Here is a 57671-nt window from a genome sequence, read left to right as displayed (position 1 = left end):
GTGGCACCACTCCAAATGGCAGCGTCAAGGTTTGCTCCGGCGTTGATCAGGAGTTTTACGCAGTCGGTGTTGTTTTCTTGTGCAGCGAGTAACAGCGCAGTGGCACCATCTTCATGCCGAGCGGCGTTGACATCCGCCCCGGCATTGATCAGGCGTTCGATGACGTCAGTGTGCCCCACACCAGATGCCCACATCAAGGCAGTGAAGCCGTCAGTCATAACAGCATTGACATTGACCCCCTCTGCCAGAGACCTCTCCACCTGATTCCAATCCCCGTGAAGACAGGCATTATAAAAAATCTGATCGGGGAAAAAAGTATCCGGGTGAGATTCACTGGTGTTCTGATTCACCACAGGCATCGGGTTTTGCCGACACATCGCGCACTGGCGTGAGCCGATGGGCTGATCAAAAAAACACCTTGTTATACAGTCCAGATCGAAGAGGTGGCCGCAACATTGGGTTCTGACGACCACAGGCGCTTCACTGCGGCCATGGAAGGGAGCCAGACAAACAGGACAGTGATCGGCCTTCAGTGTCCATGGGCAGAGGCTAGCGAACAATGCCAGATATAAGTAGAACATTTACACTGGTCAAATAATTTGTGCGGGTTGGATATAAGAAAGGGAATGATAGTTCATTCGTATGGCTATCAAAGTTGGCTGTGGCCAAATAGTCTCCTGTTTCAAAAACTCAGAAGATGGGAACACCTGAGCCCCGTTTACTGGACGGTATGATGCTTTTCTTTTGTTTCCTTCACTGCCTCTGCTCCCATCTTTGCCTCAGCGTCGATGAGAAGTTTCACGCACTCGGTATTGCCCATCTTGATTGCTATGGACATTGGGGTGGCGCCGTCCGAAGTCCTGGCGGCATTGAGATCCGCCCCGGCGTTGATGAGAAGTTTCACGCAGTCGGTATTGCCCGTCTTGATTGCTATGAACAGAGGGGTGGCGCCATCCTTAATCTTGGCGGTGTTGAGATTCGCCCCGGCTTCGATCAGGAGTATCAGGCAGTCGGTATTGCCGTTCTGGGCTGCGATGAACGGTGGGCTGGCACCACTCTTAATCCGGATGTTGGGATCTGCCCCGGCTTCAATCAGAATTTTCAGGCTGTCGATGTTATTTTTTTGGGCAGCGATAAACAGCGGAGAAGCGCCATCCTCAGTCCGGGCGTTGAGATCTGCCCCGGCGTTGATCAGCATTTTCACGCAGTCGCTATTGCCCTCCTGTGATGCGATGAACAGCGCGGTGCCGCCTTTCGAAGTCCGGGCGTCGAGAAGCGCTCCCGCTTTGATCAGGAGTTCCACGCATTCGGTGCTGCCTTGTGCAGCAGCGACGAACAGCGGGGTGGTGCCAGTCTTGGTGTGGGCGTTGAGATCCGCTCCGGCGTTGATCAGGAGTTTCACGCATGCGGTGTTATTTTCTTGTGCAGCGACGTAAAGCGGGGTGGCGCTATATTCAGTCTGGGCATTGAGATCCGCCCCGGCTTCGATCAGGATTTTCAGGCAGTCGATGTTATTTTGTTGGGCAGCGATGAATAGCGGGGTGGTGCCATCCGAAGTGTGGGGGGCATTGAAATCCGCCCCGGCTTCGATCAGGAGTATCAGGCAGTCGGTATTACCGTTCTGGGCTGCGATAAACGTTGGGTTGGCACCACTCTTAGTCCGGATGTTGAGATCTGCCCCGCCACTGATAAGGATTTCCACGAGATCGCTATTGCCCTCCTGTGTTGCAAAGAGCAGCGGGTTGGCGCCATCCGACGAGGCGGCATTGATATCTGCCCCGCCACTGATAAGGATTTCCACGCAATCGGTATGGCCTTTCCAGACTGCGATGAGAAGCGGGGTTTCGCCACTCTTGGTTCTCGCGTTGAGATCCGCCCCGGCGTTGATCAGGAGTTGCACGCAGATGGTATTGCCTTTCACCGCAGCGGCAAACAGCGGGGTGGCGCCAGTCTCTGTGCAAGCGTTAAGAGCTGCCCCGGCGTTGATCAGGCGTTTCACGCAGCCGGTATTACCATACTCAGCAGCGATGAACAGTGCGGTGGCGCCATTCGAACGGGCAGCGTCAAGGTTCGCCCCAGCGTTGATCAGGCGTTCGACGACATCTGTGTGCCCGCTGATGGATGCCAACATCAAGGCATTGAGATCAGCAGTCATAACGGCATTGACATTGACCTCTTCTGCCAGAGACCTCTGCACCTGATCGAGATCCCCGTGAAGACAGGCATTATAAAAAGTCTGATCGGGGAAAAATGTATCCGGGTGAGATTCACTGGTGTTCTGATTCACCACAGGCATCGGGTTTTGCCGACACATCGCGCACCGGCGTGAGCCGATGGGCTGATCAACAAAGCACATCGAAAGACAGTCCAGATCGAAGCGGTGACCACAACATTGGGTTCTGACAACCACAGGCGCTTCACTTCGGCCATGGAAGGGAGCCAAACAAATAGGACAGTGATCGGCCTTCAGTGTCCATGGGCAGAGGCTAGCGAACAATGCCACACATAAGTAGAACATCTGTGTTGGTCAATAAGCCGTTTGGGTTAGATACAAAAAAGCATGTTAGTCCATTTATATGGCTATCAAAGTTTGCTGTGGCGAAATAATCACCTGCTTCAAAAACTCAGAAGGTGGGACCACCTGAGAGCCCTGCTTACTGGACAGCATGACGCTTTTCTTTTGTTACCTTCACTGCCTCTGCTCCCAACTCTGCCTTAGCGTTGATGAGAAGTTTCACGCAGTCGGTATTGCCCATCCCGGTTGCGATGGACAGCGCAGTGGCGCCATTGGGTAGGGCAGCGTTGAGATCCGCTCCGGCGTTGATCAGTATTTTTACACAGTCGCTATTGCCCTGCTGGGCTGCGATGAAAAGGGGAGTGGTGCCATGCTTAGTCTGGGCGTTGAGGTCCGCCTCGGCGTTGATAAGGAGTTTTACACAGTCGGAGTGATTTTCTTGTGCAGCGATGAACAGCGGGGTGGTGCCTTCCCTAGCCCGGGCGTTGAGGTCCGCTCCGGCTTCAATCAGGAGTTTCAAGCATTCAGTATTGCCTTGCGCAGCAGCGACGAACAGCGGGGTGGAGCCATACGAACTCCGGGCATTGAGATTCGCCCCGGCGTCGATCAGGCGTTTCACGCAGTCGGTATTACCCTTTTGGGCAGCGATATACAGCGGGGTGCCGCCATCCGTACTCCGTGCGTCGAGATCCGCCCCGGCGTTGATCAGGCGTTTTACGCATTCGGTATTGCCTCTCTCAGCAGCAACGAACAGCGGGGTTGCGCCATGCTCATGCCGAGGGGTATTGACGTCCGCCCCGGCATTGATCAGGCGTTCGACGACCTCCGTGTGCCCACAGCCGGATGCACATATCAAGGCAGTGAGACCATAGGTCATAACAGCATTGACATTGACCCCTTCTGCCAGAGATCTCTCCACCTGATCCAGATCCCCGTTTAAACAGGCATTATAAAATGTCCGATCGGGGAAAAATGTATCCGGGTGAGATTCGCTGGTGTTCTGATTCACCAAAGGCATAGGGTCTTGCCGACACATCACGCACCGGCGTGAGCCGATGGGCTGTTCAACAAAAGACTTTGAAATACAGTCCAGATCGAAACGGTAGCCACAACATTGGGCTTTGACGACCACAGGCGCTTCACTTCGGCCATGGAAGGGAGTCAGACAAATGGGACAGTGATTGGCCTTCACTGTCGATGTGGAGAGGGTAGCGAGCAATGCCACACATAAGTAGAACATCTGTGTTGGTCAATAAGCAGTGCGGGTTAGATAGAAAAAAGCATATTAGTTCATTTTTATGGTTATCAAAGTTGGCTGTGGCCAAATAATCACCTGTTTCAAAAACTCAGAAGACGGGAACACCTGAGAGCCCTGTTTACTGGACAGCATGACGCTTTTCTTTTGTTACCTTCACTGCCTCTGCTCCCATCTCTGCCTTAGCGTTGATGAGAAGTTCCACGCAGTCGGCATTGCCCATCTTGATTGCTATGGACATTGGGGTGGCGCCGTCCGAAGTCCTGGCAGCATTGAGATCTGCCCCGGCGTTGATAAGGAGTTGCACGCATTCGGTATTGCCTCGCGCAGCAGCGGCGAACAGAAGGGTGGCGCCATCCTCAGTCCGGGCGTTGAGATCTGCCTCGGCATTGATCAGGATTTTCAGGCATTCGGTATTGCCTCGGGCAGCAGCGGCGAACAGAGGGGTGCAACCTTGAAAACTCCGGGCGTTGAGATCTGCCTCGGCGTTGATCAGGAGTTTCAGGCATTCGGTATTGCCTCGGGCAGCAGCGGCGAACAGAGGGGTGGCGCCATAGGAACTCCGGGCGTTGAGAAGCGCTCCTGCTTTGATCAGCAGTTTCAAGCATTCGGTATGACCTCGCACAGTAGCAACGTACAGTGGGGTGGTGCCATCTGACAGGGCAGCGTGGAGATCCGCCCCGGCGCTGATCAGGCGTTTCACGCATTCAGTATTACCGTACTGAGCAGCGATGAACAGTGCGGTGGCACCATTCGAACGGGTAGCGTCAAGGTTCGCCCCAGCGTTGATCAGGCGTTCGACGACATCCGTGTGCCCCCGGCTGGATGCCAACATCAAGGCAGTGAAATCAGCAGTCATAACGGCATTGACATTGACTCCTTCTGCCAGAGACCTCTGCACCTGATCGAGATCCCCGTGAAGACAGGCATTATAAAAAGTCTGATCGGGGAAAAATGTATCCGGGTAAGCTTCACTGGTGTTCTGATTCACCACAGGCATCGGGTTTTGCCGACACATCGCGCACTGGCGTGAGCCGATGGGCTGATCAACAAAGCACACCGAAAGACAGTCCAGATCGAAGCGGTGACCACAACATTGGGTTCTGACAACCACAGGCGCTTCACTGCGGCTATGGGAGGGAGCCAAGCAAATAGGACAGTGATCGGCCTTCAGTGTCCATGGGGAGAGGGTAGCGAACAATGCCAAACATAAGTAGAACATCTGTGTTGGCCAACAAGCAGTGCGGGTTAGATACAAAAAAGCATATTAGTTCATTTTTATGGTTATCAATCTTCACCGCCTATGTTCCCTACCTTGCCCCGGCGGTGATAAGGAGCTTAACGCAGTCGGCATTGCCCATCTTGATTGCTATGGACATTGGGGTGGCGCCGTCCGAAGTCCTGGCAGCATTGAGATCCGCCCCAGCGTCGATCAGGAGTCTCAGGCAGTCGGAATTGCCTTTTGCAGCAGCGGCAAACACTGGGGTGGCGCCATCTTTAGTCCTGGCGGTGCTGAGATCCGCCCCGGCCTTGATCAGGATTATCAGACAGTCGCTATTGCCCTTCTCGGCTGCCATGAGCAGAGGGGTGGCACCATCCTTAATCCTGGCGGCGTTGAGATCCGCCCCGGCTTCGATCAGGAGTCTCAGGCAGTCGGTATTGCCGTTCTGGGCTGCGATGAACGGTGGGCTGGCACCACTCTTAATCCGGATGTTAAGATCTGCCTCGGCTTCAATCAGGATTTTCAGGCTGTTGATGTTATTTTTTTGGGCAGCGATAAACAGCGGAGTAGCTCCATCCTTAGTCCGGGCGTTGAAATCTGCCCCGGCGTTGATCAGCATTTTCACGCAGTCGTCATTGCCCTCCTGTGATGCGAAGAACAGCGGGGTGGCGCCATGCGAAGTCCGGGCGTCGAGAAACGCTCCCGCTTTGATCAGGAGTTCCGCGCATTCGGTGTTGCCTTTCGCAGCAGCAACTAACAGCGGGGTGGTGCCATCCGACAGGGTGGGGTTGAGATCAACCCCAGCGTTGATCAGGCGTTTCACGCAGTCGGTATTACCATACTCAGCAGCGATGAGCAGTGCGGTGGCACCAGTCGAACAGGTGGCGTCGAGATTCGCCCCAGCGCTGATCAGGCGTTCGACGATGTCCATGTACCCCCTGCCGGATGCCAACATCAAGGCAGTGAAGCCACCCATCATAACAGCATTGACATTGACCCCTTCTGCCAGAGATCTCTCCACCTGATCCAGATCCCCGTTTAAACAGGCATTATAAAAAGTCTGATCGGGGAAAAATGTATCCGGGTAAGATTCACTGGTGTTCTGATTTACCACAGGCATCGGGTTTTGCCGACACATTGCGCAACGGCGTGAGCCGATGGGCTGATCGACAAAACACCTCGTTATACAGCCCAGATCGAAGCGGTGGCCGCAACATTGGGTTTTGACGACCACAGGCGCCACATTTCGGCCATGGAAGGGAGCCAGACAAACAGGACAGTGATCGGTCGTCAGTGTCAAAGGGGAGAGGGTAGCGAACAATGCCACACATAAGTAGAACATCTGTGTTGGCCAACAATCAGTGCGGGTTAGATACAAAAAAGCATATTAGTTCATTTATACGGCTATCAAAGTTTGTTGTGGCCAAACAATCACCTGTTTCAAAAACTCAGAAGATGACAACACCTGAGAGCCACGTTCACTGGACAACATAAATCCCTGCTTTTGTTGCCTTCACGGCCTTTGTTCCCTACTTTGCTCCGGCCTTGATCAGGGCTTCCATGCAATCGGTATTGCCCATCGTGGTTGCAATGGAGAGAGGGGTGGTACCATCTGAAGTCCTGGCGGCGTTGAGAAGTGCTCCCGCTTTGATCAGGAGTTCCATGCATTCGGTGCTGCCTTTCCCAGCAGCAACGAACAGCGGGGTCTCGCCATTCGACATGGTGGCGTTGAGATCCGCCCCGGCGTTGATCAGGCGTTTCACGCAGTCGGTGTTATTTTCATGGGCAGCGATTAACAACGGGGTGGCGCCATCCTTAGCCCGGGCGTTGAGATTCGCCCCGGCTTCGATCAGGATTGTAAGGCATTCGGTATTGCCCTTCTGGGCTGCCATGGACAGAGGAGTGGCGCCATCCGACCTGGCGGCGTTGAGATCAACCCCGGCGTTGATCAGGTGCTTCACGCAGTCGGTATTACCATACTCAGCAGCGATGAACAGTGCGGTGGCACCAGTCGAACAGGCGGCGTCGAGATTCGCCCCAGCGCTGATCAGGCGTTCGACGATGTCCATATACCCCCTGCCGGATGCCAACATCAAGGCAGTGAAGCCACCCATCATAACAGCATTGACATTGACCCCTTCTGCCAGAGATCTCTCCACCTGATCCAGATCCCCGTTTAAACAGGCATTATAAAATGTCCGATCGGGGAAAAATGTATCCGGGTGAGATTCACTGGTGTTCTGATTCACCACAGGCATCGGGTCCTGCCGACACATCGCGCACCGGCGTGAGCCGATGGGCTGTTCAACAAAACACCTTGCTATACAGTCCAGATCGAAGCGGTGACCACAACATTGGGTTTTGACGACCACAGGCACTTCACTTCGGCCATGGAAGGGAGCCAAACAAATAGGACAGTGATCGGCCTTCAGTGTCCATGGGGAGAGGGTAACGAACAATGCCAGACTTAAGTAGAACATCTGTGTTGGTTTAATCACATGCTTCCTGACCGTCTTTGATTTGCGAACAATGCCAGACTTAAGTAGAACATCTGTGTTGGTCCACAAGCCGTGTGGGTTAGATACAGAAAAGCATATTAGTTCATTTATATGGCTATCAAAGTTCGCTGTGGCCAAACAATCACCTGTTTTAAAAACTCAGAAGATGGGAACACCTGAAAGCTTTGTTTACTGGATAGCACAGGGCCTTTCTTGTTTTCCCGTCCTTACCTTGCCCCGGCGTTGATCAGGAGTACCAGACATTCGATATTGCCTTTCGTTATAGCAGCGTGCAGCGGGGTGGTGCCACTCATAGTGCGGGCGTTGAGATCCGCCCCGGCGTTGATCAGGAGTTTCACGCAGTCGGTATTGCCTTTCAGGGCTGCAACGAACAGCGGGGTGGTGCCAGTATTAGTGCAGGCGTTGAGATCCACCCCGGCGTTGATCAGGCGTTTTACGCATTCGATGTTATTTTCTTGTGCAGCGATGAACAACGGGGTCACAGCGTCCTTAATCCTGCCGACATTGAGACCCGCCCCGGCTTCGATCAGGATTTTAAGGCAGTCAGCATTGCCCTTCTGGGCTGCCATGAGCAGAGGGGTGGCACCATCCTTAATCCTGGCGACGTTGAAATTCGCCCCGGCTTCGATCAGGATTATCAGGCAGTCGGTATTGCCGTTCTGGGCTGCGATGAACACTGGGCTGGCACCACTATTAATAACGGTGTTGAGACCTGCCTCGGCTTCAATCAGGATTTTCAGGCTGTCGATATTATTTTTTTGGGCAGCGATAAACAGCGGGGTAGCGCCATCCTCGGTCTGTAAGTTGAGATCTGCACCGGCGTTGATCAGCATTTTCACGCAGCCGGTATTGCCCTCCTGTGTTGCGATGAACAGCGAGGTGGCACCATAGGAGGTCTGGGCGTTGAGAAGCGCTCCCGCTTTGATCAGGAGTTCCACGCAGTCGGTGTTGCCTTTTGCAGCAGCAATGAACAGAGCGGTGGCGCCATCCGACAGGGTGGCGCTGAGATCCGCCCCGGCGTTGATCAGGCGTTTCACGCAGTCGGTATTACCGAACTCACAAGCGATGTACAGTGCAGTGGCACCATCCTTATTCCGGGTGTTGAGAGCCGCCCCGGCTTCAATCAGGATTTTCAGGCTGTCGATGTTATTTTTTTTGGCAGCGATAAACAACGGGCTAGCGCCATCCCGGGTCCGGACGTTGAGATCTGCCCCGGCGTTGATCAGCATTTTGACGCAGTCGGTATTGCCCTCCTGTGATGCCATGAACAGCGGGGTGGCGCCATTCGAAGTTCGGGCGTCGAGAAGCGCTCCTGCTTTGATCAGGATTTGCACGCATTCGGTGTTGCCTCTCGCAGCAGCAATTAATAGCGGGGTGGTGTCATCCGACAGTGTGGCCTTGGGATCAGCCCCGGCGTTGATCAGGCGTTTCAGGCAGTCGGCATTACCGTACTCAGTAGCGATGAACAGTGCGGTGGCGCCATTCGAACGGGCAGTGTCAGGGTTCGCCCCAGCGTTGACCAGGCGTTCGACGACATCCGTGTGCCCGCTGATGGATGCCAACATCAAGGCAGTGAGACCATCAGTCATAACGGCATTGACATTGACGCCTTCTGCCAGAGACCTCTCCACCTGATCCAGATCCCCGTCTAAACAGGCACGATAAAACGTCTCATCGGGGAAAAAATTATCCGGGTAAGATTCACTGGTGTTCTCATTCACCACAGGCATCGGGTTTTGCCGACACATTGCGCAGCGGCGTGAGCCGATGGGCTGATCAACAAAACACCTCGAAATACAGTCCAGATCGAAGCGGTGGCCGCAACATTGGGTTTTGACGACCACAGGCGCTTCACTTCGGCCATGGAAGTGAGTCCAACAAATAGGACAGTGATCGGCCCTCAGTGTCGATGGGGAGAGGATAGCGAGCAATGCCACATATAAGTAGAACATCTGTGTTGGTCAGTAGTATGGGTTGGATACAAAAAAAAGAAAGGTAGTTCATTTATATGGCTATCAAAGCTTGCTGTGGCCAAATAATCACCAGTTGTTAAAAACTCAGAAGACAGGAACAACTGAGAGCCCTTTTTACTGGACAGCATGAAGCTTTTCCTTTGTTTCCTTCACAGCCTCTGTTCCCACCTCTGCCTCAGCGTTGATGAGGAGTTTCATGCTGTCGGTATTGCCCATCTTGATTGCTATGGACAGCGGGGTGGCGCCATCCGAAGTCCTGGCAACGTTGAGATCTGCCCCGGCGTTGATCAGGAGTTCTACGCAGTCGGTATTGCCATTCAGGGCTGCGATGAACAGCGGGGTGGCACCATCTGTAGCCCTGGCAGCGTTGAGATCTGCCCCGACGCGGATCAGGATTTCCGCGCAATCGGTATGGCCATTCAGGGCTGCGATGAAAAGTGGGGTGACGCCATCCATAGACCAGACAGCATTGAGATCAGCCCCCCCAGCGATAAGAGTTTCCACGCAATCGGTATGGCCTTCCCAGACTGCGATGTGAAGCGGGGTGCCGTCATTGTTAGTTCTCACGTTGAGATCTGCGTTGGCTTCGGTCAGGGCTTTCACGCTGTTGGTATTGCCATTCAGGGCAGCGATGAATAGTGGGGTTGTACCCTTCTTAGTCCGGGCATTGATATTCGCCCCGGCCCTGACCAGGATTTTCACGCAGTCGGTGTTATTTTCCTGGGCAGCAAAGAACAGCGGGGTGGCACCATCCGATAAGGCAGCGTTGATATCCGCCCCGCCGTTGATCAGGAGTTTCACGCAGTCGGTTTTGCCCTGCCTTGCAGCGATCAACAGTACAGTGGCACCATCTGAAAAGTTGGCATTGAGATCCGCTCCGGCGTTGATCAGGAGCTTCACGCAATCAATGTTATTTTTCTGGACAGCAAAGAATATGGCAGTGGCACCCGTTGTTGAGGTGGCGTTGAGATTCGCCCCGGCGTTGATCAGGTGTTCGACGATTGCCTTGTGCCCCCCGTAAGATGCCATCATCAAGCCAGTGAAATCATCAAGCATAACGGCATTGACATTGACTCCTTCTGCCAGAGACCTCTCCACCTGATCCAAATCCCCTTCATAACAGGCATCATAAAACACCTGATCGGGAAAAAATGTATCCGGATGAGATTCACTGGTGTTTTGATTCACCATAGGCATCGGATCTTGCCGACACATCGCGCACTGGCGTGAGCCAATGGGCTGATCAGCAAAACATTTCGAAATACAGTCCAGATCGAAGAGGTGACCACAACATTGGGTTTTGACGACCACAGGCGCTTCAACTCGGCCATGGAAGGGAGCCAAACAAATAGGACAGTGATCGGCCTTCAGTGTCCATGGGGAGAGAGTGGCGAGCAATGCCACATATAGGTAGAACATTCTGTGCCAGTCGATAAGTCGTGCGGCTTGGGTACAGAAAAGGAATGATAGTTCATTTATGTGTCTCCCAAACTTTGCTGTGGTTAAACAATCACCTGTTTCAAAAACTCAGAAGATGGGAACACCTGAGAGCCATGTTCACTGGGCAACATAAATCCTTTCTTTTGTTGCCTTCACGGCCTTTGTTCCCTACTTTGCTCCGGCGTTGGTCAGGAGTTGCACGCAGTCGGTATTGCCTTTCGCAGCAGCAAGGTGCAGCGGTGTGATGCCATCTGAAGTCCGGCAGATGTTGAGATCTGCCCCGGCGTTGATCAGGAGTTTTACGCAGTCGGTATTGCCTTTCGCAGCAGCAATGAGCACCGGGGTGCTGCCATCCTTAATTTGCGCATTGATATCCGCCTTGGCTTCGATCAGGATTTTCAGGCAGTCGATTTTATTTTGCTGAGCAGCGATTAGCAGCGCAGTGGCGCCATCCTCAGTCCGGGCTGAGAGATGCACTCCAGCGTCGATCAGGAGTTTAACGCAGTCAGTATTGCCTTCCTGAGTTGCCATGAACAGTGGGGTAGTGCTATCCGACGCGGTGGCGTTGGGATCCGCCCCGGCGTTGATCAGGAGTTTCAAGCAGTCGGTGTTATTTTCTTGTGCAGCGATGAACAGAGCGGTGGCGCCATCCTTATTCCGGGTGTTGAGAGCCGCCCCGGCGTTGATCAGGAGTTCCACGCATTCGGTGTTGCCTCTTGCAGCAGCTTCGAACAGTGGGGTGGAGCCATCCGAAGTCCGGGAGTTGTCGAGATCCGCCCCGGCGTTGATCAGGAGTTTCAAGCATTCGGTTTTGCCTAGCGCAGCAGCGGCGCAAAGAGGGGTGGCGACATACGAAGTCCGGACGTTGAGATCTGCCCCGGCGTCGATCAGGATTTTCACGCAATCGGTATTGCCATTGGCAGCGGCGGCGAACAGCGGGGTGACGCCATCGGGACTATGAGGGGGGTTGAGATCTGCCCCGGCGTTGACCAGGAGTTTCATGCAGTCAACATTGCCTTTCGCAGCAGCGGCAAGCAGCGGCGTGGCGCCATCCGAAGCCCGGGCATTGATATTCGCCATGGCTTCGATCAGGATTCTCAGGCCCTCTGTATTGCCCTGTATAGCTGCGCTGAACAGCGGCGTGTCGCCATCCTTATTTCGGGCGTTGATATTCGCCTTGGCTTTGATCAGGACTTTCATGCAGTCGGTATTGCCTGTTGCAGCAGCGGCGAAAAGCGGAGTGGCGGCATCCGTGATCCTGGCGGCGTTGAGATCTGCCCCGGCGTTGATCAGGAGTTTCACACAGTCTATCTCATTCCTTTGTGCAGCGATGAACAGCGGGGTGGCGCCATCCGACAAGGCGGCGTTAAGATCTGCCCCGGCTTCGATCAGGGCTTTCACGCAGTCGATATTGCCTCTCGTAACAGCAGCGATCAGCGGGGTGTCGTCAGTCTTAGTCCGGGTGTTGACAACTGCCCCGGCGTTGATCAGTATTTTCACGCAGTCGGTGTTATTTTCTTGTGCAGCGATGAACAGCCCAGTGGCGCCATCCTCATGCGGGGCGGCGTTGACATCTGCCCCGGCATTGATCAGGCGTTTGACGACGTCAGTGTGCCCCCCACCGGATGCCAACATCAAGGCAGTAAAGCCATTATTCATAACAGCATTAACATTGACTCCTTCTGCCAGTGACCTCTCCACCTGATCCAGATCCCCGTTTAAACAGGCAAGATAGAACGTCTGATCGGGGAAAAATGTATCCGGGTGAGATTCACTGGTGTTCTGATTCATCAGAGGCATCGGGTCTTGCCGACACATCGCGCAACGGCGTGAGCCGGTAGGCTGATTAAAAAAACACCTCGAAATACAGTCCAGATCGAAGCGGTGTCCACAACAGTGGGTTTTGACGACCACAGGCGCTTCATTGCGGCCATGGAAGGGAGTCAAACAAATTGGACAGTGATCGGCCTTCACTGTCCATGAGGAGAGGCTAGCGAACAATGCTACACATAAGTAGAACATCTGTGCTGGTCAATAAGCCGTGTGGGTTAGATACAAAAAAGCATCTTAGTTCATTTTTGTGGCTATCAAAGTTGGCTGTGGTCAAACAATCACCTGTTTCAAAAACTCAGAAGGTGGGAACACCTGAGGGCCCTGTTTACTGGACAGCATGAAGCTTTTCCTTTGTTTCCTTCACTGCCTCAGTTCCCAGCTTTGCCTCGGCGTTGATGAGGAGTTTCATGCTGTCGGTATTGCCCATCTTGATTGCTATGGCCAGCGGGGTGGCGCCATCCGAAGCCCGGACGTTGAGATTGGCTCCGGCTTCGATCAGGAGTTTCACGCAGTAGGTATGGCCCATCTGTGCAGCGATGAAAAGCGTGGTGGTGCCATCCGACAAGGCGGCATTGAGATTCACCCCGGCATTGATCAGGCGTTCGACGACGTCCTTGTGCTCCCAGCCGGATGCCAACATTAAGGCAGTGAGACCATTAGTCATAACGGCATTGACATTGACTCCCTCTGCCAGAGACCTCTCGACCTGATCCAGATCCCCGTTTAAACAAGCAAGATAAAAAGTCTGATCCGGGAAAAATGTATCCGGGTGAGATTCACTGGTGTTCTGATTCACCACAGGCATCGGGTTTTGTCGGCACATCAAGCAACGGCGTGAGCCAATGGGCTGATCAACAAAACACCTAGAAATACAGTCCAGATCGAAGCGGTGGCCGCAACATTGGGTTCTGACGACCACAGGTTCTACATTTCGGTCATGGAAGGGAGCCAAACAAATAGGACAGGGATCGGCCTTCAGTGTCCATGGGGAGAGGCTAGCGAGCAATGCTACACACAAGTAGAACATCTGTGTTATTCAATAAGTAGCTCGGGTTAGAGACAAAAAAGCATGATAGTTCATTTATATGGCTATCAACCACAATATGGGTTGGATTTCCGCACACCGCTGATTCCAGAATGGTTTGCAGTCCTTTTCACTTAAAGTTGAAAGCACTGGCAATGTCGCTGATAAATTCTGCGTCAGGATGTTTTTGGAGTAAGATGCGCTTTTGCGTGTCAATGCTGGATTTTTGCTTTCCAGAACTGACTCTTGCATAGCATATCTTCCTTCACTGGCTAATGAATATGCGGAAGTGACCACCACTGGTTTGATTCACTTTTTCGTAGTGACCGCTTTCGATCTTGCGATTGTTGCAATTTTATTTGACTGCAAAACCCGGAAGATAGGAACACCAGAAAGCCGTGTTTACTGGATAGCACAACGCCTTTCTTTTGTTCCCTTCCTTGCCTACTTTGTCATGGCGTTGAGCAGGATTTCCAGGCAATAGGTTTTGCCCTTCAGGGCTGCTGCGGACAGCGGGGTGCATCCATTCTTATTCCGGGTGTTGAGATCTGCTCCGGCGTTGATCAGGAGTTTCACGCAGTCGCTGTTACCTTTTGCAGCAGCAACGTACAGCGGGGTGGCGCCATCCGAAGTCCGGTAGATGTTGAGATCCGCCCCGGCGTTGATCAGAAGTTCCACGCAGCCGGTATTGCCTTTCGCAGCAGCAATGTACAGCGGGGTGGCGCCATCCGAGGTTCGGCAGATGTTGAGATTCGCCCCGGCGTTGATCAGCAGTTTCAGGCTGTCGGTGTTATTTTTCAGGGCAGCGATGAACAGTGGGGTGTTACCATTTTCAGGCCGGGTGTTGAGACTCGCCCCGGCATTGGTCAGGAGTTTTACACAGTCGGTGTTATTTTCTTGGGCAGCGAAGAATAGAGGGGTGGCGCCATTTTTGGTTCGGGCGTCGAGATTGGCCTTGGCTTTGATCAGGGCTTTCACGCAGTCGGTATTGCCTTTCGCAGCAGCGATGAACAGCGGGTTGCTGCCATCCGAAGACAGGGGGATGTTGAGATTCGCCCCGGCGTCGATCAGAAGTTGCACGCAGTCGTTTTTGCCCTCCTGAGCTGCGATGTATAGCGCAGTGGCGCTATTCTTAGTCCGGGCGTTGAGATCTGCCCCGGCGTTGATCAGGAGTTTCACACAGTCGGTATTGCCTTTCGCAGCAGCGGCGAGCAGTGGGGTGGCACCATCCGTAATCCTGGCGGCGTTGAGATCCGCCCCGGCATTGATCAGGAGTTTCATGCATTCGGTGTTATTTTTCTGGGCAGCCATGAAGAGTGGGGTGGTGCCATCCTCAGTCCGGGCGTTGAGATCCGCCTCGGCGTTGATCAGGAGTTTCAAACAGTCGGTATTGCCCTTCAGGACTGCGATGAACAGCGGGGTGGTGCTATCCGAAGTTCTGGCGGCGTTGATATTCGCACCGGCGTTGATCAGGAGTTTCACGCAGTCGGTATTGCCCTCCTGGACAGCGATGAAAAGCAGGGTGGCACCGTTCCTGGTTCGGGCGTCGAGATCTGCCCCGGCGCTGATCAGGAGTTTCACGCAGTCGGTATTGCCCTTCGCAGCAGCAACGTATAGCGGGGTGGCGCCATCCGAAGTCCTGGCGGCGTTGACATCCGCCCCGGCGTTGGTCAGGTGTTTTACGCAGTCGGTATTACCGTATTCAGCAGCGATGAGCAGTGCGGTGGCACCATTCGAACGGGCAGTGTCGAGGTTCGCCCCAGCGTTTATCAGACGTTTGACGACATTCATGTGACCCCGGCAGGATGCCAGCATCAAGGCAGTGAAGCCACCAGTCATAACGGCATTAACATTGACCCCTTCTGCCAGAGACCTCTCCACCTGATCCAGATCCCCGTTTAAACAGGCGCGAAAAAATGTCTTGTCGGGGAAAAATGTATCTGGGTGAGATTCACTGGTGTTCTGATTCACCACAGGCATTGGGTCTTGCCGACACATGGCGCACCGTCGTGAGCCGATGGGCTGATCAACAAAACACCTCGAAATACAGTCCAGATCGAAGCGTTGACCACAACATTGAGTTTTGACAACCACAGGCGTTTCACTTCGGCCATGGAAGAGAGCCAGACAAATAGGACAGTGATCGGCCTTCAGTGTCCATGGGGAGAGGGTGGTTAACAATGCCACACATAAGTAGAACATCTGTGTTGGTCAATAAGCAGTGTGGGTTAGATACAAAAAAGCATATTAGTCCATTTATATGGCTATCAAAGTTTGCTGTGGCTAAATAATCACGCATTGCAAAACTCGGAAGATGGGAACAACTGAAAGCCCTGTTTGCTGGATAGCACAACGCGTTTCTTTTGTTGCCTTACTTGCCTCAGTTCCCTACTTTGCTCCAGCCTTGATCAGAGCCTCCACGCAGCCGTTATGGCCTTTCAAGGCAGCAATGAAAAGTAGGCCGCCATCCATAGTATTGGCGGCATTGGGATCTGCCCCACCACTGATCAGGATTTCCACGCAATCGGTATGGCCTTGCCAGACTGCGATGAGAAGCGGGGTGACGCCATCCGAAGCCCGGGGGGTGTTGAGATCCACCTCGGCGTTGATCAGGAGTTTCAAGCACTCGGTGTTATTTTCTTGTATAGCGAAGAACAGCGGTGTGGTGCCATCCGACCTGGCGGCGTTGAGATCCGCCCCGGCGTTGATCAGGCGTTTCACACAGTCGGTATTGCCCATCTCGATTGCGATGAACAGCGGTGTGGCGCCATCCTCAGTCCGGGCGTTGAGATCCGCTCCGGCATTGATCAGGAGTTTCAGACAGTCGGTATTGCCCTTCAGGGCTGCCATGAACAGCGGGTTGGCGCCATCCGAAGTCCTGGTGGCGTTGATATTCGCCCCGGCGTTGATCAGGAGTTTCACGCAGTCGGTATTGCCCTTCTGTACAGCGATGTAAAGCGGGGTAGCGTCAGTCTTAGTGCGGGCGTTGAGAGCTGCCCCGGCGTTGATCAGGAGTTTCAAACAGTCGGTATTGCCCTCCCGTGCAGCGACGAAAAGCGGGGTGGCGCCATTCTCATCCGGGACATCGAGATCCGCCCCGGCGTTGATCAGGAGTTGCACGCAGTCGGTAATGCCCTCCTCAGCTGCGATGTATAGCGGGGTGGCGCCATACGAACAGCGGGCGTTGAGAAGCGCTCCCGCTTTGATCAGGATTTCCACGCAGTCGGTATTGCCCACTTCGGTTGCGACGGACAATGCAGTCGCGCCATCACTATTTCTGGCGGCTTTGAGATCTGCCCCAAAGTTGAGCAGGAGTTTCAGGCATTCGGCATTGTCCTCAAGGGCTGCGATGAACAGCGGGGTGGCACCATCCGATAAAGCAGCGTTGGGATTCGCACCGGCATTGAGCAGAAGTTTCACGCAGTCAGTGTTGCCTTTCTGAGCTGCTTGGAACAGCGGGGTGCGGCCATTCGGCAAGGCAGTGTTGGGATTCGCACCGGCGTTGAGCAGGAGTTTCACGCAGTCAGTATTGCCTTTTTGAGCTGCTTGGAACAGCGGGGTGCTGCCATCCACAGACCGGGCGTTGAGATCCGCTTCGGCGTTAATCAGGAGTTTCACGCAGTCGGTATTACCTCTCATAGCAGCAACGAACAGTGGGGTTGCGCTATACTCATTACCGGCGCTGAGGTCTGCCCCGGCGTTGATCAGGAGTTTAACACACTCGGTATTGCCTCTCGTGGCAGCGGCGAACAGCGGGGTGACGTCGTCCGAATTTCGGGCATTGATATCCGACATGGCTTCGATCAGGAGTTTCAGGCAGTCGGTATTGCCATTCAGGGCTGCGATGAACAGTGGGGTGGCACCCGCTACCACACCCCCGGTATTGAGATTCGCCCCGGCGTTGGGATCCGCTCCGGCGTTGGCCAGGAGTTTCACGCAGTCGGTATTGCCCTTCGAGGCTGCGATGAAAAGCGGAGTTGCGCCATCCGAAGTTCTGGCGGCGTTGAGATTGGCTCCGGCGTTGATCAGGAGTTTCACGCAGTCTGCATGACCGAACTCAGCAGCGACGAACACTGCGTTGGCACCGTTCGGACGGGCAGTGTCGAGGTTCGCCCCAGCGTTTATCAGGTGTTTGACGACATCCACGTGACCCCTGCTGGATGCTAACATCAAGGCAGTGAAGCCACCAATCATAACGGTATTGACATTGACTCCTTCTGCCAGTGACCTCTCCACCTGATCCAAATCCCCATATATACAGGCACGATAAAACGTCTGATCGGGGAAAAATGCATCCGGGTAAGCTTCACTGGTGTTCTGATTCACCACAGGCATCGGGTTTTGCCGACACATCGCGCACCGGCGTGAGCCGATGGGCTGTTTAACAAAAGACCTCGAAATACAGTCCAGATCGAAGCGGTAACCACAACATTGGGTTTTGACGACAACAGGCGCTTCACTTCGGTCATGAAAGGGAGCCAAACAAATAGGACACTGATCGGCCTTCAGTGTCCATGGGGAGAGAGTGGCGAGTAATGCCAAATATATGTAGAACATTCTGTGCCAGTCGATGAATGGTGCGGCCTGGGTACAGGAAAGTAATGATAGTTCATTTGTGTGTCTCTCAACGTTTGTTGTGGCTAAATAATCACCTGTTTCAAAAACTCAGAAGATAGGAATACCTGAGAGCCATCTTCACTGACACGATGCTTTTTTTGTTTCCTTCACCGCCTCTGTTCCCCACTCTGCCCCGGCGTTGATAAGGAACTTCACACAGTCGCTATTGCCCATCTCGATTGCTATGGACAGTGGCGTGGCGCCGTCCGAAGTCCGACAGATGTTGAGATCAGCCCCGGCGTTGATCAGGAGTTTCACGCATTCGGTGTTGCCCTTCACAGCAGCAATCTGCAACGGGGTGGCGCCATCCGAAGTCCGGCAGATATTGGGATCAGCCCCGGCGTTGCTCAGGAGTTCCACGCAGTCGGTATTGCCTTTCGCAACAGCAACGTGCAGCGGGATGGTGCCAGTCTTATTTCGAGCGTTGAGATCCGCCCCGGCATTGATCAGGAGTTTCACGCATTTGGTGTTATTTTCGTGTGTAGCGATGAACAGCGCAGTGGTGCCATCCGGCAAGGCGGTGTTGAGATCAGCCCCGGCGTTGATCAGGAGTTCCACGCATTCGATGTTATTTTCTTGGGCAGCGATGAACAGCGGGGTGGTGCCATCCTCAATATGCGCATTGATATCCGCCTTGGCTTCGATCAGGATTTTCAGGCTGTCGATGTTATTTTGCTGAGCAGCCATGAACAGCGGGTTGGCACGATCCGTAATCCTGGCAGTGTTGAGATCCGCCCCGGCGTTGATCAGGAGTTTCACGCAGTCGGAATTGCCCCTCAAGGCCGCGATAAACAGCGAGGTGGAGCCATCCTCGGTCCGGGCGTTGAAATCCGCCCCGGCGTTGATCAGTATTTTCAGGCAGTCGGTATAGCCCTTCAGGGCTGCGATGAACAGCGAGGTGGCGCCATTCTTCGTCCGGGCGCTGACATCTGCCCCGGCGTCGAGAAGGAGTTTCACGCAGTCAATGTTGCCCTTCTGGGCTGCAATGAATAGCGCTGTGGCGCCATCCGACAAGGCGGCGTTGAGATCCGCCCCGGCGTTGATCAGGAGTTCCAGGCAGTCTGTGTTATTTTCCTGGGCAGCGATGAACAGCGGTGTGGCGCCATCCGACATGGCGGCGTTGAGACTCGCCTTGGCTTCGATCAGGGCTTTCACGCAGTCGGTATTGCCTTTTGCCGCAGCTATTAACAGCGGGGTGGAGCCATCTATAGTCCGAGTGGCGTTGAGATCCGCCCCAGCTTCGATCAGGGCTGTCAAGCAGTCAATGTTATTTTCCTGGGCAGCGATGAACAGCGGGGTGGAGCCATCCGACAAGGCGGCGTTGAGATCCGCCCCGGCGTTGATCAGGAGTTTCACGCAGACTATGTTATTTTCCTGGGCAGCGATGAACAGCGGTGTGGCGCCACCCGACATGGCGGCGTTGAGATCTGCCTCAGCTTCGATCAGGATTTTTACGCAGTCGTTGTTATTTTGCTGTGCAGCGATGAGCAGCGGGGTGGCGTTATTCCAAGTCCGGGAAGCGTTGACGTTCGCCCCGGCTGCTATCAGTCGTTGAACGACGGCATTGTTCCCGTTATTGGATGCCAACATCAAAGCAGTGTAATCATAAGCCATAACCGCATTGACATTGACTCCTACTGCCAGTGACCTCTCCACCTGATCCAAATCCCCGTTTAAACAGGCATGATAAAACGTCAGATCGGGGAAAAATGTATCCGGGTGAGATTCACTGGTGTTCTCATTCACCACAGGCATCGGGTCTTGCCGACACATCGCGCAGCGGCGTAAGCCGATGGGCTGATCAACAAAACACCTCGAAATACAGTCCAGATCGAAGCGGTGACCACAACATTGGGTTTTGACGACCACAGGCGCTACATGACGGTCATGGAAGTGAACTAAACAAATAGGACAGGGATCGGCTTCCAGCGTCCATGGGGAGAGGGTAGCGAGTAATGCCAAAGATAAGAAGAACATCTGTGTTGGTCAATAAGTAGTGTGGGTTGGATACAAAAAAGGAATGCTAGCTCATTTATATGGCTATCAAAGTTTGCTGTGGTCAAACAATCACCTGTTTCAAAAACGCAGAAGATGGGAACACCTGAGAGCCATGGTTACTGGATAGAATGAGGCCTTTCTTCTGTTCTCTTCCCTGCCTCAGTCCCCTTCTTTGCCCCAGCCTTGATCAGGGCTTCCACGCAGTCGATATTGCCCAGCTCGGTTGCGATGGACAGCGCAGTGTCGCCATTCTCAGTGTGGGCGTTGACATCCGCCCCGGCGTTGATCAGGAGTTTCACGCAGTTGGTATTGCCCTTATAGGCTGCGGCGTGGAGGGGGGTGGCGCCACTCTTAATCCGGCTGTTGAGATCCGCACCGGTATTGATCAGTAGTTTCAAGCAGTCGATATTGCCCTCCCGGGCAGCAACGAACAGAGGCGTGGAGCCATCCGACAAGGCGGCGTCGGTTTCCGCCCCGGCGTTGATCAGGAGTTTCACGCAGTCGGTATTGCCCTTATAGGCTGCGGCGTGGAGGGGGGTGGCGCCACTCTTAATCCGGCTGTTGATATCCGCACCGGTATTGATCAGTAGTTTCAAGCAGTCGATATTGCCCTCCCGGGCAGCAACGAACAGAGGCGTGGAGCCATCCGACAAGGCGGCGTCGGTTTCCGCCCCGGCGTTGATCAGGAGTTTCACGCAGTCGGTATTGCCCTCCTGAGTTGCGATGTATAGCGGGGTGGCGCCATTTTTATTTGGGGCATTGATATTCGCCTTAGCTTCGATCAGGGCTTTCAAGCAGTCGGTATTTCCTCTCGCAGCAGCGGCGAATAGCGGAGTGGCGCCATCAGCAGTCCGAGCGGCGTTGACGTCCGCCCCAGCATCGATCAGGAGTTTCAGGCATTCTGTATTGCCTCTCTCAGCAGCGGCGTACAGAGGGGTGATGCCATCCGAAGTTCGGGGATTGATATCCGTCTCGGCGTTGATCAGTATTTTCACGCCGTCGGTGTTATTTTTCAGGGCAGCGATGAACAGCGGGCTAGCGCCATTCCTGGTTCGGGCGTTGGGCACTGCCCCAGCGTTGGTCAGGAGTTGTATGCAGCCGGTATTGCCTTTCGCAGCAGCAGCGAACAGCGGGGTTGCGCCATCGGAAGTTCGGTTGGCGTTGAGATCCGCCCCGGAGCTAATCAGTATTTTCACGCAGTCGGTGTTATTTTCTTGGGCAGCGATGAATAGCGCGGTAATGCCATCCGACGAGGCGGCGTTGAGATTTGCCCCGGCCTTGACCAGGAGTTTCACGCAGTCGGTATTGCCTCTCAAAGTAGCAACGTGCAGCGGGGTGGCGCCAGTATTAGTGTGAGTGTTGACCTCCGCCCCGGCGTTGATCAGGCGTTTCACGCAGTCGGTATTGCCCTCCTGTGATGCGATGAACAGCGAGGTGACGCCATCCTCAGTCCGAGCGTTGACGTCCGCCCCGGCTTTGATAAGGCGTTCGACGACCTCGTGGTCCCCAATGGATGCCAACATCAAGGGAGTGAAATCATCAGTCATAATGGCATTGACATTGACTCCTTCTGCAAGAGACCTCTCCACCTGATCCAGATCCCCGTTTAAACAGGCAAGATAAAAGGTCTGATCGGGGAAAAATCTATCCGGGTAAGATTCACTGGTGTTCAGGTTCACCACAGGCATCGGGTTTTGCCGACACATTGCGCACAGGCGTGAGCCTATGGGCTGATCAACAAAACACCTTGAAATACAGTCCAGATCGAAGCGGTGACCACAACATTGGGTTGTGACGACCACAGGCGCTTCACTTCGGCCATGGAAGGGAGCCAGACAAATAGGACAGTGATCGGCCTTCAGTGTCAAAGGGGAGAGGGTAGCGAACAATGCCACACATAAGTAGAACATCTGTGTTGGTCAATAAGCAGAGTGGGTTAGATACAGAAAAGCATATTAGTTCATTTATACGGCTATCAAAGTTCGCTGTGGCCAAACAATCATCTTGTTTCAAAAACTCAGAAGATGGGAACACCCAGAGCTGTGTTTACCGGCTAACGCAACGACTTTCTTTTGTTTTCTTCACCGCCTATGTTTCCTACTCTGCCCCGGCGTTGAGCAGGAGTATCTGGCAGTCGGTATTGCCTTTCGCAGCAGCAACGAACAGCGGGGTGGCGCCAGTCTTAGTGTGGGCGTTGAGATGCGCCCCGGCTTTGATCAGGATTTTAAGGCATTCGGTATTGCCCTTCCAAGCAGCAACGTGCAGCGGGGTGGCACGATCCTTAATCGTGGCAGTGTTGAGATCTGCCTTGGCTTCAGTCAGGATTTTCAGGCTGTCGATCTTATTTTGCTGAGCAGCCATGAACAGCGGGGTGGCGCCATACTCAGTCTGGACGTTGAGATCCGCTCCGGCGTTGATCAGGCGTTTCACAGAGTCGGTATTACCGTACTCAGCAGCGATGAACAGTGCGGTGGCACCATTCGAACGGGCAGCGTCAAGGTTCGCCCCAGCGTTGATCAGGCGTTCGACGACATCCGTGTGCCCTCTGTTGGATGCCAACATCAAGGCAGTGAAATCAGCAGTCATAACGGCATTGGCATTGACCCCTTCTGCCAGCGACCTCTCCACCTGATCCAGATCCCCGTTTATACAGGCACGATAAAATGTCTGATCGGGGAAAAATGTATCCGGGTGAGATTCACTGGTGTTCTGATTCACCACAGGCATCGGGTCTTGACAACCACAGGCGCTAAACTTCGGCCATGGAAGGGGGCCAAACAAATAGGACATATATCGGCCTCCAGTGTCGACGGGGAGAAGGCAGCGAGCAATTCCATACATAAGTAGAACATCTGGATTGGTGAATAAGTGGTAAGGGTTAGATACAAAAAAGCATTAAAATCATTCCATCGCTTCCATGATGAATGGTGGTGCTTCCCTGCTCCAAACTATCTGTAAAATATCGTTGAAAGGATATTGCAGCAGAAATCGTCATCAACACTGCAACCAGAGAAATGGTATGTAGAGAAACGCAAGGTCATTTTTATAATGGCGTTCCATGAAGTGTCTTCGCCTGAGGATGGCCACAATGATTGACTGCAAATGCTGATAAAAGCATAGCGACTACAAGAAAACCGGCAAATCCTCCGAGGAATGCGTACAAGGCGGTGTAATCGTTATCAGGACGCACTGGAAAGAATACATTGTTCCAGTTTTCGTTCGCATATTCATTTTCAGTGTGAATTTTAGTCAGCTGATGAATCCCGGCCCCATCAATTCTGTACTCGAGTAAATAGCCATTGCCATCACTGAGTGAAAAATAACCAGGCTCCAGTTCAAGATTTAATATGGCAAGAGTCATGCCCTCTTTATTTTTGATAACAATTTGAGTGCCGACATTTTCGGGAATGGCTTCCGAAGCGTCTGGCATGAATCGTCTCGTTGAGGACAGTATGGATGAGGATGGTGCCGAAGAAGACATTGTTGCTGAAGGGCTGATTGTTGTATACGCCATACCATTGTTATCAGACATTGCAACTGACGTTATTGCATCCTCTGATTTCCAAGCCACTTCGATTGAATATTCAAGCTCTTTTTCCAAACTCAGAATGGGTTTGAAGGACTTAAACTCACGCCCTTTTGGCATTAAACCCTGTAGTCCAGTTGTATTACGGGAAGTCAAATTAGTATTTATAAGAGTGTCGTTTGCAGACAGATCTGAATGAGGTGGTAGAGCCGTGCTATTGGTAGCAGTACCATTGATTGCAGAAGCTGATGTGTCAGACTTGTATAAAACGTCTTTCAACAAGATGGGTGTTGGCGTTGAACTGAAAACAGTATTATCAATAACACTGTCTTCATTGTCCTCATAGTAACCAAGATATAACTTTGAGGAGTCTTCTGGATTTTCGATTAAAATGAGATGAAACAAAGTTTTCAGTGATGCATGCCCCCTGAGTGTGTAGTAAAGAAAATCAGACTCTTTAGTCTGAAAGCGGACTTTTGATTCAATTTTGTTTATTGGCTGACTCCCTCGAGCGGACTTCCCCAGCGGATTTATGGAGACAGATATTTTTTTAGAGGTGGACAGGGAGTAGCCTCTCATGAATTTTGCAATTTTAACTCTGGCTCTTGATACTGATGATTTTATGTAGCTTGTCACTTTGTGACCGCTTTTTTTTGAACCGCCACCCTTGTGACTGCCACCCTTGTAACTGCCTCCTTTTGAACCGCTACTTCTTCCACCTCCTGAGGAACCTCCGCCTCTGCGGGCCTCTCTTCTGTCTCTTTGAGAAACTACACCGCCCTCTTCAGGAGCGGCATACTCCCGGGGATCGTATTGCAAAAGGCCATCTGCACTGATCTCATTATTCACAGCCCAAAGGGAAGAACAAAATGGAAGTATCAAGGCCAGAAAAAGGCTTGAAAGTATTTTCATGATTCTATGGACCGCCTGTAGGATAAATACCAAAAGAAAAGGGTAATCCCCGTACCTAACCGATTGCTTGAGAGACTGCCGGAGCAGAGGGAAGCTTAGACATCACATTTTTACCTGTCCAATCAAAACACTTGTAGATTTCCATGGAGTTTATTGAATGGTGCTAATGTTCAATTTTTAAAAATATGATCGTTCGCACAGGTATGGTCGATAAAGCTTGATAGTTCATCTACATCGCTTACAAAGTTCGCTGTGGCTAAATAATCACGCTTTGCAAAACTCGGAAGATGGGAACACTTGAAAGCCCTGTTTGTTGGATAGCACAACGCCTTTCTTTTGTTGCCTTCCTTGCCTCAGTTCCCTATTTTGCTCCAGCCTTGATCAGGGCTTCCACGCAGTCGATATTGCCCTTCTCGGTTGCGATGGACAGCGGAGTGTCGCCAGCCTCAGTGCGGACGTTGATATCCACCCCGGCGTTGATCAGGAGTTTTACGCAGTCGGTATTGCCAATCAGGGCTGCGATGAACAGCGCAGTGGCGCCATTCTCATTCCGGGCGTTGAGATTCGCCTCGGCTTCGATCAGGATTTTCAGGCAGTCGATGTTATTTTGTTGGGCAGCGATAAACAGCGGGGTGGCAACATTCATGGGAGCGTTGAGATCCGCGCCGGCTTTGATCAGGAGTTTCACGCAGTCGGTATGGCCTTTCCAGACTGCGATGAGAAGCGGGGTGGCACCATCCGTAATCCTGGCGGCGTTGAGATCCGCCCCGGCGTCGATCAGGCGTTTCACGCAGTCGGTATTGCCCTCCTGTGCAGCGATGAAAAGCGGGGTGCTGCCATTCTCACTCCGGGCATTGAGATCTGCCCCGGCGTTGATCAGGAGTTTCACGCAGTCGCTATTGCCCTCCCGTGCAGCGGTGAACAGCGGGGTGCTGCCATCCGAAGTCAGGGAGGGGTTGAGATTCGCCCCGGCGTTGATCAGGAGTTTCACGCAGTCGGTATTGCCCTCCTGAGCTGCGATGTATAGCGGGGTGGCGCCATCCTCATTCCGGGCGTCGATTTCCGCCCCGGCCTTGATCAGGATTTCCACGCAGTCGGTATTGCCTATCCCGGCAGCGATGAAAAGCGGGGTGACGCCATCCGAAGTCCGGACGGTGTTGACATCCGCCTTGGCGTTGATCAGGAGTTGCAAGCAGTCGGTGTTATTTCTCTGGGCAGCGATGAAGAGCGGGGTGTCGCCATCCGACGAGACAGCGTTGACATCCGCCCCGGCTTTGATCAGGAGTTTCAAACAGTCGATGTTATTTTCCTGGGCAGCGATGGCTAGCGGGGTGGCGCCACCCTCAGAGCGGGCGTTGAGATCTGCCCCGGCGTTAATCAGGAGCTTCACACAGTCGATGTTATTTTCCCGGGTAGCGATGAACAATGGGGTATTAGCAGTCGAACGGGCGGCACCGTCGAGGTTCGCCCCGGCGTTGATCAGGCGTTCCAAGAGGGCCTTGTTCCCGTTTTTGGCTGCCAGCATCAAGGCAGTGAAATCATGAATCATAACCGCATTGACATTGACTCCTTCTGCCAGAGACCTTTCCACCTGATCCAGATCCCCGCTTAAACAGGCACGAAAAAATGTCAGATCGGGAAAAAATGTATCCGGATGAGATTCACTGGTGTTTTGATTCACCATAGGCATCGGGTCTTGCCGACACATCGAGCACTGGCGTGAACCAATGGGCTGACCGGAAAAACATTTCGAAACACAGTCCAGATCGAAGCGATGGCCACAACATTGGGCTTTGACAATCACAGGCGCTAAACTCCGGCCCTGGAAGGGAACCAGACAAACAGGACAGTGATCAGCCTTCAGTGACCATGGGGAGAGGGTAGCGAGCAATGCCACGTATAAGTAGAACATCTGTGTTGCTCAATAAGCAGCTGGGTTAGATACAAAAAAGCATGATAGTTCATTTATGTGGCTATCAAAGTTTTCTGCGAATAAATAGTCACTCCTTTGTATGACTCTGAGTCTGGGAACACCTGAACGCTGTTTTTACTGGATAGCAAAATGCCCTTCTTTTGTTCCCTTCCTTTCCCTGGCCTCGATAAGGGCTTTCACGCAGTCGCTATGGCCCAACCTGGTTGCGATAGACAGTGGGGTGGCGCCATCCAAAGTCCTGGCAATGCTGAGATCTGCCCCGGCTTCGATCAGTGCTTTCAGGCATTCGGTATTGCCATTCTCAGCAGCGACGAACAGCGGGGTGGCGCCATCCAAAGTCCTGGCAATGCTGAGATCTGCCCCGGCTTCGATCAGTGCTTTCAGGCATTCGGTATTGCCATTCTCAGCAGCGACGAACAGCGGGGTGGCGCCACCCGAAGTCGTGGCGGCGTTGAGATCTGCCCCGACGTGGATCAGGATTTCCACGCAATCGGTGCAGCCCCTCCAGGCTGCGATAAATAGCGGGGTGGCGCCATCCATAGTCCTGGCGGCGTTGAGGTCTGCCCCGGCCTGGATCAGGATTTCCATGCAATCGGTATAACCTCTCCAGATTGCGGTGACAAGCGGGGTGGTGCCACTCATAGTGCGGGCGTTGAGATCCGCCCCGGCGTTGCTCAGGAGTTGCACGCATTCGGTGTTATTTTTCTGGGCAGCGATAAACAGTGGGGTGGCACCATTCACCAGGGCAGCGTTGAGAGCCGCCCCAGCGTTGATCAGGAGTTTCACGCAGTCGGGGTTATTTTCCTGGGCAGCGTAGTACAGCGCGGTAGCACCGGTCGAACGGGCGGCATTGAGGTTCGCCCCGGCGTTGATAAGGCGTTCGACGACGTCCGTGTGCCCCCCGTGGGATGCCAACATCAAGGCCGTGAAATCATAAGCCATAACGGCATTGACATTGACGCCTTCTGTCAGTGATCTCTCCACCTGATCCAAATCCCCGTCATAACAGGCATCATAAAACGTCTGATCGGGGAAAAATGTATCCGTGAGAGATTCACCGGTGTTTTGATTCACCAAAGGCATCGGGTTTTGCCGACACATCGCGCAATGGCGTGAGCCGATGGGCTGATTAAAAAAACACCTCGATATACAGTCCAGATCGAAGAGTTGGCCGCAGCATTGGGTTTTGACGACCTCAGGCGCTGCATCACTGCTACGGAAGTAATCCAGACAAATAGGACATTGATCGGCCTTCAGTGTCCAGGAGAGGGTAGTGAGCAATGCCATCCATAAGTAAAACATCTGTGCTGGCCAATAAGTAGTTCGGGTTAGGTACAAAGAAGCTATGGTAGTTCATTTGTATGGCTATCCAATGTTCCCTACTTTGCCCCGGCCTTGATCAGGAGTCCTACGCAGTCGGTATTGCCATTCAGGGCTGCTGCGGACAGCGGGGTGGCGCCGTCTGAAGTCCGGAGGGTGTTGACATCTGCCCCCGCGTCGATCAGCAGTTTCATGATGTCGGCGTTACCATACTCAGCAGCGATGAACAGTGCGGTGGAACCATCCAAACGGGCCACTTCGAGGTTCGCGCCGGTGTTGATCAGGATTTCCACGCAATCGGTATGGCCCTTCAGAGCTGCAAAGATCAACACGGTGGTGCCATCCGTAGCCCGGGTGTTGAGATTCGCCCCGGCATTGATCAAGAGTTTCATAGAGTCGGCGTTATTTTCCTGGGCTGCGACAAACAGTGGTGGCACACCATTCGGAGTGGCGGCGTTGAGATTTGCCTTGGCTTCAATCAGGAGTTTCAGGCTGTCGATGTTATTGTGTCGGACCGCCACGAGCAAAGCATTGGAGCCAATCTTGTTCTGGGCGTCGAGATCTGCCCCGGCTTTGATCAGTATTTTCACACAGTCGGTGTTATTTTTTTGTACAGCCATGTGCAGTGGGGTGTAGCCATTCTGGGCCCGGGCGTTGAGATTCGCCTCGGCTTCGATCAGTGCTTTTACGCAGTCGGTATTGCCTTTTCCGGCAGCGATGAACAGCGGGGTGACGCCATACTCAGACCGTGCGTTGACATCCGCCCCGGCGCTGATCAGGAGTTTCACGCAGTCGATGCTATTTTCCTGAGCAGCGATGGACAGTGCGGTGGCACCAGTCGAACAGGCGGCGTCGAGGTTCGCCCCGGCGTTGATCAGGCGTTCGACGACGTCCTTGTTCCCGTCACTGGATGCCAACATTAAGGCAGTGAAGCCACCAATCACAACGGCATTGACATTGACTCCTTCTGCCAGTGACCTCTCCACCCGATCCAGATCCCCGTTTATACAGGCTAGATAAAACGCCTGATCGGGGAAAAATGTATCCGGGTGAGATTCACTGGTGTTCTGATTCACCAAAGGCATCGGGTCTTGTCGGCACATCGCGCACCGGCGTGAGCCCATGGGCTGTTCATAAAAAGACCTTGAAATACAGTCCAGATCGAAACGTTGGCGACAACATTGGGTTGTGACGACCACGGGCGGTACACTTCGACCATGGAAGGGAGACAGGCAAATAGGACATTGATCGGCCTCTGGTGTCGACGGGAAGAAGGCAGCGAGCAATGCCATACATAAATAGAACATCTGTATTATCAATGAGTTGTCCGGGTCAGTCACAAAGGAGTTATGATAGTTCATTGGTATGGCTATCAAAGTTTGCTCTGGCTAAATAACCACGCATTGCAAAACTCGGAAGGTGGGAACACCTGAAAGCCCTATTTTGCTCCAGCCTTGATCAAGGCTTCCACGCAGTCGGTATTGCCCAGCTCGGTTGCGATGGACAGTGGAGTTTCGCCAGTCAGCATGGCAGCGTTGAGATCCGCCCCGGCGTTGATCAGGAGTTTCAAACAGTCGATGTTATTTTCCTGGGCAGCGATGGACAGCGAGGTGGTGCCATCCGTCAAGGCAGCGTTGAGATCCGCTCCGGCGTGGATCAGGCGTTTCACGCAATCGGTATTACCATAGTTAACAGCGAAGAGCAGTGCAGTGGGACGAGTCGAACCGGCAGCGTCGAGGTTCGCCCCAGCGTTGATCAGGCGTTCGACGACGTCTATGTGCCCCAGGCCGGATGCCAACATCAGGGCAGTGTAATCATCAATCATAACCGCATTGACATTGACTCCTTCTGCCAGAGACCTCTCCACCTGATCCAGATCCCCGAATAAACAGGCACGAAAAAATGTTCGATCGGGGAAAAATGTATCCGGGTGAGATTCACTGGTGTTCTGATTCACCAAAGGCATCGGGTCTTGCCGACACATCGCGCACCGGCGTGAGCCGATGGGCTGATCAGTAAAATATCTCGAAATACAGTCCAGATCGAAGCGTTGGCGACAACATTGGGTTGTGACGACCACGGGCGGTACACTTCGACCATGGAAGGGAGACAGGCAAATAGGACATTGATCGGCCTCCGGTGTCGACGGGAAGAAGGCAGCAAGGAATGCCATACATAAATAGAACATCTGGATTGGTCAAAAGTGTTAAGGGTTAGATACAAAAAAAGTATGTTAGTCCATTGGTATGGCTATCAAAGTTTGCTACGGCTAAACAATCACGAATTTCAAAAATCCAGAAGATGGGAACACCTTAAAGTCGTGGTTACCGGATAACAAAACTCGATGCTTTCATTCCTTTCCCTTTCCTGGCCTCGATAAGGACTTTTTCGCAGTCGTAGTTGCGTCAAATATCCTGAGCCAGTTGCCGTTCTGCCGGATCGTCGCTTGCGCTCAAAAATAGTAAAGCCCGAAGCGCATTAACTTTATTGTTCATGTCCTCTCTCTGAATCTTGCGATCATAGAATTCTTTCCGCATCCCCATCATTTCTTTGCGATACTGACGGTTCTCTTTGGCATCAATGGCCGAATTGACCAGCCCAAAACCACGGGCAAAGCCCCCGACAAAGGCATCTGTGCTTTGGTAATTCATTTTGATTCCCTTCTGTTATTTGCCTACAGTGGTAGGGCAATGGAGGTATTTTTATGAATAATTTATATAACACTGATTATCATCAATGGCTGAGTCAGCAAGTAACCCTGTTGAAAACTCAAAACTTTAATCAGTTGGATTTAGAAAACCTGATTGAGGATTTAGAGTTGAGCATTAAGCAAGACCTTCGTGTACTGGACAGTCACTTGGTAATTCTTATACTTCATCTTCTCAAAATAGACTACCAAACCAGTGTGTTGAGAGACAGTATAGCTACTGAAAGAGTACTTAAGGGTTGGGTGGTTAGCATATGCAATGCAAGACGTGATATTGATAAATTAATAGAAAAAAATCATTGTCTTACAGCAAAAATTGAAGAGGTTTTAAGTGAAGCTTATCCTGATGCCAAAGAGAGAGCCGTTAAAGAAATGAACATCTACGGCAGTAGCGAAACGCAACGACTGAATGACAGTAGTTTCCCGCCTGAGTGTCCGTGGTCATTTGAACAGATCATGACTGAAGACTGGTATCCCCTTAATGGCGTCAATCTCCACGACAGAAGACTGGCTGCCGGAGGCTGACCATGAGTAACCTATACAATACCGATTACCACCAATGACTGACCCAGCAGCGTGAACTGCTGACCAAACGACAGTTTGACCAGCTTGACATTGACAATCTGTTGGAGGCTATGGAGCACGAAATGGGTGGTATTACAGGCACCATAAAATGTCCAATCGGGGAAAAATGTATCTCAAAAATCCAGAAGATGGGAACGCCTGAAAGCCGTGGTTACTGGATAACACAACTTGATGCTTTCATTCCTTTCCCTTGCCTGGCCTCGATAAGGACTTTTTCGCAGTCGTAGTTGCCTCTCTGAATCTTGCGATCATACAATTCTTTCTGCATCCCCATCATTTCTTTGCGATACTGACGGTTCTCTTTGGCATCAATGGCCGAATTGACCAGCCCAAAACCACGGGCAAAGCCCCCGACAAAGGCATCTGTGCTTTGGTAATTCATTTTGATTCCCTTCTGTTATTTGCCTACAGTGGTAGGGCAATGGAGGTATTTATGGAAAACTTGTATGACACTGATTACCACCGATGGTTGAGCCAACAGCGGGATCTGCTTGCCAAACGACAGTTTGACCAGCTTGACATTGAGAATTTGTTGGGAGAGCTAGAGTTGGGCCTTAATGATCATATTCGTGAGTTAAGAAATCTTCTTACCAATCTGATTCTTCATTTACTTAAATGTGAGTACCAGACGACGGTACTGAAGGATGGTTGCAATATGTATTTCATTCATAGTTGGTTGACCAGTATTGACAATTCAAGATCAGAAATCGAATCCCTGATCGAAGAGAATCCTTGTGTACGATCCAAAGTGGATGAAACACTATCTGAGGCTTACCCCAAAGCCAAACAAAGAGCGATCAGGGGAATGAACAGCTACGCCAGAAGCGAAGCACAACGCCTGAACAATAGCAGTTTTCCCAATGGGTGCCCCTGGTCGTTTGACCAGTTAATGACAGAAGACTGGTATCCGCTAAATGGCGTCAATATCCACATCCACGACTGAAGACTGGCTGCCGGAGGCTGACAATGACTGATTTTACAAAACCGATTACACCCAATGGCTGACCCAACAGCGTGAACTGCTGACCAAACGACAGTTTGACCAGCTTGACATTGACAATCTGTTGGAGGCTATGGAGCACGAAATGGGTAGTGTTACAGGCACCATAAAATGTCCAAGCGGGGAAAAATGTATCCGGGAGAGATTCACTGGTGTTCTGATTCACCACAGGCTCTTCACTTCGACCATGGAAGGGAATCAGACAAATAGGACATTGATCAGCTTCCAGCGTCGACGGGAAAAAAGCAGCGAGCAATGCCATACATAAATAGAACATCTGCATTATCAATAAGTGGTCCGGGTTAGATACAAAGAAGGTATGGTAGTGCATTGGTATGGCTATCAAAGTTTGCTGTGACCAAATAATCACGAATTTCAAAAATCCAGAAGATGGGAACACCTGAAAGTCGTGGTTACTGGATAACACTCCGACTTTCTTTTGTTCCTTTCCTTACCTCATTTCCCTACTTTGCCTCGGCCTCTGTAAGGACTTTCACGCAGTTGGTATTGCCCATTTCGATTGCGATGGACACTGGGGTTGAGCCATCCAAAGTCGTGGTGGCATTGAGATCCGCCCCGACGTGGATCAGGATTTCCACGCAATCGGTATAGCCTTTCCAGGCTGCGATGAAAAGCGGGGTGGCGCCATCCGGAGTTCTGGCGGCGTTGAGATCCGCCCCGGCGTTGATCAGGATTTCCAGGCAATCGGTATTGCCCTTCAAAGCTGCGACGAAAAGCGGGGTGGTGCCATCCAAAGTTCTGGCAGCGTTGGGATTCGCCCCGGCGTTGATCAGGCGTTCGACGACGTCCGTGTGCCCCATAATGGATGCCACCATCAAGGCAGTGAGACCATTAACCATCACGGCATTGGCATTGACTCCTTCTGCCAGTGACCTCTCCAATTGATCCAAATCTCCGTCATAACAGGCATCATAAAATGTCCAATCGGGGAAAAATGTATCCGGGTGAGATTCATTGGTGTTCTGATTCACCACAGGCATCGGGTCTTGCCGACACATCGCACACCGGCGTGAGCCGATGGGCTGATCAAGAAAACACCTCGTAATACAGTCCAGATCGAAGCGTTGGCGACAACATTGGGTTGTGACGACCACGGGCGCTAAACTTCGACCATGGAAGTAAGCCAGACAAATAGGACATTGATCAGCCTTTACTATTGACGGGGAGAGGGTAGTGAGCAATGCCACCCATAAGTAGAACATCTGTGCTAGCCAATAAGTATTATGGGTTAGGTTCAAAGGGAGTATGTTAGTTCATTTGTACGGCTATCAAAGTTTGCTGCGGCTAAATAATCACGAATTTCAAAAATCCAGAAGATAGGAACACCTGAAAGTCGTATTACTGGATAACACAGCACTTTTCTTTTGTTCCCTTGCCTTTCCTCTGTTCCTTATTTTGCTCCGGCCTTGATCAGGGCTATCGCACACTCGTTATTGCCCTTTAGGATTGCGATGGACAGCGGGGTGGCGCCATCACTGGTTCTGGCAGCGTTGAGATCCGCCCCGGCTTTGATCAGGAGTTTCACGCAGCTGTACTTATTTTCTTGGGCAGCGAGGAACAGCGGGGTGGTTCCATCCGGCAAGGCGGCGTTGAGATCCGCCCCATTTTTGATCAGGAGTTTCATGCAGCCTCTATTGCCCTTAAAGGCCGCGATGAGTAGCAGCGTGTTGCCATCCCTAAACCGGGTGTTGAGATCTGCCTCGTCTTTGATCAAGAGTTCCACACACTTGACATAGCCTCTTGAAACAGCGATGAACAGTGGGGTGGCGCCATCCGAAGTCTTGGGGATGTTGCGATCTGCCCCGGCCTTGAGCAGGTGTTTCACGCAGTCGGTATTGGCTCTATCAGTAGCAAAGTACAGTGGGGTGACGCCCATAACCGTTCGGGCGTTGATATCGGCCCTGGCCTTGAGCAGGCGTTTCACGCAGTTGGTTCTGCCAAGCTGGGCAGCTATCATCAGCGCGGTGGCGCCGTCCTCAGTCCGGGCGGTATTGACGTCCGCCCCGGCCTTGATCAGGCGACCGACGATCACCTCATCCCCCTCACTGGTTGCCAACATCAAGGGAGTATTCTTATTCATGACGGCATTGACATTGACGCCTTCTGCCAACGCCCTATACACATCTCTCCGGTTCCCGTATTCACAGGCCCGGTAAAACATCAGATTGGGGAAAAATTTAGCCTGGTGATATTCACCGGTGTTCAAATTCATCACAGGGAACGGGTCTTCCCGACAATACGCGCACTGGCGGTGGTCTATGGCTACTTTAAGAAATAGCTGCGTAATACAGTCCACATGATAGCGGTGGCCACATTGGGTTTGAAATACAGGTTTGACGCTCACAGCCGTCACATCGCGACCATGGAAATCTTCCAAACAAATAGGACAGGCATCGTTCGTCGACGTTACGTCAGTTCCCACGGGGAAAGGGGAGTGAGTAATGGCATCCATAAGTAAAACCTCCTCGTTATTTTATTCAATGAGTTATCCACATGAGTCTTAGACACCAAAAAAGTACGATAATTCAGTTTTATGGCTGATAAATTTGCTGTGACTAAATAATCTCGCATTGCAAAACACAGAAGCTGGGAATACCTGAAAGCTGTGTTTAGCGGGTAACACAACGCCTTTGTTTTGTTCTCTTCCTTGCTTCAGTTCCCTACTTTGCTCCAGCCTTGATCAGGGCTTTCGCGCAGTCGGTGTTGCCTTTCCGGGTTGCGATGGACAGCGGGGTAGTGCCAAGCTTAGTCAGGCTGTTGAGGTTTGCCCCGGCGTTGATCAGGATTTCCACGCACTCAGTATTGCCCCTGATGGCTGCCGCGAACAGCGGGGTGGAGCCATCCGAAGTCCTGGCGGCGTTGAGATCCGCCCCGACGTGGATCAGGATTTCAAGGCAATTGATATTGCCTTTCCAGGCTGCGATGAAAAGCGGGGTGGCGCCATCCCAAGTCTTGGCGGCATTGAGATTCGCCCCAGCGGCAATCAGGTGTTTTACGCAGTCGATATTGCCCATCTGGGCTGCCATGTACAGAGGGGTGGCGCCATCCGAAGTTCTGGCGGCGTTGAGATACGCTCCGGCGTTGATCAGGAGTTTCATGCAGTCGGCGTTATTTTCTTGTGCAGCTACGAACAGCGGGGTGGAGCCATTCTGCATCCGGGCGTCGAGATCCGCACCGGCGTTAATCAGGATTTCCACGCAATCGTTATTACCTTTATAGGCTGCGGAGTGAAGCGGGGTGGTGCCATCAGTCCTGGGGCGGTTGAGGTCCGCCTTGGCTTCGATCAGTGCTTTCACGCATTCGATATTGCCTTTCCAGGCTGCGACGGAAAGTGATGTGGCGCCATCCGAAGTTCTGGCGGCGTTGACATCCGCCCCGGCGTTGATCAGGCGTTTCACGCAGTCGCTATTACCCGCGTTAGCAGCGAGGAACAGTGCAGTGGCACCACTCGAAAGGACAGTGTCGAGGTTCGCCCCAGCAATGATCAGGCGTTCGACTACGTCTATATGTCCCATAGCGGATGCCAACATCAAGGCCGTGAAATCACCATTCATAGCGGCATTGACATTGACTCCTTCTGCCAGCGACCTCTCTACCTGGTCCAGATCCCCGAATAAACAGGCACGATAAAACGTCTGATCGGGGAAAAATGTATCCGGGTGAGCTTCACTGGTGTTCTGATTCACCAAAGGCATCGGGTTTTGTCGGCACATCGCACACCGGCGAGAGCCGATGGGCTGATCAGCAAAACACCTCGATATACAGTCCAGATCGAAGCGTTGGCCACAACATTGGGTTTTGACGACCACAGGCGCTTCACTTCGACCATGGAAGTCAGCCAGACAAATAGGACATTGATCAGCCTTTACTGCTGACGGGGAGAGGGTAGTGAGCAATGCCACCCATAAGTAAAACATCTGTGTTGGTCAATAAGTAGCTTGGGTTAGATACAAAAAAAGTATGGTAGTTCATTTGTATGACTATCACAGTTTGCTGTGACCAAATAATCATGAATATCAAAAAACACGAAGATGGGAACACCTGAAAGCCGTGGTTACTGGATAACACGACGACTTTCTTTTGTTCCCTTCCTTGCCTCGAACTCAATAAGGACTTTCACATAGACGGCATTGTCCAATTTGGTTGCAATGGACGGCGGGGTGGAGCCACCTTTAGTCCAGGGCGTTGAGATGCTCCTCGGCTTCGATCAGTGCTTTCACGCATTCGGTATTGCCTTTCGCAACAGCGGCGCCTAGCGGGGAGGCGCCATCCAAAGTCCTGAAGGCATTGAGATCCGCCCCGGCGCGGATCAGGATTTCCAGGCAATCGGTATAGCCTTTCCAGGCTGCGATGAAAAGTGGGGTGGCGCCATCCGAAGTCGTGGCGGCGTTGAGGTTAGCCCCGGCGTTGATAAGGATTTTCAGGCAGTCGGCATTGCCGTTCTGGGCTGCGATGAAAAGCGGGGAGGCGCCATCCGAAGTCATGGCGGCGTTGAGGTTAGCCCCAGCGTTGATCAGGAGTTTCACGCAGTCGGAGTTATTTTCCTGAGTAGCGAAGTACAGCGCGGTAGCGCCACTCGAATGTTCGGCGTTGGGGTTCGCCCCGGCGTTGATAAGGCGTTCGACGACGTCCATGTGCCCTCCATAGGACGCCAACATCAGGGCCGTTAAATCATTAGTCATAACGGCATTGACATTGACTCCTTCTGCCAGTGATCTTTCCACCTGTTCCAAATCCCCGTCTAAACAGGCACGAAAAAATGTCTGATCGGGGAAAAATGTATCCGGGTGAGATTCACTGGTGTTCTGGTTCACCAAAGGCATCGGGTTTTGCCGACACATCGCACAACGGCGTGAGCCGATGGGCTGATCAATAAACCACTTTGAAACACAATCCAGATCGAAGAGTCGGCCACAACATTGAGTTTTGACAACCACAGGCGCTGAATCACGGCTTTGGAAGCAAGCCAAACAAATAGGACATTGATCGACCTCCGGTTTCCAGGGGGAGAGACCAGCGAGCAATGCCATCCACGAGAAGAACATTTGTTTTGGTCAATAAGCACGGGTTAGATCCAAATAAGCATGATAGTTCATTTACATGGCTATCACAGTTTGCTGTGACCAAATAATCATGAATATCAAAAAACCGGAAGATGGGAACACTTGAAAGCTGTTTTTACTGGATAGCAAAATGCCTTTCTTTTGTTTCCTTCCTTTCTTTGGTCGCAGTAAGGGCTTCCACGCAGTCGGTATGGCCCAACCTGGTTGCGATGGACAGTGGGGTGGCGCCATCCGAAGTCCTGGCGGCGTTGAGATCCGCCCCGGCGTTGACCAGTGCTTTCACACATACGGTATTGCCTTTCTCAGCAGCGGCGAGCAACGGGGTGGCACCATCCGAAGTCCTGGCGGCGTTGAGATCCGCCCCGGCGTTGATCAGGATTTTCATGCAATCGGTATGGCCTTTCCAAGCTGCGAAGAAAAGCGGGGTGGCGCCATTCGAGGTCATGGCGGCGTTGACGTTTGCTCCGGCGTTGATAAGGCGTTCAACGACGTCCGTGTGCCCTCCGGAGGATGCCAACATCAAGGATGTGAAATCATCGGTCATAACGGCATTGACATTGACTCCTTCTGCCAGTGACTTCTCCACCTGATCCAAATCCCCGTCATAACAGGCATCATAAAAGGTCTGATTGGGGAAAAATGTATCCGGGTACGATTCACCGGTATGCCAATGCAAAACAGGGAGCGGGTTTTGTCGGCAATACCCGCACTGGCGAGAGCCTGTGGGCTGAATAACAAATTGCCTCGTAATGCAGTCCAGATGGTAGAAGTGGCGACATCGGGTGATGACGAACACAGTCTCTCTACTACGGCTATGGTAGCGGTAGCAATCCAGACAAATTTCAAGTAGATCGGCCTTCAGTGTCCATGAGAAGAGGGCAGCGATCAATGTGACCTTTAGGTAGAACATCTGTACTAGCCAATAAGCAGCGCGGTTTAGGTCCAAAATAATCATGATAGTTTATTTGTATGGCTATCAAAGTTTGCTGTGACTAAATAATCACGAATTTCAAAAACTCAGCAGATGGGAACTCCTTAAAGCCGTGTTACAGGATAATGCAGTACCCTTCATTTGTTCTCTTCGGAGTCTTGGCCTTGATAAGGGCCAATGCGCAGTCGACGTTGTCCATCTCGATTGCGATAGACAGCGGGGTGGCGCCATTCGAGGTATTGGCGGCGTTGGGATTCGCCCCGGCGTTGATCAGGAGTTTCACGCAGTCGGGGTTATTTTCCTGGACAGCGAAGTACAGCGCGGTAGCACCACATGATCGGGCGGCGTTGGGGCTTGCCCCGGCATTGATAAGGCGCTCGACAACGTCTGTATGCCCCCCATAGGATGCCATCATCAAGGCCGCGAGATCATCAGAGGTAACGGCATTGACATTGACCCCTTCTGCCAGTGACTTCTCCACCTGATCCAAATCCCCGTCATAACAGGCATCAAAAAAGGTCTGATCGGGGAAAAATGTATCCGGGAGAGATTCACTGGTGTCCAGGTTCACCACAGGCATCGGGTCTTGTCTGCACATCACGCACCGGCGTGAGCCGATGGGCTGTTCAGAAAAACATTTCGAAATACAGTCCAGATCGAAGCGTTGGCCACAACATTGGGTTGTCACGACCACAGGCTCTTCATTCGGCCATGGAAGGGAGCCAGACAAACAGGACATATGTCGGCCTCCAGTGTCGTCGGGAAGAAGGCAGCGAGCAATGCGATACATAAGAAGAACATCTGTGCTAGCTAATAAGTAGTAAGGGTTAGGTTCAAAGGGAGTATGGTAGTTCATTTGTATGGCTATCACAGTTTGCTGTGGCTAAATATTCAAGCATTTCAAAAACTCAGAAGGTGGAATCACCCTAAAGCTGTGTTTGCTGGATAACACGATGCCTTTGATGTGTTCTCCTCCTCTCCTCAGTTTCCTACTTTGCCCCAGCCTTGATAAGAGCTTGCACACACTCGGTATTGCGCATCTCGGTTGCGATGGACAGGGGGTAATGCCATTCGGCAAGGCAGCGTTGAGATCCGCCCCGGCGTTGATCAGGGCTTTCACGCAATCGGTATTGCTCATCAGCGCTGTGCTGGACAACGGGGTGGCGCCATTCTTATTCCAGGCGTTGAGATCTGCTTCGGCTTGGATCAGGATTTTCAGGCAGCCGGTATTGCCCTCATAGGCAGCTATGAATAGCGGGGTGGTGCCATCCTCATTGCGAGCGATGTTGACGTCCGCCCCGGCATTGATCAGGCGCTCGACGACGTTCATTTGCCCATAACAGGATGCGAGCATCAAGGCGGTGAAACCATTAGTCATAACGGCATTGACATTGACGCCTTCTGCCAGTGATCTCTCCACCTGCTCCAGATCCCCGTTGGAGCAGGTGATATAAAATGTCTGATCGGGGAAAAATGTATCCGGGTGAGATTCACTGGTGTTCTGATTCATCAAAGGCATCGGGTTTTGCCGACACATCGCGCAACGGCGTGAGCCGATGGGCTGATCAACAAAACACCTCGAAACACAGTCCAGATCGAAGAGTTGGCCGCAACATCCGGTTTTGACGACCACTGGCTCTTCATTACGGTTATGGAAGTTAGCCAAACAGATAGCGCATTGATCGGCTTTTAGCGTCCATGAGTAGAGGGCAGCGATCAATGTCATCCATAGGCAGAACATCTGTACTGGCCAAGAAGTCGTGCGGGTTGGGTACAAAGAAATTATGGTAGTTTATTTTTATGGCTACAAAAGTTTGCTGTGACTAAATAATCACCTATCTCAAAAGCTCAGAAGACAGGAACACCTGAAAGCCGTGGTTACAGGATAACGCAGTACCCTTCGTTTGCTCTCTTTGCTCTCTCGGCCTCGATAAGGGCTTCTGCGCAGTCGTTGTGACCCTTCTCATTTGCAATGGACAATGCAGTTGCGCCATCCCTAAATCTGGCGGCTTTGAGATCTGCTCCAAAGTTGAGCAGGAGTTTCAGGCACTCGACATTGCCCTTCTCGGCTGCGATGAACAGTGGAGTGACACCCTCTGGCAAGGCAGTGTTGGGATTCGCACCGGCGTTGAGCAGGAGTTTCACGTACTGGGTATTGCCCTCTTGAGCTGCCATGTAGAGCGGGGTGGTGCCCTCTGAAGTCCCGGCGGCGTTGAGATCCACCCCGTGTTTGATCAGGAGTTTCACGCACCCGGTGTTATTTTCTTGGGCAGCGAGAAACAACATGTTATAGCCACCGTTAGTCCGGACGTTTAAATCCGCCCCGGCTTTGATCAGGATTTCCGCGCAATCGGTTTTGCCTTTCCAGACTGCGATGGACAGTGGAGTGAAGCCATCCGAAGCTCTGGCAGTGTCAAAAGCCGCCCCTTTTTCAATCAGAAGTTGTAAACACTTGGTATTGCCCTTCAGTGCTGCGGTAAACACTGGGGTGGTGCCCCACAAGTCGGTGTTGGGGTCTGCCCCATCGGCAATCATGATTCGCACCTTTTCGGTATTGCCCTTGAGGACTTCGATGAGCAGTGGAGGGATGCCTTTGAGATCCGCCCCTTTGTCGATCAGGAGTTGCGCACACTCGGTATTGCCCTCCAGGACTGCAATAATAAGCGCGGTGGCACCATCCTCAGTTCTGGTAGCGCCGACCTTTGCCCCAGCTTTGAGCTGGCGTTCGACGACTGCCCTGTTCCCACTACAGGATCCCAGCATCAAGGCAGTGAGACCATATTTCATAACGGCATTGATATTGACTCCCTCTGCCATTGACTTATCCACCTGATCGTAATCCCCTTGAAGACAGGCATCGTAAAACGTCTCGTCGGGGAAAAATTTATCCGGGTAAGATTTACCGATTTTCTTACCCACCACAGGCATCGGGTCTTGCCGACACATTGCGCACTCGCGTGAGCCGATAGGTTTTGTAAAATACTGACTCGTAAGACAGACCAGATGGAATGTGTGGCCACAATGGGTTAGACATTCGGTTTCGTCGGCGTCCACTGGCGCCACACCGTGGCCATGGAAATTTTCCAAACAAATAGCACAGACATCGTCCTTCGAACTTACGTCAGTACCCATGAGGAAAGGGGAGAGAGTATTGATATTCATAAGTAAAACCTCTGTGTTTTTTTAAGAAGCTATCTTAAGGTAGACATTAAGCCCCACCCACAGCACAAAGACCTAATCTTGTACGCCCTGAACAACCATCTCGTGCAGGGTGTTCACGTTTCGCATTATCTGCCCAGAAGTTGAGCAGCTTCCTTGTATGTGAGAGCAGAGACTTTCCTGCATTCATAAGGGATAAAATGACATTACCAAACAGTCGGGTTCCACTTTTCATCGCCTTATGCGTCGAGATTTCTTCAATGGCTCCACTTTCATAGAGGTTCGCCTGTGCAGCATGGGCAAGATACCTTTTCAACGTCACAACCACGAAGGACATCAGAATCAGGCTAAACACCAGTGTCGCTGATTTAGTGTTAAAACGATGCCACCCTGAATAGGACTTGATCTCTTTGAAGATAAGCTCTATTTGCCATCGTAGACGATAGGCCTGAAGTACTTCATTCAGGGTGAACTCAACCCGGTTAAGGTTGCTTACAACGAATACCCATTTCAGTTTCCTGTCATTCCAGCGGACAACCAAACGATATGGCCAGGCTTTGAATCCTGGCCATTCTACATCCAGGTCGAGGCATTGATCTTTAGGGAAGCCAGACAACACTTCCTTAAGTTTTTTCCCTTTGTAGCGATTCAGATTTTTGCCATCCTCCCGTACTGCGCTGAGTATCGTCGGGTTGATACTCTGAGGTGCCTTGCAGATAAAAGAACCTTCCCGATCATCAATGGCAGCAAAGCGTTCCAACTCAAAATAACCGGCATCGATCAGCATCAGGATATTAGCCATGGAGGTTGGCAGTGGTGGCAGACAGTCTCTTTCTGAACGGGTATCTTCAGTGAGCTGCACGCGCACCAGATTGTTGGTAAGAAGATCCATTGTCGTATGAAGTTCTACAGCAGCAGGACTGACCGTTGAGAACCTGCCGGGAAATGTTTCCTTTAGGGCATTGTAGACAGCCTGCGATGAGCCGTCATGAATCAGAATGTGCTCGAACTCTGAAAATGGACTGTCCTCATCAAACGCCATGACTTTGCGGGTAAAGACTTCCAGACACTGCACCCATAGCCAGAGGACAAGAGCAGGCATCGCGTCTTTTTTAGCTTGATTTGCCCAGGAACGATAGGAGACATTCAGCCCCGTCAACTCATTAAATTTACGGTGGAGATCGGCTTGAGTATCGCAGTTTCCATCACCAGCAAGGGCATCAATCAGTGAAAGGATAAAGTCCAAGGGGCGGATATCTCGCTGTCGTATAGTAAAACCAAGCTGTTCCGCCATACTGAGAAGTTCAGACCGGTCGAAACACGTCAGCAGTTTTTTTGAACTAGTCTACTATTTGCGATACTCATCTTGTTCAGCCTTGATACTTTTCGCGAAGCTTTATTTTGGCTGTTCAAGGTGAGTTCTGCCGCTGGAAATGAAGCTTTTTTGAGCTTAATGTCTACCCTAAGAAGAAGCTATACAGATTTAGATACAAAAAAAGCACGATAGTTCAATTTTATGACTATAAAGTTTGCTGTGACTAAATAATCACCCATCTCAAAAGCTCAGAAGATGGCAACACCTGAGAGCTGCGGTTACCGGATAAAACAACGCCTTTTTTTGCTTCCTTCCTTGCCTCAGTTCCTTACTTTGCTCCAGCCTTGATAAGGGCTTGCGCACACTCGCTATTGCCCATCTCGGTTGCGATGGACAGCGGGGTGGAGCCATCCGAAGTTCTGGCGGCGTTGAGATCCGCCCCGGCGTTGATCAGGATTTCCAAGCAATCGTGATTACCTCTGCGGGCTGCGACGTGAAGCGGGGTGGCGCCATCAGTCCTGGGGAGGTTGAGGTCTGCCTTGGCTTCGATCAGTGCTTTCACGCATTCGGTACTGCCTTTCCAGGCTGCGACGGAAAGTGGTGTGGCGCCATCCGACGTTCTGGCGACGTTGAGATCTGCCCCGGCGTTGATCAGGTGTTTCACGCAGTCGCTATTACCCATGAAAACAGCCATGAGCATTGCATTGGCGCTACTCGAAAGGACAGTGTTGACGTTCGCCCCGGCAATGATCAGGCGTTCGACGAGGTCTGTGTCTCCTATAGTGGATGCCAACATCAATGCCGTAAAATCATTAGTCATAGCGGCATTGACATTGACTCCTTCTGCCAGCGACCTCTCCACCTGATCCAGATCCCCAGATAAGCAGGCAAGATAAAACGTCTGATTGGGGAAAAATGTATCCGGGAGAGTTTCATTGGTGTTCTGATTCACCAAAGGCATCGGGTTTTGCCGACACGTCGCGCAACGGCGTGAGCCGATGGGCTGTTCAGAAAAACATTTCGAAATACAGTCCAGATCGAAGCGTTGGCCACAACATTGGGTTGTCACGACCACAGGCTCTTCACTTCGGCCATGGAAGGGAGCCAGACAAACAGGACATATGTCGGCCCCCAGTGTCGTCGGGAAGAAGGCAGCGAGCAACGCCATACATAAGAAGAACATCTGTGCTAGCCAAGTAAGTAGTAAGGGTTAGGTTCGAAAGGAGTATAGTAGTTCATTTGTATGGCTATCACCGTTTGCTGTGACCAAATAATCACCCATCTCAAAAGCTCAGAAGATGGGAACACCTTAAAGCCGTGTTTACAAGATAACGCAGTACCCTTCATTTGCTTTCTCGGCCTCAACAAGGGCTTCTGTGCAGTCGTTGTTGCCCTTCTCAATTGCGATGGACAATGCAGTCGCGCCATCCCTATATCTGGCGGCTTTGAGATCTGCTCCAAAGTTGAGCAGGATTTTCAGGCACTCGACATTGCCCTTCAGGGCTGCGATGAACAACGGGGTGGCACCAGTTGGTAAGGCAGTGTTGGGATTCGCACCAGCGTTGAGCAGGAGATTCACGCACTGGGTATTGCCCTCTTGAGCTGCCATGTACAGCGGGGGGGTGCCATCCAACAAGGCGGCGTTCGGATCTGCCTTGTCAGCAATCAGGAGTCGCACCTTCTCGGTATTGCCCTTAAGGACTTCGATGAGCAGTGGAGGGATGCTTTTGAGATCCGCTCCGAAGTCGATAAGGAGTTGCGCACACTCGGTTCTGAAAGCCGTGGTTACTGGATAACACAACGCCTTTCTTTCGCTGCCTTCCTTGCCTCAGTTCTTTACTTTGCTCCAGCCTTGATAAGGGCTTGCGCACATTCTGTATTGCTCATCTCTGTTGCGATGGACAGCGGGGTGGCGCCAGTCTTGGTCTGGGCGTTGAGATCTGCCCCGGCGTTGATCAGGAGTTGTACGCAGTCGGTGTTACTTTCTTGGGCGGTGATGAACAGTGCGGTGACCCCACGCTCAGTTCGTGCGTTGAGATCCGCCTTGGCTTCGATCAGGGCTTGCAGGCAGTCGGTTTTATTTTCCTGCGCTGCGAAGAACAGCGGGGTGGCGCCCGTCTTGGTCGGGGCGTTGAGATCCGCCCCGGCGTTGATCAGGGCTTTCACGCAATAGGTATTGCCCATCTGTGCTGCGGCGGACAACGGGGTGGCGCCATCCTCGGTCCGGGCGGCGTTGAGATCAGCCCCGGCGTTGATCAGGCGTTTCACGCAGTCGATGTTATTTTCTTGTGCAGCGGTGAACAGCGGGGTGGCGCCATTCTCGGTCCGGGCGTTGAGATCTGCTTCGGCTTCAATCAGGATTTTCAGGCAGCCGGTATTGCCTGTCTGGGCAGCTATGAATAGCGGGGTGACGCCATCCTCATTCCGGGCGATGTTGACGTCCGCCCCGGCGTTGATCAGGCGCTCGACGACGTTCATTTGCCCATAATAGGATGCGAACATCAAGGCGGTGAAACCATTAGTCACGACGGCATTGACATTGACGCCTTCTGCCAGTGACCTTTCCACCTGATCCAGATCCCCATTGGAGCAGGCGCTATAAAACGTCAGATCGGGGAAAAATGTATCAGGGAGAGATTCACTGGTGTTTTGATTTACCACAGGCATCGGGTTTTGCCGACACATCGCGCAACGGCGTGAGCCGATGGGCTGATCAACAAAACACCTCGAAACACAGTCCAGATCGAAGAGTTGGCCGCAACATGCGGTTTTGACGACCACAGGCACTTCATTACGGTTATGGAAGTTAGCCAGACAAATAGCACATTGATCGGCCTTTAGTGTCCATGAGGAGAGGGCAGCGATCAATGTCATCCATAGGTAGAACATCTGTACTGGCCAAGAAGTAGTGAGGGTTGGGTACAAAGAAATTATGGTAGTTTATTTTTATGGCTATAAAAGTTTGCTGTGACTAAACAATCACCTATCTCAAAAGCTCAGAAGATGGCAACAGCTGAGAGCTGCGGTTACCGGATAAAACAACGCCTTTTTTTTGCTCCCTTCCTTGCCTCAGTTCCCTACTTTGCTCCAGCCTTGATAAGGGCTAGCGCACACTCGATATTGCCCCTCGCGGTTGCGATGGACAGCGAGGTGATGCCATCCGAAATCCGAGGGATGTTGAGATCCGCCCCGGCGTTGATCAGGAGTTTCACGCAATTGATGTTATTTTGTTGAGCTGCCATGAACAGTGCGGTGAGCCCATCCTCAGTTCGTGCGTTGAGATCCGCCTCGGCATTGATCAGGAGTTCCAAGCAGTCGCTATTGCCTTTCACAGCAGCGGCCAACAGTGGGGTGGAGCCATCCGAGGCCCGAGGGATGTTGATATCCACCCCGGCGTTGATCAGGAGTTTCACGCAGTTGGTGTTATTTTCTTGTGCAGCCGCGAAGAGTGGTGTGGTGCCATTCTTGGTCCGGGCGTTGAAATTCGCCCCGGCGTTGATCAGAAGTTTCACGCAGTCGGTATTGCCTCTCATAGCAGCGGCGAACAGTGGAGTGGCGCCATCCGAAGTCCGAGGGATGTCGAGATCCGCCTCGGCGTTGATCAGTATTTTTACGCAGTCGGCAAAGCCATTCACAGCAGCCAGGAACAGCGAGGTGGTGCCATCCCCATGCCAGGCGGTGTTGACGTTTGCCCCGACATTGATCAGGCGTTCTGCGACATCAGCGTGCCTCCAGCGGGATGCCAACATCAAGGCAGTGAGACCATTAGTCATAACAGCATTAACATTGACGCCTTCTGCCACTGACCTCTCCACCTGACCCAGATCCCCGATTATACAGGCAAGATAAAACCTCTGATCGGGGAAAAATGTATCCGGGTGAGATTCATTGGTGTTCTGATTTACCAGAGGCATCGGGTCTTGCCGACACATCGCGCACTGTCGCGAGCCGATGGGTTGTTCAACAAAAGACTTCGAAATACAGTCCAGATCGAAAAGTTGGCCACAACATTGGGTTTTGACGACCACGGACGCTTTACTTCGGCCATGGAAGTGAGCCAGACAAATAGGACATTGATCAGCCTTCACTGTCCAAAGGGAGAGGGTAGCGAGCAATGCAACACTCAATAAGTAGAGCATCTGTGTTGGCCAATAAGTGGTCCGGGTCAGGTACAAAGAAACTATGATAGTTCATGTATATGGCAATCAAAGTTTGTAGTGACTAAATAGTCACCAATTTCAAAAACGCAGAAGATGGGAACACCTGAAGACCTTGGTTACTGGATAACACAACGTTTTTTTTCCGTTCTCGCATGCCAGCATCAAAGCAGTGAAACCATTATTCACAATGGCATCGACACTAATTTTCTCTGTCGATGACTGCTCCACCTGATCTGATTCCCCCGCAAAACAGGCTTAAAAAAACACGCGATCGGGAAAAAATCATCCGGGTAAGATTTGCCGCTGACCTCATTCACCACAGGCCCTGCATCAAAACTCTCGACCATGAAAATCAACCGAACAAACAGGAAAGGAAAATGAACAATAGTTGACATTTACTGTAAGCGATCGTAACTTTCAAACGACTGTTTGAAACTGTTGCTATAATTTTACAATCTGTTTCATAAATAAACACTAAAACATAAGACAACCCAGAGGTACCGTTATGCCAGACTATAAGGCCCCCCTGCGCGATATCCGGTTCGTTCGTGACGAGCTCCTGGGATATCAGGAACATTACGCCAGTCTCCCCGGCGGAGAAGAAGCTAGCCCTGATATGGTAGACGCCATCCTTGAAGAAGGTGCCAAGTTCTGTGAACAGGTTCTGGCCCCTTTGAATCAGGTCGGTGATGAGCAAGGCTGCACCTGGTCCGAGGACGGTGTAAAAACACCAGACGGTTTTAAAGAGGCTTACCTGCAATACGTTGAAGGCGGCTGGCCTTCACTATCCAGTGATCCAGAATACGGTGGCCAGGGTCTGCCTTACTCTCTGGGTCTGGTTCTCAGCGAACTGATGGGAGAAGCCAACTGGGCCTGGGGCATGTATCCCGGACTCAGTCATGGTGCCATGAATACTTTGGAAGCCCATGGTACTGAAGAACAGAAGCAAGCTTACCTGACCAAGCTGGTATCCGGTGAATGGACAGGTACCATGTGTCTGACCGAGCCTCACTGCGGTTCTGACTTGGGTATGCTGCGAACCAAAGCCGAGCCTGCCGCTGATGGTACTTATAAAATTTCAGGTACCAAGATCTTTATTTCTGCCGGTGAACACGACATGGCAGACAATATTGTCCACATCGTTCTGGCGCGTCTGCCGGGTGCTCCAAAAGGTACCAAAGGGATCTCGCTGTTTATCGTTCCCAAATATCTGCCTGGCAAGCACGGTGAGAGCAATGGCGTAAGTTGTGGTTCCATCGAGCACAAGATGGGGATTCACGGTAACGCCACCTGTGTCATGAACTTTGACGAAGCAACCGGCTTCCTGATTGGTCCGGAAAACCGTGGTCTGCACTGCATGTTCACCTTCATGAATACTGCCCGCCTGGGTACGGGTATTCAGGGCCTGTCCCACGGTGAAATCGCCTTCCAGGGTGCTCTGCGCTACGCCCGCGAACGTCTGCAAATGCGCTCCCTGAGCGGTGCCAAGAACACTGAAGGTCCGGCTGACCCAATTATTGTGCACCCTGACGTACGTCGGATGCTGCTGACCATCAAATCCTTAACCGAAGGCAATCGTGCCCTTCTTTACTACACAGCCAAGAAAGCAGATCTGCTGCACAGTCCTGATGAAGCAGTGCGTGAACAGGCTGATAAGGAACTGGGCTTCCTGACACCTATCGTTAAGGCTTTCCTGACCGAAACCGGTTTTGAGTCTGCCAACCACGCACTTCAGTGCTACGGTGGCCACGGCTATATCAGTGAATGGGGTATGGAGCAGAACGTTCGTGACTGCCGTATTTCCATGCTGTATGAAGGAACTACCGGTATCCAGGCTCTGGACCTGCTGGGAAGAAAAATCTTCCAGAGCGGTGGTGAAACCATGAAGCCATTTACCAAGGAAATTCACAAGTTCTGTAAAGCTCACGCTGAAAACGAAGACCTGAAAGCCTTTGTTGAGCCACTGGCTGCCTTGAACAAGGAGTGGGGCGATCTCACCATGCAGCTGGGCCTGAAGGCGATGGAAAATCCTGATGAAGTGGGTGCGGCTTCCGTCGACTTCCTGATGTATTCCGGTTATGCGACTCTGGCTTATATGTGGGCTGATATGGCTCGCCTGGCCAAGGAGAAGCTGGCTGAAGGTACAACTGAAGAAGGCTTCTACAAAGCCAAGATTCAGACTGCACGTTTCTACTTTGAACGTATCCTGCCAAGAACACAGGCTCACAAATCTGCCATGTTGTCAGGCACAGCGAATCTGCTGGATATGGCTGAGGAAGATTTCGGTGAACTCTAATCCCGGATAAGAGTTTTCTGACAGGGGGTTGCTTCGGCAGCCCCTTTTTTTATGTCTGAACACTAGGAAGTTTCATCGAGAATAACAAAACTGAGGAGGGTAACGGGAAGAGCGATTAGCATCACAATGTGTATAACCGGATTAATCAGCATTAACAGTCCGGCTGCGATCCAGATGTTTTTGACAATCTTTTTCTTGGCTCGATAAGAGCCAGTCAAGGTTCGACGATAAAAGTGACGTTTATCGGGCAGCTGATCCTGCATCCAGTCTGGCTGCCATGTGATTTTCAGCATCATGCTGATCAGGGTTATAAGATACCGCATAAACATTCCTTTGAAATATGCGCAGTTATTTAATAAAAATGCAGTCTGGTGATTTTTTTCCAGACACTGTTTTGAGTCTAATGTTTTTTGCCTAACCTCCAACGCTGGTCTATAAAAAAACACGGCATTAGTCCTTTTTCAAAGTCCGTGGAGATATAAGTACCTAACCGGAGCTGTATTAGGCGAGGCGATGAGCAAGCAGAAAACACTAATAAATCCCTTATCGGGCTTTTTTAAGCAATCCATTAATTCTTTCTTACAGATATTTCTTCTTTTGATACCCTGCGGCTTGAAAGTGCAAGCGGCTGAAAATAATGAAATGAACTACGAGCTTCGGGCTCATCAGGGGCATTTGCAATGGTTAGAGCCGACAGACATTCTATTGGCTGTTGACACAGACCTTAAAAACTTGCAGATCAGGGATGAGGGCTCGCATGGGAAAGAAGAACTCGTTTCAGTCACTGCAGACACTTCTTTGCCTTATGACAGTTTTAACAAGGAGACAGATTGGGTCGATCAAATTTGGGGTCGTCCTTCCAGAGATCATCTTTACCTGGGCATGTGGACCTTTCATCTTGAGGGTGGTGATGATCAGGAAAGCAACAATAAGCTGATCGCTTTCTCCTATGAAGGTTATTACGGCGCAACTCTCATTAATACTCACTGTGACAGAGTCTGGTCTGGAGGTGTGCAGCGAACTCTGTATCAACAAAAATATGGAGCCTTTGATATAGAGGCAGGGTATCGCGCAGGGATTGTCTATGGATATAAGGAATATCTAAGCCGTGTCTTCCCTCTGGTTCAGGCCGTACTCGACATCGACTATAAGGGGTTTGGTGTTGAGTTATCCTATGCGGCGGTGGTTTTCTCTGCGGGTTTTTATTACCGTTTCTAATGCCCTGAACGTTTGCCACCCTTATCAAAAAATACCACAAATTGGAGATGTCGTTTTTTTGTAGTTAAAAATTCAAACGTTAGTTTAAAACATTCCTTTTAGCCCCTGTTCCTCTGGGGTAAAATGACCGGACACTGATTAAAAACATTAAAATTTCAGGAGTGTCCCCCATGGCAGACTATCAGGCACCTCTCCGTGATATGCGCTTTGTAATGTACGAAGTGTTCAATACCGACAAGCGATGGAGTCAGTGGCCTGCTACCCAGGAAGTGGTTGATCGTGAAACGGCTGATGCTTTCCTGGAAGAAGGTGCCAAACTGGCTGCGAGAACAGTGGCTCCTCTCAACCGGGAAGGTGATGAGGAAGGTTGCCACTGGAGTGAAGAAGGCGTTACCACTCCGAAAGGCTATAAAGAAGCCTATCGGTTGTTTTCAGAAGCTGGTTTGACAGGCATCGCGGGCAATCCCGAGTATGGTGGTATCGGGATGCCAAAAGCACTGAGTGCACAATTTGATGAAATGTTCAGCAGTGCCAGCCTGGCCTTTATCCTCTACCCGAGCCTGACATCCGGTTCTGCGCTGGCGATTGATGCCCACGCCAGCGAAGAGCTTAAGTCCCTTTATCTTCCCAGACTCTATTCCGGCGAATGGACGGGAGCTATGTGCCTGACTGAGTCACACAGTGGAACAGACCTGGGTATAATCAGAACCCGGGCGGAAGATAATGGTGACGGTTCCTACAACATTACCGGCACCAAGATTTTCATTACTGCCGGTGAGCATGATCTGACAGAAAACATCATTTATCTGGTTCTGGCCAAATTGCCCGATGCACCTGCCGGACCCAAAGGTATTTCCATGTTCCTGGTACCCAAGGTAAATGTGAATGAAGATGGGACTCTGGCAGATAGAAACCAGGTTCACTGTGGTTCTCTGGAACACAAAATGGGGATCAAGGGTTCAGCCACCTGTGTCATGAACTTTGATGGCGCCAAAGGTTACCTGGTGGGAGATGTTAACAAGGGTCTTAACGCTATGTTCACCATGATGAACTATGAGCGACTCTTTGTCGGTATTCAGGGACTGGGCACCAGTGAAATGTCTTATCAGTCAGCTCTCGAATATGCTCTGGACAGAGTTCAGGGCCGGGCAGCTACCGGTCCGCAACAGCCTGAAAAGGCTGCCGATCCGATCATTGTGCATGGCGATGTTCGAAGAATGCTGCTTAACATGAAAGCTCTGAACGAGGGTGGGCGAGCTTTTTCAACCTATGTCGCGAATCTGCTGGATACCGCCAAGTTCAGCCCGGATGAAACAGAAAGAAACCAGGCTTCAGATCAGGTGGGCCTGTTGACCCCCGTTGTGAAAGCGTTCCTGACCGATATGGGCCTTGAAAGCTGTGTTTCCGGTCAGCAGGTATTTGGTGGTCATGGTTACATTCGTGAGTGGGGACAGGAGCAACTGGTCAGGGATGTTCGTATTGCCCAGATTTATGAAGGCACCAATGGCATTCAGGCACTGGATCTGCTGGGTCGCAAGATCGCTATGAATGGTGGTACCTCATTCAAACAATTTGCCGCTAATGTCAGGCGTTTTATTGCTGAAGGACAAGGCGATGAGTTCACTGCTCCTCTGGAAGCAGCTCTGGTCAAACTTGAGACCCTGACAGATGATCTGCTGAGTCAGGCTGCCAATGATCCGAATGTGATTAATTCCAGCTGTAATGATTATCTGCATGCGTTTTCATACGTTTGTTATGCCTGGATGTGGGCGATGATGGTAAGAGAAGCTCAAGCCAAGTTGTCAGCAGGCACTCAGGAAGATGAATTTTATCAGGCCAAGATTATTACTGCCCGATACTTTTACCAGCGTTTATTGCCCAGAATGGAAGGTTTACTCGTTTCTGCAGCTTCTGGAACAGAAGCGCTTTATGAATTGTCGGCTGAACAATTTTGATAGCGAATAGTTTCCACATTTAATCAATCAATAAAGCCTTTCTTCACTCGGGTGTTGAAAGGTTTTTTCATTTTTGGGTAATTGTCTATGATTAAAGTACTGGGCTATCAATCTACATGGAATGTAGAGGCAGGGACGCAAAATAATGAGCAGGATGCTCACAGGGAGTCAGCCCGGTATTCATTAACCTCGCAATGCGAGGTTTTTCTTTTCTGGGAAAAAATTAATTATGGCTCAGAGTGATTTAAGTGCCTCAGTGGTTTTAATCAAAGCCTCTTCGAGCTCAGGAATTAAGTGAATGGCATTGGAGAGCTGATTATCTTTGCCCATTTTTTCCACTTCCAGTGCAATACCCGTCAACAGTGTTGCACCAAAGTTATTACTACTGGACTTTAATGTATGGGCTGCCCGAATCATAACCTGTAAGTCTGCTTCTTTTGAGGCGTTCTGAATGTCTTTCAACAGTGATGGAGCATCTTCAAGATAGCTTTCAACAAGGCTGTCAAATTCGTCTTCCATGATGTCTTTCAGGGTATCCAGAGTGGCCATATCCAGAATCGGGTCTTGATCTTCTGTTTCAAGGCTTTCTTCCAGCTCAAGGCTGTCTTCTGTTTCTATCTTTTCGGAAACAGGTTTAATATCTGATTCGAAATCATTGTCATTAAAATCATTAATCAGCCATTGGCTCAGTTTCTCTTTGAGGGTATTGGTCTTAATGGGCTTGCTCAAATAATCGTCCATGCCGGATGCCAGACATTTCTCCCTGTCTCCCTGCATGGCATTGGCAGTCAGGGCAATAATGGGAGTGCGTGGCAGGTTATGAGCACTTTCTCGTTTTCTTATCAGGCCGGTGGCTTCATAGCCACTCATTGCCGGCATCTGGCAGTCCATGAGTATCAGATCATAAGTCTGATTATGGCTCATACTGACTGCTTCATTGCCATCTGCTGCAATGTCAGTTTGATTTAATCCGATTTTTTTTAACATACTGACAGCGACTTTCTGGTTAACCAGGTTGTCCTCAACCAGAAGAATTCGAATGTGATGACTAAAGGCATTCTCGTCGACAGTCAGTCCTGTTATGTCTTGCGGAGCATGACTGGTATTGTCAGGCTTGAGTGTCTGAGAGTCAGATACATTCAGGTCCAGAACAAATGAGAACGTAGAGCCCAGGTTCAAAGCACTGGATACCTTGACCTCACTGCCCATCAGCTCTAGTAACTGTCTGGATATCGTGAGCCCCAGGCCGGTACCACCAAACTTGCGGGTGGTGCTACCGTCGGCCTGGGTAAAGGCTGAGAACAGATTGGTCAGTACATCGGGTGCGATACCAATACCGGTGTCTTTTACTGAAAATTCCACTTTGACCCGGTTTTCCCTGGCTTCCAACATATTCAGTCGGACAATCACCTCACCTTCTTCAGTAAACTTGACAGCATTACCCACAAGATTGGTGAGTACCTGTCTCAGTCGTACCGGATCTCCCTGCAAAATAGCAGGTAGATCTACATCGGTATAACAGCTTAAATCCAGACCTTTTTCTCGGGCTTCGACTGCCAGAAGGGCACAGATATCCTCAGCGATCTCTGCAGGGTTCATGTTAATGGATTCAATATCCATCTTTCCTGCTTCAATTTTGGAAAAATCGAGGATGTTGTTAATAATCAGCAGCAACACATCTGCGGAGTTATAGGCAGTCTCCAGAAAGTCCTGCTGTGCTGGATTAAGGTGTGTATCTTTTAACAACTCCAGCATACCCAGAACGCCATTCATAGGCGTGCGGATTTCATGACTCATATTGGCGAGAAAAGCGCTTTTAGCCTTGGCTGCTTCAAGGGCTGCTTCCTTGGCTTCATGCAGTTCAGAAATATTATCTTTAAGTTCGCGGTTGGCACTGTGTAACTCTCTGGTTCTTTCGGCAACAGAAGCTTCGAGATTTTCGCGATGTTGTTGCAGTCTCTTGTCCCGTTCTTTTATCTGCATCAGCATTTCGTTGAAGCAGTCGTACAGCTGACCAATCTCATCGTTATCAAATTTTTGAACCTGATGATCATACTGTTCGTTTTTGGTCATCTGGGAGATGGTGTTGGCTAGCTCAGTAATGGGTTTAGCCAGTAATCTCTGCAGTTTTGAGGCAAGAATAGAGGTCAGAATGATAGAGATCAGGGCGGCTAACAAGGCTAAAAAAAGGTTTTCAGTCAGCTCTATATACAGAGGTGACAGATCACCCTGAATGTAGATAGCACCAATCAATTGTTGATCGAGAACAATGGGGCGGTACAAGTGGAGACGGGTACTGCTGAAAAGAGTAACAGGACGTTCAGGGTCTTTTATTGAGAAGGCCCAGGGACTTTGATTGGAACGATGATAGGCAGCAATCTCTTCACCGTCAGCATTTAAAAGAAAAGCGGATTGAACATGGGGAGCGCTGCCAAAACCGGTTAACAGTTTTTTGGCAGAGTTTTCATCCCCAAAAAGCAGAGCGGCATGAGCATTGGAACCTACAACCTCTGCCAGAGTTTCCATATGTTCAACCAGAGAGGCCCGAGACTTCATAAGATCGCTGATACTCTGAATGGACAAAGTTACCAGAAGTACCGCATACGCCGTGATGAGCATGGCATAACGCAATTTTCGCTTGATAGGCAGATTTCTGAACGTCACCATGATTGATTGCTTGACTGAAAAAGGTTTTCATCCCGAATGGGATGAAAACGAGTGACTAATGTTTTTCGTGTGGCTTTTTTACTCAATGACTTTGGCCAGACTTTTTAGTTGAGAGCTGATCTTCAGACCTGACTTATCCACAGAGGATTTGTTAATGGTGAAGTTGATCTTCTTCCCCTTCCGAGCCAAACCAATTAATCCACCCTGCTCGGCAAATGAACGACCGTCACTTATGGTTAGAATAGGCTTGCCATTAAGACTACGGGTCATTTTTGAAGAGGAAGCCTGGTCAATGCTGTGGATATACAGAATGTCGCACAGCTTATCCACAGGCGCATTCAAATCTTTTCGGGTGACAGAAAGGCGTCTGCCCATACTGCTTTTACGGTTAATTTTGACCAACTCACTATTAATTGAACCTTCTCCAATAATACAGAGAGTGAGGCTTTGCTTTTTCTTTGGCCAGCTCACGAATTTGGTGATTTTATAAACAATGGCTGTTTTGACCTTGTCCTCCGGTGTGCCAGCTTTGACTGCACTGGTAAAGAACATCACCGACAAACTGGCCGTTATCAGCAGCAGTCTTATGTTTGATTTGATCATGTTGATTGGCATCGGCATGAAGTAATCCTCCTTCATCCGATTAAAATTGCCAGCGAATCTGGGCGTACCATGATTCCCGGGTTTCTGTTGGTGCCATACCACTCAGAGGTTCGTAGAACTCCCGGTGGTGATTCCTGAAGAGATTCTGTCCCACAATTGAGAACTCAAGACCGTCCCCAAGCTTTTTCGCGACTCGCATATCCAGCGATGTGTTGGCTCCGATACTGGCATTTTTCAAGTTGTCCATGTAGCGGACCCAGAAGTCAAAATACCACTGATTAGGCAGGTTCATTGTGGATCGAATGTTTGCTGTGTTGGAGGCACTCAGACCTTCGACAATTCTTTCATTGGTTTCCAGAAAGTCTGCTTGTGACTGATTTGGTGACGCATCCACCTGAAGCCAACTGTAGGTAAACTGCAGCTTCCACCAGTCTTTTGCATGCCAGTCCGCAACGACTTCAAGTCCGTAGGTTCTGGTATCCAGGCCATTGATCAGTGTGGTAGGTAATCGAACGACGCCGGGAACCGGACAGAGATTAAGCATTGAACCCGATGCTGGCGATGGAACTCTCAGTGCAGCAGTGCCATCAGGGCATACAGTCGTGTCTACGTAAGCGATGATATCTTCGTACTGGTTGTAAAACGCGGTGATATCGAGGCGAAAGCTGTTACCAAACTGTTCACGGTAACCTACTTCCAGAGCGGTCAGCTTTTCTGACTTCAGGTCTGGATTACCCCTGATCGGAATCACGTAAGTAAGATTATTGGAATTTTCAATCGTAATACCGTCGGTCTGTAATGCGGTCTCACTGATGGAGGGGGTTTTTACCGCCTGAGACAGAGCCGTCCAGAAAGTTCTGTTTTCAGTGGGTTTCCAGGTTAAACGGGCATTAGGCTGAACCTCATAGCCTGTGAAACTGTTGTGCTCGAAACGTGAGCTGAGGGTGAAGGTCCACTGTTCATTAAGCGTGATGTCATCCTGTATGAAGGCACTGAATAACTCTGTCTTTTTCGAGTCTTTGCCCTCAAGCAGGAACATATAAGGAGTGTTGTCTACCTCATACCAGGTGGTTCTGTAGCCGAGTCCCCAGACCAGATCGTGTTTGCCCCAGAACTGATAGTAGTGCTGAAACTCAAAATCAACCGTGTCACGTTTTTCGGCAATCCGGTAATCAAAGTTCTGGTAGTTGTCGTAGATCGCCCTGAAGGAGAAATCATGAGTTTCACTCAGGGTTCTTTTCCAATAAGCGCCCAGATTACCACCACGTTGATCCCGGCTGAGCCCACTGACAATAAAGCTGTTGGTCATTTGTGGAATCAGTGGCTGAGATTGATCAAACAGGCGTAAGGGAGGTCGGGTGGTCCCTTCGTAAAGATCTCCCTGAACAGTCATCTCTGAGTCAGAGGTTGTTTTCCACTCTGATTTGAAACCGGCTCTGCGCATATTCCAGTCATCTGAAGTATCTTTACCTTCAGCGTCGAGCTGGCCATCCCGTTCGAAGGCTTTCGCATAAACGCGGTAGAAACCGGTTTCGCCAAACTCGCCACCATGGCGATAGGCTCCGAAGGCCTTTTCCTGAGTGCCTGCGCCGGCTGAAATCAGGTTCCCCTGGGTGTCTGCTGCTTTCTTGGTAATGACGTTAATGACACCGTTGACGGCATTGGCTCCCCAGAGTGCTGCTCCGGGTCCCCGGATAACCTCGATCCGGTCGATGTCTTCCATCACGGTGTCCTGAACATCCCAGTTCACACCAGAAAACAGCGGGGAGTAAACGGTTCTGCCATCAATCAGAACCAGCAGTTTGTTAGCGAAGATGTAGTTAAATCCGCGGGTACTGATTGACCAGGTGTTGGCGTTGAGTTTTGCCACCTGCATGCCCGGCACCATTCTCAGGGCTTCTGGA

General features: G+C 51.3%; 45 protein-coding genes (2 of these 45 cut by a window edge). 5 read left to right on the top strand and 40 right to left on the bottom strand.

The features are described 5' to 3' along the window. The 21 genes from ACOMG9_RS22175 to ACOMG9_RS22075 all read right to left on the bottom strand — a co-directional run. Nucleotides 1-581 carry the 5' end (the start) of an ankyrin repeat domain-containing protein gene (locus ACOMG9_RS22175; RefSeq protein WP_494529437.1) on the bottom strand. The gene continues 1786 nt to the left of window position 1, outside the view, so 581 of the gene's 2367 nt are visible here — the first part of the coding sequence; the start codon lies at nucleotides 579-581; the stop codon falls past the left edge of the window. Nucleotides 582-718: 137 nt separating this feature from the next. Further along, a complete protein-coding gene (locus tag ACOMG9_RS22170; protein WP_448218516.1) occupies nucleotides 719-2518 on the bottom strand; it encodes an ankyrin repeat domain-containing protein in 1800 nt (599 codons plus the stop codon). Between the two features lie 136 nt (nucleotides 2519-2654). Then, nucleotides 2655-3755, bottom strand: a complete 1101-nt coding sequence (locus tag ACOMG9_RS22165) for an ankyrin repeat domain-containing protein (RefSeq protein WP_494529436.1) — start codon at nucleotides 3753-3755, stop codon at nucleotides 2655-2657. 136 nt (nucleotides 3756-3891) lie between these two features. After that, the gene (locus ACOMG9_RS22160; protein ID WP_448218514.1) at nucleotides 3892-4992 is read right to left on the bottom strand and encodes an ankyrin repeat domain-containing protein; all 1101 of its coding nucleotides are present in this window, start codon (nucleotides 4990-4992) and stop codon (nucleotides 3892-3894) included. Between the two features lie 88 nt (nucleotides 4993-5080). Then, nucleotides 5081-6334, bottom strand: a complete 1254-nt coding sequence (locus tag ACOMG9_RS22155) for an ankyrin repeat domain-containing protein (RefSeq protein WP_448218513.1) — start codon at nucleotides 6332-6334, stop codon at nucleotides 5081-5083. Between the two features lie 187 nt (nucleotides 6335-6521). After that, nucleotides 6522-7472, bottom strand: coding sequence for an ankyrin repeat domain-containing protein (locus ACOMG9_RS22150; protein ID WP_448218512.1), 951 nt, complete (start codon nucleotides 7470-7472; stop codon nucleotides 6522-6524). Nucleotides 7473-7717: 245 nt separating this feature from the next. Beyond that, nucleotides 7718-9463 carry an ankyrin repeat domain-containing protein gene (locus tag ACOMG9_RS22145; protein WP_494529435.1) on the bottom strand — a complete coding sequence of 582 codons (1746 nt, stop codon included), beginning with the start codon at nucleotides 9461-9463 and terminating at the stop codon, nucleotides 7718-7720. A gap of 135 nt (nucleotides 9464-9598) precedes the next feature. Further along, complete coding sequence (locus tag ACOMG9_RS22140) at nucleotides 9599-10903, bottom strand: ankyrin repeat domain-containing protein (protein ID WP_448218510.1); 1305 nt, start codon at nucleotides 10901-10903, stop codon at nucleotides 9599-9601. 189 nt (nucleotides 10904-11092) lie between these two features. Beyond that, entirely contained in the window at nucleotides 11093-12946 is a 1854-nt protein-coding gene (locus ACOMG9_RS22135; protein WP_448218509.1) for an ankyrin repeat domain-containing protein, read from the bottom strand. A gap of 136 nt (nucleotides 12947-13082) precedes the next feature. After that, on the bottom strand, nucleotides 13083-13784 hold the full coding sequence (locus ACOMG9_RS22130) for an ankyrin repeat domain-containing protein (RefSeq protein WP_494529434.1): 702 nt from the start codon (nucleotides 13782-13784) through the stop codon (nucleotides 13083-13085). Nucleotides 13785-14225: 441 nt separating this feature from the next. Beyond that, the gene (locus ACOMG9_RS22125; RefSeq protein ID WP_448218507.1) at nucleotides 14226-15983 is read right to left on the bottom strand and encodes an ankyrin repeat domain-containing protein; all 1758 of its coding nucleotides are present in this window, start codon (nucleotides 15981-15983) and stop codon (nucleotides 14226-14228) included. Nucleotides 15984-16169: 186 nt separating this feature from the next. Then, nucleotides 16170-18338 (bottom strand): ankyrin repeat domain-containing protein, encoded by a 2169-nt coding sequence (locus ACOMG9_RS22120; RefSeq protein WP_448218506.1) that lies wholly within the window; start codon nucleotides 18336-18338, stop codon nucleotides 16170-16172. Between the two features lie 138 nt (nucleotides 18339-18476). Continuing rightward, nucleotides 18477-20375 (bottom strand): ankyrin repeat domain-containing protein, encoded by a 1899-nt coding sequence (locus ACOMG9_RS22115; protein WP_448218505.1) that lies wholly within the window; start codon nucleotides 20373-20375, stop codon nucleotides 18477-18479. A 137-nt stretch (nucleotides 20376-20512) separates the two neighbouring features. Next, a complete protein-coding gene (locus ACOMG9_RS22110; protein WP_448218504.1) occupies nucleotides 20513-22306 on the bottom strand; it encodes an ankyrin repeat domain-containing protein in 1794 nt (597 codons plus the stop codon). A 187-nt stretch (nucleotides 22307-22493) separates the two neighbouring features. Then, complete coding sequence (locus ACOMG9_RS22105; protein ID WP_494529433.1) at nucleotides 22494-23186, bottom strand: ankyrin repeat domain-containing protein; 693 nt, start codon at nucleotides 23184-23186, stop codon at nucleotides 22494-22496. A 253-nt stretch (nucleotides 23187-23439) separates the two neighbouring features. Continuing rightward, nucleotides 23440-24558 carry a hypothetical protein gene (locus ACOMG9_RS22100; RefSeq protein WP_494529432.1) on the bottom strand — a complete coding sequence of 373 codons (1119 nt, stop codon included), beginning with the start codon at nucleotides 24556-24558 and terminating at the stop codon, nucleotides 23440-23442. 637 nt (nucleotides 24559-25195) lie between these two features. Further along, nucleotides 25196-26746, bottom strand: a complete 1551-nt coding sequence (locus tag ACOMG9_RS22095) for an ankyrin repeat domain-containing protein (protein WP_494529431.1) — start codon at nucleotides 26744-26746, stop codon at nucleotides 25196-25198. Between the two features lie 135 nt (nucleotides 26747-26881). Continuing rightward, complete coding sequence (locus tag ACOMG9_RS22090; RefSeq protein WP_494529430.1) at nucleotides 26882-28069, bottom strand: ankyrin repeat domain-containing protein; 1188 nt, start codon at nucleotides 28067-28069, stop codon at nucleotides 26882-26884. A 77-nt stretch (nucleotides 28070-28146) separates the two neighbouring features. Further along, nucleotides 28147-29394 (bottom strand): ankyrin repeat domain-containing protein, encoded by a 1248-nt coding sequence (locus ACOMG9_RS22085; protein ID WP_448218499.1) that lies wholly within the window; start codon nucleotides 29392-29394, stop codon nucleotides 28147-28149. Between the two features lie 131 nt (nucleotides 29395-29525). Beyond that, complete coding sequence (locus ACOMG9_RS22080) at nucleotides 29526-30275, bottom strand: ankyrin repeat domain-containing protein (RefSeq protein WP_448218498.1); 750 nt, start codon at nucleotides 30273-30275, stop codon at nucleotides 29526-29528. 217 nt (nucleotides 30276-30492) lie between these two features. Continuing rightward, nucleotides 30493-30738 (bottom strand): hypothetical protein, encoded by a 246-nt coding sequence (locus ACOMG9_RS22075; protein ID WP_448218497.1) that lies wholly within the window; start codon nucleotides 30736-30738, stop codon nucleotides 30493-30495. 53 nt (nucleotides 30739-30791) lie between these two features. Here ACOMG9_RS22075 and ACOMG9_RS22070 point away from each other — a divergent pair, with 53 nt between their 5' ends. Then, nucleotides 30792-31319, top strand: a complete 528-nt coding sequence (locus tag ACOMG9_RS22070) for a DUF29 domain-containing protein (RefSeq protein ID WP_494529429.1) — start codon at nucleotides 30792-30794, stop codon at nucleotides 31317-31319. A gap of 211 nt (nucleotides 31320-31530) precedes the next feature. Here ACOMG9_RS22070 and ACOMG9_RS22065 read toward each other — a convergent pair whose 3' ends face one another. After that, a complete protein-coding gene (locus ACOMG9_RS22065; protein ID WP_494529428.1) occupies nucleotides 31531-31761 on the bottom strand; it encodes a hypothetical protein in 231 nt (76 codons plus the stop codon). A 51-nt stretch (nucleotides 31762-31812) separates the two neighbouring features. On the opposite strand from ACOMG9_RS22065, the gene ACOMG9_RS22060 reads away from it, so the two are divergent. Then, nucleotides 31813-32322, top strand: coding sequence for a DUF29 domain-containing protein (locus tag ACOMG9_RS22060; protein WP_448218494.1), 510 nt, complete (start codon nucleotides 31813-31815; stop codon nucleotides 32320-32322). Here ACOMG9_RS22060 and ACOMG9_RS22055 read toward each other — a convergent pair. From ACOMG9_RS22055 to ACOMG9_RS21990, 14 genes are all read right to left on the bottom strand, one after another. Next, nucleotides 32300-32656: a hypothetical protein gene (locus tag ACOMG9_RS22055; protein WP_494529427.1), complete on the bottom strand. Its 357-nt coding sequence runs from the start codon at nucleotides 32654-32656 to the stop codon at nucleotides 32300-32302. The two genes, ACOMG9_RS22060 and ACOMG9_RS22055, sit on opposite strands and share 23 nt — an antisense overlap. 187 nt (nucleotides 32657-32843) lie before the next feature. After that, nucleotides 32844-33602, bottom strand: a complete 759-nt coding sequence (locus ACOMG9_RS22050) for an ankyrin repeat domain-containing protein (RefSeq protein WP_494529426.1) — start codon at nucleotides 33600-33602, stop codon at nucleotides 32844-32846. 188 nt (nucleotides 33603-33790) lie between these two features. Next, a complete protein-coding gene (locus ACOMG9_RS22045) occupies nucleotides 33791-34852 on the bottom strand; it encodes an ankyrin repeat domain-containing protein (protein WP_448218492.1) in 1062 nt (353 codons plus the stop codon). A gap of 208 nt (nucleotides 34853-35060) precedes the next feature. Further along, nucleotides 35061-36317: an ankyrin repeat domain-containing protein gene (locus ACOMG9_RS22040; RefSeq protein ID WP_494529425.1), complete on the bottom strand. Its 1257-nt coding sequence runs from the start codon at nucleotides 36315-36317 to the stop codon at nucleotides 35061-35063. 255 nt (nucleotides 36318-36572) lie between these two features. After that, on the bottom strand, nucleotides 36573-37445 hold the full coding sequence (locus tag ACOMG9_RS22035) for an ankyrin repeat domain-containing protein (RefSeq protein ID WP_494529424.1): 873 nt from the start codon (nucleotides 37443-37445) through the stop codon (nucleotides 36573-36575). A gap of 133 nt (nucleotides 37446-37578) precedes the next feature. Further along, nucleotides 37579-38373 (bottom strand): ankyrin repeat domain-containing protein, encoded by a 795-nt coding sequence (locus tag ACOMG9_RS22030; protein ID WP_494529423.1) that lies wholly within the window; start codon nucleotides 38371-38373, stop codon nucleotides 37579-37581. Nucleotides 38374-38509: 136 nt separating this feature from the next. After that, nucleotides 38510-39133 (bottom strand): ankyrin repeat domain-containing protein, encoded by a 624-nt coding sequence (locus tag ACOMG9_RS22025; RefSeq protein ID WP_494529422.1) that lies wholly within the window; start codon nucleotides 39131-39133, stop codon nucleotides 38510-38512. A 144-nt stretch (nucleotides 39134-39277) separates the two neighbouring features. Further along, complete coding sequence (locus tag ACOMG9_RS22020; RefSeq protein ID WP_494529421.1) at nucleotides 39278-40135, bottom strand: ankyrin repeat domain-containing protein; 858 nt, start codon at nucleotides 40133-40135, stop codon at nucleotides 39278-39280. Nucleotides 40136-40272: 137 nt separating this feature from the next. Next, complete coding sequence (locus tag ACOMG9_RS22015) at nucleotides 40273-41556, bottom strand: ankyrin repeat domain-containing protein (RefSeq protein ID WP_494529420.1); 1284 nt, start codon at nucleotides 41554-41556, stop codon at nucleotides 40273-40275. 46 nt (nucleotides 41557-41602) lie between these two features. Further along, nucleotides 41603-42880 carry an IS4 family transposase gene (locus ACOMG9_RS22010; protein WP_448218607.1) on the bottom strand — a complete coding sequence of 426 codons (1278 nt, stop codon included), beginning with the start codon at nucleotides 42878-42880 and terminating at the stop codon, nucleotides 41603-41605. A gap of 316 nt (nucleotides 42881-43196) precedes the next feature. After that, on the bottom strand, nucleotides 43197-44051 hold the full coding sequence (locus tag ACOMG9_RS22005) for an ankyrin repeat domain-containing protein (protein WP_448218484.1): 855 nt from the start codon (nucleotides 44049-44051) through the stop codon (nucleotides 43197-43199). Nucleotides 44052-44189: 138 nt separating this feature from the next. Then, complete coding sequence (locus ACOMG9_RS22000) at nucleotides 44190-44669, bottom strand: ankyrin repeat domain-containing protein (protein ID WP_494529419.1); 480 nt, start codon at nucleotides 44667-44669, stop codon at nucleotides 44190-44192. Nucleotides 44670-44704: 35 nt separating this feature from the next. After that, nucleotides 44705-45757: an ankyrin repeat domain-containing protein gene (locus ACOMG9_RS21995; protein ID WP_448218482.1), complete on the bottom strand. Its 1053-nt coding sequence runs from the start codon at nucleotides 45755-45757 to the stop codon at nucleotides 44705-44707. A 188-nt stretch (nucleotides 45758-45945) separates the two neighbouring features. Further along, a complete protein-coding gene (locus tag ACOMG9_RS21990) occupies nucleotides 45946-47007 on the bottom strand; it encodes an ankyrin repeat domain-containing protein (protein ID WP_448218481.1) in 1062 nt (353 codons plus the stop codon). Nucleotides 47008-47533: 526 nt separating this feature from the next. Between ACOMG9_RS21990 and ACOMG9_RS21985 the strand changes: the two genes are divergently transcribed. After that, nucleotides 47534-49324, top strand: a complete 1791-nt coding sequence (locus ACOMG9_RS21985; RefSeq protein WP_422139081.1) for an acyl-CoA dehydrogenase C-terminal domain-containing protein — start codon at nucleotides 47534-47536, stop codon at nucleotides 49322-49324. Nucleotides 49325-49386: 62 nt separating this feature from the next. On the opposite strand, the gene ACOMG9_RS21980 is transcribed toward ACOMG9_RS21985, so the two are convergent. Next, nucleotides 49387-49647 carry a hypothetical protein gene (locus tag ACOMG9_RS21980; RefSeq protein ID WP_448218480.1) on the bottom strand — a complete coding sequence of 87 codons (261 nt, stop codon included), beginning with the start codon at nucleotides 49645-49647 and terminating at the stop codon, nucleotides 49387-49389. Nucleotides 49648-49966: 319 nt separating this feature from the next. On the opposite strand from ACOMG9_RS21980, the gene ACOMG9_RS21975 reads away from it, so the two are divergent. Together ACOMG9_RS21975 and ACOMG9_RS21970 are read left to right on the top strand one after the other, a co-directional pair. Beyond that, complete coding sequence (locus tag ACOMG9_RS21975; RefSeq protein ID WP_448218479.1) at nucleotides 49967-50542, top strand: hypothetical protein; 576 nt, start codon at nucleotides 49967-49969, stop codon at nucleotides 50540-50542. 170 nt (nucleotides 50543-50712) lie between these two features. Continuing rightward, a complete protein-coding gene (locus ACOMG9_RS21970) occupies nucleotides 50713-52497 on the top strand; it encodes an acyl-CoA dehydrogenase C-terminal domain-containing protein (RefSeq protein WP_448218478.1) in 1785 nt (594 codons plus the stop codon). A 234-nt stretch (nucleotides 52498-52731) separates the two neighbouring features. On the opposite strand, the gene ACOMG9_RS21965 is transcribed toward ACOMG9_RS21970, so the two are convergent. From ACOMG9_RS21965 to ACOMG9_RS21955, 3 genes are all read right to left on the bottom strand, one after another. Beyond that, nucleotides 52732-55164, bottom strand: coding sequence for an ATP-binding protein (locus tag ACOMG9_RS21965; RefSeq protein ID WP_448218477.1), 2433 nt, complete (start codon nucleotides 55162-55164; stop codon nucleotides 52732-52734). A 78-nt stretch (nucleotides 55165-55242) separates the two neighbouring features. Continuing rightward, on the bottom strand, nucleotides 55243-55785 hold the full coding sequence (locus ACOMG9_RS21960) for a YfiR family protein (protein ID WP_448218476.1): 543 nt from the start codon (nucleotides 55783-55785) through the stop codon (nucleotides 55243-55245). A gap of 22 nt (nucleotides 55786-55807) precedes the next feature. Continuing rightward, nucleotides 55808-57671, bottom strand: the 3' portion of a protein-coding gene (locus ACOMG9_RS21955) for a TonB-dependent receptor plug domain-containing protein (RefSeq protein WP_494529418.1). Its footprint extends 236 nt past the window's final position; the window shows 1864 of its 2100 coding nt (coding positions 237-2100); the start codon falls outside the window, past its right edge; it ends in the stop codon at nucleotides 55808-55810.

Source organism: Endozoicomonas sp. PH6C (genome assembly GCF_059322965.1).
Note: the sequence above shows the minus strand (reverse complement) of the source record. Positions and strands in the feature narration are given on the sequence as shown.

Excerpts from the sequence above, each read along its gene's own strand:
- ACOMG9_RS22045 (WP_448218492.1), bottom strand. The coding sequence starts at position 34,852 with ATGGATGCCATTACTCACTCCCCTTTCCCCGTGGGAACTGACGTAACG.
- ACOMG9_RS21970 (WP_448218478.1), top strand. The coding sequence starts at position 50,713 with ATGGCAGACTATCAGGCACCTCTCCGTGATATGCGCTTTGTAATGTAC.
- ACOMG9_RS22025 (WP_494529422.1), bottom strand. The coding sequence starts at position 39,133 with ATGTCCTGTTTGTCTGGCTCCCTTCCATGGCCGAATGAAGAGCCTGTG.
- ACOMG9_RS22170 (WP_448218516.1), bottom strand. The coding sequence starts at position 2,518 with ATGTTCTACTTATGTGTGGCATTGTTCGCTAGCCTCTGCCCATGGACA.
- ACOMG9_RS22155 (WP_448218513.1), bottom strand. The coding sequence starts at position 6,334 with ATGTTCTACTTATGTGTGGCATTGTTCGCTACCCTCTCCCCTTTGACA.
- ACOMG9_RS22040 (WP_494529425.1), bottom strand. The coding sequence starts at position 36,317 with ATGTTTTACTTATGGGTGGCATTGCTCACTACCCTCTCCCCGTCAGCA.
- ACOMG9_RS22160 (WP_448218514.1), bottom strand. The coding sequence starts at position 4,992 with ATGTTCTACTTATGTTTGGCATTGTTCGCTACCCTCTCCCCATGGACA.
- ACOMG9_RS22135 (WP_448218509.1), bottom strand. The coding sequence starts at position 12,946 with ATGTTCTACTTATGTGTAGCATTGTTCGCTAGCCTCTCCTCATGGACA.
- ACOMG9_RS21975 (WP_448218479.1), top strand. The coding sequence starts at position 49,967 with ATGAACTACGAGCTTCGGGCTCATCAGGGGCATTTGCAATGGTTAGAG.
- ACOMG9_RS22060 (WP_448218494.1), top strand. The coding sequence starts at position 31,813 with ATGGAAAACTTGTATGACACTGATTACCACCGATGGTTGAGCCAACAG.
- ACOMG9_RS22095 (WP_494529431.1), bottom strand. The coding sequence starts at position 26,746 with ATGTTCTACTTATACGTGGCATTGCTCGCTACCCTCTCCCCATGGTCA.
- ACOMG9_RS21960 (WP_448218476.1), bottom strand. The coding sequence starts at position 55,785 with ATGCCGATGCCAATCAACATGATCAAATCAAACATAAGACTGCTGCTG.
- ACOMG9_RS22105 (WP_494529433.1), bottom strand. The coding sequence starts at position 23,186 with ATGTCCTATTTGTTTGGCCCCCTTCCATGGCCGAAGTTTAGCGCCTGT.
- ACOMG9_RS22150 (WP_448218512.1), bottom strand. The coding sequence starts at position 7,472 with ATGTTCTACTTAAGTCTGGCATTGTTCGTTACCCTCTCCCCATGGACA.
- ACOMG9_RS21965 (WP_448218477.1), bottom strand. The coding sequence starts at position 55,164 with ATGGTGACGTTCAGAAATCTGCCTATCAAGCGAAAATTGCGTTATGCC.
- ACOMG9_RS22145 (WP_494529435.1), bottom strand. The coding sequence starts at position 9,463 with ATGTTCTACTTATATGTGGCATTGCTCGCTATCCTCTCCCCATCGACA.
- ACOMG9_RS22085 (WP_448218499.1), bottom strand. The coding sequence starts at position 29,394 with ATGTTCTATTTATGTATGGCATTGCTCGCTGCCTTCTTCCCGTCGACA.
- ACOMG9_RS22090 (WP_494529430.1), bottom strand. The coding sequence starts at position 28,069 with ATGTTTTACTTATGGATGGCATTGCTCACTACCCTCTCCTGGACACTG.
- ACOMG9_RS22130 (WP_494529434.1), bottom strand. The coding sequence starts at position 13,784 with ATGTTCTACTTGTGTGTAGCATTGCTCGCTAGCCTCTCCCCATGGACA.
- ACOMG9_RS22015 (WP_494529420.1), bottom strand. The coding sequence starts at position 41,556 with ATGAATATCAATACTCTCTCCCCTTTCCTCATGGGTACTGACGTAAGT.
- ACOMG9_RS22065 (WP_494529428.1), bottom strand. The coding sequence starts at position 31,761 with ATGAATTACCAAAGCACAGATGCCTTTGTCGGGGGCTTTGCCCGTGGT.
- ACOMG9_RS22020 (WP_494529421.1), bottom strand. The coding sequence starts at position 40,135 with ATGTTCTGCCTATGGATGACATTGATCGCTGCCCTCTACTCATGGACG.
- ACOMG9_RS22115 (WP_448218505.1), bottom strand. The coding sequence starts at position 20,375 with ATGTTCTTCTTATCTTTGGCATTACTCGCTACCCTCTCCCCATGGACG.
- ACOMG9_RS22140 (WP_448218510.1), bottom strand. The coding sequence starts at position 10,903 with ATGTTCTACCTATATGTGGCATTGCTCGCCACTCTCTCCCCATGGACA.
- ACOMG9_RS22050 (WP_494529426.1), bottom strand. The coding sequence starts at position 33,602 with ATGTTCTACTTATGGGTGGCATTGCTCACTACCCTCTCCCCGTCAATA.
- ACOMG9_RS22165 (WP_494529436.1), bottom strand. The coding sequence starts at position 3,755 with ATGTTCTACTTATGTGTGGCATTGCTCGCTACCCTCTCCACATCGACA.
- ACOMG9_RS21980 (WP_448218480.1), bottom strand. The coding sequence starts at position 49,647 with ATGCGGTATCTTATAACCCTGATCAGCATGATGCTGAAAATCACATGG.
- ACOMG9_RS22125 (WP_448218507.1), bottom strand. The coding sequence starts at position 15,983 with ATGTTCTACTTATGTGTGGCATTGTTAACCACCCTCTCCCCATGGACA.
- ACOMG9_RS22005 (WP_448218484.1), bottom strand. The coding sequence starts at position 44,051 with ATGTTCTTCTTATGTATGGCGTTGCTCGCTGCCTTCTTCCCGACGACA.
- ACOMG9_RS22030 (WP_494529423.1), bottom strand. The coding sequence starts at position 38,373 with ATGTTCTACCTAAAGGTCACATTGATCGCTGCCCTCTTCTCATGGACA.
- ACOMG9_RS21995 (WP_448218482.1), bottom strand. The coding sequence starts at position 45,757 with ATGTTCTACCTATGGATGACATTGATCGCTGCCCTCTCCTCATGGACA.
- ACOMG9_RS21985 (WP_422139081.1), top strand. The coding sequence starts at position 47,534 with ATGCCAGACTATAAGGCCCCCCTGCGCGATATCCGGTTCGTTCGTGAC.
- ACOMG9_RS22035 (WP_494529424.1), bottom strand. The coding sequence starts at position 37,445 with ATGTTCTTCTCGTGGATGGCATTGCTCGCTGGTCTCTCCCCCTGGAAA.
- ACOMG9_RS22075 (WP_448218497.1), bottom strand. The coding sequence starts at position 30,738 with ATGAATTACCAAAGCACAGATGCCTTTGTCGGGGGCTTTGCCCGTGGT.
- ACOMG9_RS21990 (WP_448218481.1), bottom strand. The coding sequence starts at position 47,007 with ATGCTCTACTTATTGAGTGTTGCATTGCTCGCTACCCTCTCCCTTTGG.
- ACOMG9_RS22110 (WP_448218504.1), bottom strand. The coding sequence starts at position 22,306 with ATGTTCTACTTATGTGTGGCATTGTTCGCTACCCTCTCCCCTTTGACA.
- ACOMG9_RS22080 (WP_448218498.1), bottom strand. The coding sequence starts at position 30,275 with ATGTTCTATTTATGTATGGCATTCCTTGCTGCCTTCTTCCCGTCGACA.
- ACOMG9_RS22055 (WP_494529427.1), bottom strand. The coding sequence starts at position 32,656 with ATGTTCTATTTATGTATGGCATTGCTCGCTGCTTTTTTCCCGTCGACG.
- ACOMG9_RS22120 (WP_448218506.1), bottom strand. The coding sequence starts at position 18,338 with ATGTTCTACATATATTTGGCATTACTCGCCACTCTCTCCCCATGGACA.
- ACOMG9_RS22070 (WP_494529429.1), top strand. The coding sequence starts at position 30,792 with ATGAATAATTTATATAACACTGATTATCATCAATGGCTGAGTCAGCAA.